This is a genomic window from Marinobacter panjinensis (genome assembly GCF_005298175.1).
GTDB lineage: Bacteria > Pseudomonadota > Gammaproteobacteria > Pseudomonadales > Oleiphilaceae > Marinobacter > Marinobacter panjinensis.
Map to the genome: position 1 here is coordinate 570894 of NZ_SZYH01000002.1, position 57671 is coordinate 628564.

The 57671-nt window shown below is 58.3% G+C and carries 49 protein-coding genes, 1 tRNA gene and 1 pseudogene (2 of these 51 cut by a window edge); 15 read left to right on the forward strand and 36 right to left on the reverse strand.

The features are described 5' to 3' along the window. The 3 genes from FDP08_RS18915 to FDP08_RS18925 all read left to right on the forward strand — a co-directional run. Positions 1 to 1760: the 3' portion of an AAA family ATPase gene (locus tag FDP08_RS18915; RefSeq protein WP_137437828.1), read on the forward strand. The gene continues 898 nt to the left of window position 1, outside the view; the window shows 1760 of its 2658 coding nt (coding positions 899–2658); the start codon falls outside the window, past its left edge; its stop codon occupies positions 1758 to 1760. Positions 1761 to 1789: 29 nt separating this feature from the next. Continuing rightward, positions 1790 to 1981: an HIT family protein gene (locus tag FDP08_RS18920; protein ID WP_137437829.1), complete on the forward strand. Its 192-nt coding sequence runs from the start codon at positions 1790 to 1792 to the stop codon at positions 1979 to 1981. A gap of 134 nt (positions 1982 to 2115) precedes the next feature. After that, positions 2116 to 2520, forward strand: a complete 405-nt coding sequence (locus tag FDP08_RS18925) for a gamma-glutamylcyclotransferase family protein (protein WP_137437830.1) — start codon at positions 2116 to 2118, stop codon at positions 2518 to 2520. A gap of 121 nt (positions 2521 to 2641) precedes the next feature. On the opposite strand, the gene FDP08_RS18930 is transcribed toward FDP08_RS18925, so the two are convergent. Together FDP08_RS18930 and FDP08_RS18935 are read right to left on the reverse strand one after the other, a co-directional pair. Next, a complete protein-coding gene (locus FDP08_RS18930) occupies positions 2642 to 3571 on the reverse strand; it encodes a TerB family tellurite resistance protein (protein WP_137437831.1) in 930 nt (309 codons plus the stop codon). Between the two features lie 66 nt (positions 3572 to 3637). Next, entirely contained in the window at positions 3638 to 3826 is a 189-nt protein-coding gene (locus tag FDP08_RS18935) for a YgaP family membrane protein (protein WP_137437832.1), read from the reverse strand. Positions 3827 to 3937: 111 nt separating this feature from the next. Between FDP08_RS18935 and FDP08_RS18940 the strand changes: the two genes are divergently transcribed. Next, entirely contained in the window at positions 3938 to 4558 is a 621-nt protein-coding gene (locus tag FDP08_RS18940; RefSeq protein ID WP_137437833.1) for a Crp/Fnr family transcriptional regulator, read from the forward strand. A 230-nt stretch (positions 4559 to 4788) separates the two neighbouring features. Continuing rightward, positions 4789 to 5166 carry a fibronectin type III domain-containing protein gene (locus tag FDP08_RS20550; RefSeq protein ID WP_228263392.1) on the forward strand — a complete coding sequence of 126 codons (378 nt, stop codon included), beginning with the start codon at positions 4789 to 4791 and terminating at the stop codon, positions 5164 to 5166. Here the strand turns inward: FDP08_RS20550 and FDP08_RS18950 are convergent. The 4 genes from FDP08_RS18950 to FDP08_RS18965 form a co-directional block, all read right to left on the reverse strand. After that, positions 5150 to 7726 (reverse strand): CHASE2 domain-containing protein, encoded by a 2577-nt coding sequence (locus tag FDP08_RS18950; protein WP_137437834.1) that lies wholly within the window; start codon positions 7724 to 7726, stop codon positions 5150 to 5152. The two genes, FDP08_RS20550 and FDP08_RS18950, sit on opposite strands and share 17 nt — an antisense overlap. 45 nt (positions 7727 to 7771) lie before the next feature. Next, complete coding sequence (locus tag FDP08_RS18955; protein ID WP_137437835.1) at positions 7772 to 9409, reverse strand: FecR family protein; 1638 nt, start codon at positions 9407 to 9409, stop codon at positions 7772 to 7774. A 1-nt stretch (position 9410) separates the two neighbouring features. Beyond that, on the reverse strand, positions 9411 to 10136 hold the full coding sequence (locus tag FDP08_RS18960; RefSeq protein WP_137437836.1) for a response regulator transcription factor: 726 nt from the start codon (positions 10134 to 10136) through the stop codon (positions 9411 to 9413). 121 nt (positions 10137 to 10257) lie between these two features. After that, entirely contained in the window at positions 10258 to 12423 is a 2166-nt protein-coding gene (locus FDP08_RS18965; RefSeq protein WP_137437837.1) for a DNA topoisomerase III, read from the reverse strand. 123 nt (positions 12424 to 12546) lie between these two features. Here FDP08_RS18965 and FDP08_RS18970 point away from each other — a divergent pair, with 123 nt between their 5' ends. Then, complete coding sequence (locus tag FDP08_RS18970; RefSeq protein ID WP_137437838.1) at positions 12547 to 12891, forward strand: BolA family protein; 345 nt, start codon at positions 12547 to 12549, stop codon at positions 12889 to 12891. Beyond that, positions 12888 to 13511, forward strand: coding sequence for an L-threonylcarbamoyladenylate synthase (locus FDP08_RS18975; protein ID WP_137437839.1), 624 nt, complete (start codon positions 12888 to 12890; stop codon positions 13509 to 13511). The genes FDP08_RS18970 and FDP08_RS18975 overlap by 4 nt, the downstream gene beginning before the upstream one ends. Before the next feature lie 5 nt (positions 13512 to 13516). Here FDP08_RS18975 and FDP08_RS18980 read toward each other — a convergent pair whose 3' ends face one another. The 11 genes and pseudogenes from FDP08_RS18980 to FDP08_RS19025 form a co-directional block, all read right to left on the reverse strand. Next, complete coding sequence (locus FDP08_RS18980) at positions 13517 to 14170, reverse strand: hypothetical protein (protein ID WP_137437840.1); 654 nt, start codon at positions 14168 to 14170, stop codon at positions 13517 to 13519. A 127-nt stretch (positions 14171 to 14297) separates the two neighbouring features. Beyond that, positions 14298 to 14546 carry a DUF6351 family protein gene (locus FDP08_RS18985; protein WP_137437841.1) on the reverse strand — a complete coding sequence of 83 codons (249 nt, stop codon included), beginning with the start codon at positions 14544 to 14546 and terminating at the stop codon, positions 14298 to 14300. Then, positions 14543 to 14662: a DUF6351 family protein gene (locus tag FDP08_RS20730; protein WP_427901859.1), complete on the reverse strand. Its 120-nt coding sequence runs from the start codon at positions 14660 to 14662 to the stop codon at positions 14543 to 14545. Before FDP08_RS20730 ends, FDP08_RS18985 begins: the two co-directional genes overlap by 4 nt. A gap of 10 nt (positions 14663 to 14672) precedes the next feature. Then, positions 14673 to 15245 carry a Tll0287-like domain-containing protein gene (locus tag FDP08_RS18990; RefSeq protein ID WP_137437842.1) on the reverse strand — a complete coding sequence of 191 codons (573 nt, stop codon included), beginning with the start codon at positions 15243 to 15245 and terminating at the stop codon, positions 14673 to 14675. Positions 15246 to 15525: 280 nt separating this feature from the next. After that, positions 15526 to 16446, reverse strand: coding sequence for a non-homologous end-joining DNA ligase (ligD, locus tag FDP08_RS18995; protein WP_137437843.1), 921 nt, complete (start codon positions 16444 to 16446; stop codon positions 15526 to 15528). Between the two features lie 86 nt (positions 16447 to 16532). Continuing rightward, positions 16533 to 16925, reverse strand: a pseudogene (locus FDP08_RS19000) (DNA polymerase ligase N-terminal domain-containing protein); the annotation flags it as partial. A 61-nt stretch (positions 16926 to 16986) separates the two neighbouring features. Continuing rightward, positions 16987 to 17862, reverse strand: a complete 876-nt coding sequence (locus tag FDP08_RS19005; RefSeq protein ID WP_137437845.1) for a patatin-like phospholipase family protein — start codon at positions 17860 to 17862, stop codon at positions 16987 to 16989. 19 nt (positions 17863 to 17881) lie between these two features. Then, entirely contained in the window at positions 17882 to 18547 is a 666-nt protein-coding gene (locus tag FDP08_RS19010; RefSeq protein ID WP_137437846.1) for a hypothetical protein, read from the reverse strand. Between the two features lie 15 nt (positions 18548 to 18562). Further along, positions 18563 to 19297 (reverse strand): HupE/UreJ family protein, encoded by a 735-nt coding sequence (locus FDP08_RS19015; protein ID WP_170979100.1) that lies wholly within the window; start codon positions 19295 to 19297, stop codon positions 18563 to 18565. A gap of 148 nt (positions 19298 to 19445) precedes the next feature. Beyond that, positions 19446 to 22577 carry a sensor domain-containing protein gene (locus FDP08_RS19020; RefSeq protein ID WP_137437847.1) on the reverse strand — a complete coding sequence of 1044 codons (3132 nt, stop codon included), beginning with the start codon at positions 22575 to 22577 and terminating at the stop codon, positions 19446 to 19448. A gap of 122 nt (positions 22578 to 22699) precedes the next feature. After that, positions 22700 to 22776: transfer RNA gene (locus FDP08_RS19025), tRNA-Arg, on the reverse strand. Positions 22777 to 22863: 87 nt separating this feature from the next. Between FDP08_RS19025 and FDP08_RS19030 the strand changes: the two genes are divergently transcribed. Then, positions 22864 to 23571 carry a TIGR04283 family arsenosugar biosynthesis glycosyltransferase gene (locus FDP08_RS19030; RefSeq protein ID WP_137437848.1) on the forward strand — a complete coding sequence of 236 codons (708 nt, stop codon included), beginning with the start codon at positions 22864 to 22866 and terminating at the stop codon, positions 23569 to 23571. Beyond that, complete coding sequence (locus FDP08_RS19035) at positions 23558 to 24196, forward strand: TIGR04282 family arsenosugar biosynthesis glycosyltransferase (RefSeq protein ID WP_137437849.1); 639 nt, start codon at positions 23558 to 23560, stop codon at positions 24194 to 24196. The genes FDP08_RS19030 and FDP08_RS19035 overlap by 14 nt, the downstream gene beginning before the upstream one ends. A gap of 6 nt (positions 24197 to 24202) precedes the next feature. Here the strand turns inward: FDP08_RS19035 and FDP08_RS19040 are convergent, their stop codons facing one another. Both FDP08_RS19040 and FDP08_RS19045 read right to left on the reverse strand, forming a co-directional pair. Beyond that, a complete protein-coding gene (locus FDP08_RS19040; RefSeq protein ID WP_137437850.1) occupies positions 24203 to 27055 on the reverse strand; it encodes an insulinase family protein in 2853 nt (950 codons plus the stop codon). Between the two features lie 25 nt (positions 27056 to 27080). After that, on the reverse strand, positions 27081 to 27380 hold the full coding sequence (locus tag FDP08_RS19045; protein ID WP_137437851.1) for a hypothetical protein: 300 nt from the start codon (positions 27378 to 27380) through the stop codon (positions 27081 to 27083). 376 nt (positions 27381 to 27756) lie between these two features. On the opposite strand from FDP08_RS19045, the gene FDP08_RS19050 reads away from it, so the two are divergent. Continuing rightward, positions 27757 to 29742 carry an SDR family oxidoreductase gene (locus FDP08_RS19050; protein ID WP_137437929.1) on the forward strand — a complete coding sequence of 662 codons (1986 nt, stop codon included), beginning with the start codon at positions 27757 to 27759 and terminating at the stop codon, positions 29740 to 29742. A gap of 56 nt (positions 29743 to 29798) precedes the next feature. Here the strand turns inward: FDP08_RS19050 and rnt are convergent, their stop codons facing one another. Both rnt and pyrC read right to left on the reverse strand, forming a co-directional pair. Further along, the gene (gene rnt, locus FDP08_RS19055; RefSeq protein ID WP_137437852.1) at positions 29799 to 30455 is read right to left on the reverse strand and encodes a ribonuclease T; all 657 of its coding nucleotides are present in this window, start codon (positions 30453 to 30455) and stop codon (positions 29799 to 29801) included. Positions 30456 to 30513: 58 nt separating this feature from the next. Further along, positions 30514 to 31551: a dihydroorotase gene (gene pyrC / locus FDP08_RS19060; protein WP_137437853.1), complete on the reverse strand. Its 1038-nt coding sequence runs from the start codon at positions 31549 to 31551 to the stop codon at positions 30514 to 30516. Between the two features lie 162 nt (positions 31552 to 31713). Between pyrC and FDP08_RS19065 the strand changes: the two genes are divergently transcribed. Next, positions 31714 to 32643: a flagellar protein MotY gene (locus tag FDP08_RS19065; RefSeq protein WP_137437854.1), complete on the forward strand. Its 930-nt coding sequence runs from the start codon at positions 31714 to 31716 to the stop codon at positions 32641 to 32643. 37 nt (positions 32644 to 32680) lie between these two features. On the opposite strand, the gene FDP08_RS19070 is transcribed toward FDP08_RS19065, so the two are convergent. Further along, positions 32681 to 33607, reverse strand: coding sequence for a histone deacetylase family protein (locus FDP08_RS19070; protein WP_137437855.1), 927 nt, complete (start codon positions 33605 to 33607; stop codon positions 32681 to 32683). Between the two features lie 172 nt (positions 33608 to 33779). Here FDP08_RS19070 and FDP08_RS19075 point away from each other — a divergent pair, with 172 nt between their 5' ends. After that, on the forward strand, positions 33780 to 36524 hold the full coding sequence (locus FDP08_RS19075; protein ID WP_137437856.1) for a bifunctional acetate--CoA ligase family protein/GNAT family N-acetyltransferase: 2745 nt from the start codon (positions 33780 to 33782) through the stop codon (positions 36522 to 36524). 10 nt (positions 36525 to 36534) lie between these two features. Here the strand turns inward: FDP08_RS19075 and rdgC are convergent, their stop codons facing one another. From rdgC to FDP08_RS19115, 8 genes are all read right to left on the reverse strand, one after another. Further along, positions 36535 to 37464: a recombination-associated protein RdgC gene (gene rdgC, locus FDP08_RS19080; protein WP_137437857.1), complete on the reverse strand. Its 930-nt coding sequence runs from the start codon at positions 37462 to 37464 to the stop codon at positions 36535 to 36537. Between the two features lie 61 nt (positions 37465 to 37525). Further along, positions 37526 to 37726: a DUF2788 domain-containing protein gene (locus FDP08_RS19085; RefSeq protein ID WP_137437858.1), complete on the reverse strand. Its 201-nt coding sequence runs from the start codon at positions 37724 to 37726 to the stop codon at positions 37526 to 37528. 26 nt (positions 37727 to 37752) lie between these two features. Further along, positions 37753 to 38523, reverse strand: a complete 771-nt coding sequence (gene yaaA, locus FDP08_RS19090; RefSeq protein WP_137437859.1) for a peroxide stress protein YaaA — start codon at positions 38521 to 38523, stop codon at positions 37753 to 37755. A gap of 12 nt (positions 38524 to 38535) precedes the next feature. Further along, a complete protein-coding gene (locus FDP08_RS19095) occupies positions 38536 to 38769 on the reverse strand; it encodes a glutaredoxin family protein (protein WP_137437860.1) in 234 nt (77 codons plus the stop codon). Beyond that, positions 38770 to 39519 (reverse strand): YciK family oxidoreductase, encoded by a 750-nt coding sequence (locus FDP08_RS19100; protein ID WP_137437861.1) that lies wholly within the window; start codon positions 39517 to 39519, stop codon positions 38770 to 38772. 21 nt (positions 39520 to 39540) lie between these two features. Then, positions 39541 to 40209 (reverse strand): HAD family hydrolase, encoded by a 669-nt coding sequence (locus tag FDP08_RS19105; protein ID WP_137437862.1) that lies wholly within the window; start codon positions 40207 to 40209, stop codon positions 39541 to 39543. After that, positions 40206 to 40934, reverse strand: a complete 729-nt coding sequence (gene ubiG, locus FDP08_RS19110) for a bifunctional 2-polyprenyl-6-hydroxyphenol methylase/3-demethylubiquinol 3-O-methyltransferase UbiG (RefSeq protein WP_137437863.1) — start codon at positions 40932 to 40934, stop codon at positions 40206 to 40208. The genes FDP08_RS19105 and ubiG overlap by 4 nt, the downstream gene beginning before the upstream one ends. A 34-nt stretch (positions 40935 to 40968) precedes the next feature. After that, entirely contained in the window at positions 40969 to 42309 is a 1341-nt protein-coding gene (locus FDP08_RS19115; RefSeq protein WP_137437864.1) for a TRZ/ATZ family hydrolase, read from the reverse strand. Positions 42310 to 42468: 159 nt separating this feature from the next. On the opposite strand from FDP08_RS19115, the gene mtnA reads away from it, so the two are divergent. Next, positions 42469 to 43533 (forward strand): S-methyl-5-thioribose-1-phosphate isomerase, encoded by a 1065-nt coding sequence (mtnA, locus tag FDP08_RS19120; protein WP_137437865.1) that lies wholly within the window; start codon positions 42469 to 42471, stop codon positions 43531 to 43533. On the opposite strand, the gene FDP08_RS19125 is transcribed toward mtnA, so the two are convergent. The 5 genes from FDP08_RS19125 to FDP08_RS19145 all read right to left on the reverse strand — a co-directional run bounded on the left by FDP08_RS19125 (position 43522) and on the right by FDP08_RS19145 (position 52816). Then, complete coding sequence (locus FDP08_RS19125; RefSeq protein ID WP_137437866.1) at positions 43522 to 44244, reverse strand: helix-turn-helix transcriptional regulator; 723 nt, start codon at positions 44242 to 44244, stop codon at positions 43522 to 43524. The genes mtnA and FDP08_RS19125 overlap by 12 nt on opposite strands. 34 nt (positions 44245 to 44278) lie before the next feature. Next, positions 44279 to 46453 (reverse strand): carboxy terminal-processing peptidase, encoded by a 2175-nt coding sequence (locus FDP08_RS19130; RefSeq protein ID WP_137437867.1) that lies wholly within the window; start codon positions 46451 to 46453, stop codon positions 44279 to 44281. A 242-nt stretch (positions 46454 to 46695) separates the two neighbouring features. Continuing rightward, the gene (locus FDP08_RS19135) at positions 46696 to 48846 is read right to left on the reverse strand and encodes a 3-hydroxyacyl-CoA dehydrogenase NAD-binding domain-containing protein (protein WP_137437868.1); all 2151 of its coding nucleotides are present in this window, start codon (positions 48844 to 48846) and stop codon (positions 46696 to 46698) included. 32 nt (positions 48847 to 48878) lie between these two features. Continuing rightward, positions 48879 to 50087, reverse strand: coding sequence for an acetyl-CoA C-acetyltransferase (locus FDP08_RS19140; protein WP_137437869.1), 1209 nt, complete (start codon positions 50085 to 50087; stop codon positions 48879 to 48881). A 251-nt stretch (positions 50088 to 50338) separates the two neighbouring features. Then, positions 50339 to 52816: a DUF349 domain-containing protein gene (locus FDP08_RS19145; RefSeq protein WP_137437870.1), complete on the reverse strand. Its 2478-nt coding sequence runs from the start codon at positions 52814 to 52816 to the stop codon at positions 50339 to 50341. A gap of 151 nt (positions 52817 to 52967) precedes the next feature. Here FDP08_RS19145 and FDP08_RS19150 point away from each other — a divergent pair, with 151 nt between their 5' ends. Next, entirely contained in the window at positions 52968 to 53435 is a 468-nt protein-coding gene (locus FDP08_RS19150) for a regulatory protein RecX (protein ID WP_137437871.1), read from the forward strand. Here the strand turns inward: FDP08_RS19150 and mltF are convergent. Continuing rightward, the gene (gene mltF / locus FDP08_RS19155; RefSeq protein ID WP_137437930.1) at positions 53430 to 54923 is read right to left on the reverse strand and encodes a membrane-bound lytic murein transglycosylase MltF; all 1494 of its coding nucleotides are present in this window, start codon (positions 54921 to 54923) and stop codon (positions 53430 to 53432) included. The genes FDP08_RS19150 and mltF overlap by 6 nt on opposite strands. Positions 54924 to 55195: 272 nt before the next feature. Here mltF and purL point away from each other — a divergent pair, with 272 nt between their 5' ends. Further along, positions 55196 to 57671 carry the 5' portion of a phosphoribosylformylglycinamidine synthase gene (purL, locus tag FDP08_RS19160; protein WP_137437872.1) on the forward strand. The gene runs 1433 nt beyond the window's last position, so the window shows 2476 of its 3909 coding nt (coding positions 1–2476); it begins with the start codon at positions 55196 to 55198; its stop codon lies beyond the right edge, outside the window.

The window sequence follows — 57671 nt, forward strand, 5'->3', positions numbered from 1 at the left end:
ACAAAAAACTGGACGTTCGCAAAACAGAGCTGGACAAAGCCCAGCGGGAACTGGAACAGGCCGAGGCGCGCACCCCCTCCATTGCGGGCAAGGTCCAGGAGGCAAAAGCCGCCTACGAGGCCGCCGCAAAACAGGTCGACCAGGCCCGTCTTCAGGAAACCCGCTCCCGTCTGGAGCAGGACATTCGCCGGCTGGAACAGCATAACCACACGCTGACTCAGAACCTGGACAAAGCCCGGCAATATCAGCAGGAACTGGAGCAGGCGAGGGAGCAGTCCCGACAGAACCAGATTAATGCCAAGGCAGTGAAAGCCCTCAAAAACACCGAGCATCAACTGAAAGAAGAAAACATCCGCTCGCAAACCATCGCCACCCGATTAACCTGGCAGCTGGAGCCGGGCGTGAGACTGGCGCTGAATGAGGAACTCCTGGAAGGGCAGGGTGAGCGACAACTGCTCGAAGAATCCAGCCTGGTAGTGCCGGGTGTGGGAACGCTGGGAATTACCCCCGGCGGCGAGGACCTCGCCAGTACCCAACGCAAGCTTTCCACGCTGGGACAGGGCCTGGCCGAACAGATGAAAACCCTGGGGGTGGACTCCGTCCAGCAGGCAGAGCATCGCGTGGTCGCTTACGAAGCCGCCGAAAGAACACTGCAACATACCCGCGAACTGCTCAAATCCGTTGCACCTGTGGGTATCGAACAGTTGCTGGCGGACCAGAAAGAAACACAATCCCAACTGCAAAAAGCAAAAACCGAACTGGAGAACAGCCCTGTGCCAGAACCCGGCCAGCAGCTCCAGGTAACCGATGTTGCTTCTGCAGAAGCCGGGCGCGCCCAGGCCGAAACCCGGTTGGCCGAAGCAGAGGCCGAGGAACGCAAGCACCAGACAGAGCTCCTGACCCGCCGCCAGACCCGCGACAACGCGAAATCTGAGTGGCAGCAACTTCAGGACGAAGTGCAGAATCCGGAACACCAGAAGCAGCTGCAGAAGCTCTCAAAAGAACTAGCTGAAATCGAAGACAAACGGGCCCGCCTGGAAACAACCCTGCAGGCCCGTGAGCAGGAAATACAGCAAGCCCGCCCGGCTATCCTGCGCCAGGACATTGAACGGTATCAGCGCAGCATCAGCACCCTGCGCCAGACCCAGGAAGAACGGCAGCGGGAACTGAGGGATATACAGGTCAGGCTGGAAGCCTGGGGCGCTGAAGGCCTGGAAGAGCAACGCAACGACAAAGTGGCCGAGCTCGAGCAGTGCAACCGCCGCTACCAGGAACTGGATCGCCGCGCCCGGGCGCTGGATCTGCTGCTTATCCTGCTGACTGAAAAACGTCAGGCTCTGACTCGCCGCCTGCAGGCACCCCTGCAGAAACACCTGGACCACTACCTGTCACTACTGTTCCCGCAAGCCACCCTGGAAGTGGACGAACACCTGCGCCCGGGCACGTTCACCCGGGGAACCGAACTGGGACAGATCGCCGAGCTGAGCTTCGGCGCCCGCGAACAGATGGGCCTGATCAGCCGCCTGGCCTATGCAGACCTGCTGCGCGAAGCCGGCAGGCCGACCCTGGTAATACTGGATGACACCCTGGTACACAGCGACACAGACCGCCTGGACGATATGAAACGCATCCTGTTCGACGCGGCCAACCGCCACCAGATACTGCTGTTTACCTGCCATCCGGAGAAGTGGAGTGATCTGGGTGTGCCGCCTAGGGATATTCAGGCGATGAAGGAGCAGGGTTCTGCTAACCTGGTGTGACGCATCAGACCAAGGTGCAATGCCTTCAAATGCATTGGCTTGAAAGTCGTTACCAGCTGGATGGCTACAATATTGGTACGAACTGTGGAACCGCGGCAGCGCGGACGGTCTTGCATATGCATTGTCATTTGATTCCGAGGTATCAGGGCGACCAGAAAGATCCTCGTGGTGGTGTGCGATGGGTACTCCTGGAGAAAGCGGATTACTGGAGTGGCCGGTGAACTTGCTTGATTATAAAAAGCGCTTTGCAACGCTTCGGGTGATCAGGGGTGGCGCTGTTGGTGGCAGAATCAGATCCAGCAAACAAAGACACCATGATCCGCCTGATAATGAATATGCTGGTCGAGGAGGGCGAGTGAGTCTTAATCGTGTAGGCGTCTATGGCACTCTCAAGAAAGGTTATTCAAACCACCATTTTCTGACCAAAGCCCACTTTGTCGGATGCTGCAGGTTGAAGCAGATCATCCTCTATGACATCGGGCCTTTTCCTGGTGCCAAGCTGCGCCCCAGTTATGGGGTTGATGTTGAAGTCTACGACGTCACCAATGAGATATTTGCCAGGCTGGATGAGCTTGAAGGCCATAAACCGCGGGCGCCCAGGTCTGGCGAGTATGACCGTCGTCAGCTTGAAACGCCTTTCGGGCCCGTGTGGATCTATATATACAATCCGGATGTTTCCGGTTTGCCGGAGATCCGAAGAGGTGGCTGGCCTGATGGATCCACTTCGCTGAGGCGAGGGGCCCTTCGATGGCGTTCCTGAACAAAAGAAAGCAAGAGCTGCAGGCTGCCCAGGAAAAGCTCAAGGCAGACGAGTACCGGTGATGGAGCTGGACACGGGTTGTCGTGCTTGTAAGCAGCCTCGTGGCGTAGTGATCCGCGGTTCACCGGTCCTTTGACCGCAGCCGCGACAGCTTCTCACGGGACTGAGCCTTTAGTCGTTGCAATCCTTTCCTGGTCGTATTCAGCCCTGAACCCAGCCCGTTAAGCGTGAATCTACCATAACGGGATACTTGCTCCACGCCGGCCCTGGCTGACTCTGAGAGAGTCGTGGTGATGGAATTGATCTCTTCAAATATGGCTTCCACCTTTTCGGCCGCCATTTCTTCGCGTTTATCCAGATAGCCGTCTGCTTCTGCGATGCCATTCAGGAAGGTGATGATCTCTCTCGACATAGAGCGATAATTGCAATCCGGGTTGGCTTTCTTGAAGCGGGCCAGTTGTTCAGTGATCTCTTCTATCGAGTGTTGATCGGACTGCTCTTCTATCAGCTTCAGGCCTTGTTGAACGAAGAGCGGGTCATACCCCCATTCCTCTACGAAATAGCGTGTGATGAAGTCACGCTCTTGCTGGACGAACTCGCCATCAATCTCGGCAAGCTTTACCCCAAGCGTCGCGATCATGTCGAAGAGCCCAGTTGCCAGAACATCCATCGGCGTATTGATGTAGTCGGGGATCTGTTTTACGCGGTCAGAGGAGCCTCTTACAAACCGCTTGCCGATGATCAGGCTCAGGCCTGCGCCGGCTACCCCTGCGCCGATCGCCCAGCCTACCGGGGTGACGGCGGTTCCGATGCCCAGTGCGCCGAGAAACCCTGAAGGCGCGAAAAACGTGGACGCGACCAGGGATGATTTTGCGAAGATGAACCCGGTGGCCGCTCCGTTCGCGGCATCAACGCTATCCAGGAGGTATTTCTTCAGGCGCAGGGAGGAATAGGCCTGGTCACCGATGTCGAGTTTCAGCTTGAACCGCAAGGGGTCGCGTACAACGGTCTCGACATCCTGCATCCCGTCGCTGGGTTCGAATTGAGCCATATTCCTTGTTCCTTCACGCAAAAAGGCAGATCCGGGATTATGATCTGCCTTTTGTCGTTCGGATGTCTACTGCTTCTTGCAGGTTCTGACCCCGATCAGCGAGTAAGCCGGGCAGTTACCCATCAGTGCTGTTGCCAGCGGGATGATACCAATCCAGCCCCAGGCTGTCTGTGGTCCGACAAAGACCAGCGCCAGTAAAACGACGCCTACAATTGCCCGTATGGTGCGGTCTGCAGTTCCCATGTTTTTCGTCATTTTTCCGTCTCCTTTGCTGAGTGATGACTTGATGGTAGAGCAGCACCATTTCCGCCTTCAGTGATAAAGTCACATTCAACTCCACATTGCCGCCGGACAGGATCAGGTTTTATGGCCCGCCACAGCATGCTCGACAGTCTGAATGACACTCTGCGCAAGGAAACTCTGGAAAAAGCCCGCTTGATGCAGTTTCCGCCCGGGCAGATTCTGTTCAGCGCGGGGCAGCACTGTCAGGGGCTGCCGTTGGTTGTGGACGGTAGGGTCAAGGTGCAGATGACGGGGGTCTCCGGCCACAGCATTGTTCTCTACCGAATGGAGGCAGACGAAATCTGTACGCTTTCCATCGGTTGCCTGATGACGGGGCGGGCTTACCGTGCCGAGGCGGTAGTGGAGGAAGCTGCAGAGGCGCTGATGATCCCCCGTGGGGTATTCGACCGGCTGATGGACCAGTCTGCCGGGTTCCGGCTGGGGATCATGGAGTCCTATGGTCGCCGGCTGGATGATCTGATGCTGCTGGTGGAAGAGGTTGCTTTCCGCCGCATGGACAAGCGGCTTGAAGAGTGGCTGCTGAGTCGCGCTGCCCGTGGGCCGGTGGTCATTACCCATCAGGAACTGGCGGTGGAGCTCGGGACTGCCAGGGAGGTGGTAAGCCGCCTGCTGAAAGAGCTCGAAAGGCGCGATATGGTCAGATTGTCCCGTGGAAAGATTAAAGTGACAGGCCTGCTTCTCTGATCCGTTAATACTTTCGTAGTGCGTTTCCCCTCTCGTTTACTCCCTTCCGGGCAATAAGTTGCCCAATTATCAGTACTTTCCACTAATTAATTACAATTAACTGTCGAGAAATTGACGAATTTTTAATTGGCATAATGACACCCTTCACATCGATACTCGCCAGCGTTTTATAAAATTTCACAACTGCGACGAGATATTGGTGTTAAATGAATATGAAACGCGTCATTAAAATGTCTAAGGCATGGATCGCCGCGCTTTTCATGGGAGTCGTGCTTACCGGCTGTGTGAGCGGCAGTTCTTCGGACAGTTCCGGCACGAGTTATGCCCAGGGACAGCAGTTTGCCGAACGCTCGGCATCCCTGAGCTGGAATGCGCCTGCAACCCGCGCGAACGGGGAGGGCATCAAGATGGGCGAGTTGTCCGGGTATGTGATCAGTTACGGTCAGGATCCGGATGAGCTTACCGAGGCAGTTCGCATTGATGACGCCAATGTCATGGACTACACCATTAACAACCTGGATTACGGTACCTGGTATTTTACGATTCAGGTCGAAGACGTTGACGGCCTGGTGAGTGCGCCTTCAGAGCAGGTCAGTAAAACGATCTGATGGGATGGGTGACCGGAAGTTTGAGGGTGAAGGCCGAGCCTTCTCCAAGCCGGGACTGGACATGAATCTCGCCCCGGTGCTTTTCAACGACCACATTGACGAACGAGAGCCCAAGACCGGTGCCATGGTTGCCGGATAGTTCACTGCTTTTCTGGCGCCGGTACCGGTCAAACAGATGGGGGAGTTCTTCCGGCGCAATGCCTTCCCCTTCATCACTGACGGTGAGGCACGCCTGATGGCCGGCCTGGTATACCTGGATGTTGATGGTGGACTGCGGCGGGCTGTATTGCACCGCGTTGGTCAGCAGGTTAATGACCGCCCGTTCCAGTAATTCCGCATTGCCCTTTAACCACAAGTCTTCGGTTCCCTGCAGTATCAACTGGATGCCTTTCTCCGCCGCCTGCTCGCTGACACTGTCCCGGGCATTTTCGACAATGGCCAGGAACTCACATTCGTAGAAGCGGGTTTCGGTCAGCTGTTCGGCTCTGGCCAGTTGCACGAACTCTTCCGCCAGGTGGTAGCTGCGCCTGGCCAGCCTGCCGAGCTGGTCCAGTTGTTCCGGTTCCACCTGGCCCTGGTTTCGTTTCAGTTGCTCAATCAGCGCCAGCTGTGACACCAGTGGGGAGCGTACATCGTGGGAAATAAAGTCGATGGCCTCCCGGTGCTGGCGTTGTTGCTCCCGCAATTCCGAGATGTCGGAGATGTTGGCGATGATGCCACTCTGGTCGCTGTCCGGCAGCGAGAACGGTGCAAAGTGTATCAGGAAGTCCTTGTTGTGGATGCGCAGGTCCACGGTGCGGCTCTGGGCCAGGGTCAGCGTCTCGGAGACGGTTTCGTGCCAGGGCGGGGTTTCTCTCGGGTCGTGACCTTCCAGAAGCCGGGCCAGGGGCAGGCCATTCAGGCTTGGCATGGGTTCGCGGAACCATTCTTCGATGTGGCCATTGGCAAAGCGGATTACCCCCAGCTCGTCGGTGACGATAATGCCGTCAGGCATGCGCTCGAAGCTGCGGCGTATGAACTTCTGCATCTGGCTCATGCGCTCTGTTGCAAGCCGGACGCGTTCGATTCGGGCAGATATGTTCTCTTTTGGACGGGGCTGGCCGTTCGGCGTATTGATGGCTGTCAGCGGCAGGCGGCGCAGGTATCGCTGGGTGGCCTCGCGGCTCAGATCGTTGGATAGCTTCAGGCCCAGTTTGTAGGTATGGCCGCCGCGGGTCAGGCTGATCCAACTCTGGCCGCCGACATGAACCCATTCGCCGGGCTTGTCCAGGGGCGGAATGTCGGCTTCGGTCAGCCCGGAGGCGGTCAGTACGTCATCACCCTCGGTCAACAGCCAGCCTTCAGGCTGGAACAGGGCCTGGAAGTGGCTGAGCAGTTGTGGCGGGTGCCGGCGAGAAGGTTCCTGGAGGGTCATGGTAGGCCCCCTGGCCAGTTCGTCCAGTTGCCGGTTCAGAAAACGGTTGGTCATCGCCAGCCGCAGGGCGCTGGTCACTGGCAATGCCAGCAGCGGGACAATGATGGCATGGGATACCGGCAGCCATAGCCGCCCGTAAAACAACAGCAATGCGTGTACGAGAGCCAGCACGACTACGCACGCAAGGCACAGCACCATGCTCCTTGCCGGCCGCATGCGGGGCAGGGCAACGGCCAGAACAATAATGGTGAACAGGGCCAGGCCAATGGCGGTGGATCTGGATACTTTTGATATCAGCTCCTCCTGAACCAGCGCCGAGTAGTTGTTGGCATGGAACTCCACCCCCGGCATGGGTTGATTAAGCCCGGAAAACGGGGTGGGCAGGATGTCGCCGAATCCTGGCGCCGTTGCGCCAACGAAGACGGTCTTGTCCCGGAAGGCTTCTGGCGCGGGCGGGCGCTCCAGTATCTCGGTGTAGGAATAAGACGGCAGTGTGCCGGCGCCACCGGCCAGTGGGATGGCCCTGTAATGCTGTCTTACATTGGTGTACGGCGCTATTTCGCCGGGCTTTTTGGCCGGCAGTGTTTTCCCGGAGGCGGCCAGGGCCAGGCTGGGCCATAGCTGGTCGCCAAGCCCGTTCAGCTGGTAAATGCCCCGTGCCAGGCCGTCTTCATCCAGCTCCACATGGGCATGCCCGAGTGCCGCGGCAGCGTCCGCCAGTTCGGCCACGGGTAGCTGTTCGCTGATCAGGTAATTGCTGGTTGGTGGTGACAGGTGCAGCGGCAGAATAACGTTGCCATGGTTGCGTATGGCGCTCGCCAGTTCGGGGTCGTCCAGAGACGGTTCCGGGAACAGGATATCGAAAACGATGGTTTTCGCGCCGGCCTGGTGAAGTTTTTCGATGAGCCGTGCGTGGGTGGTGCGCGGCCAGGGCCAGCGGCCGAGGCGATCCATGCTCTGTTCGTCGATGGCGACCAGTACAACGTCGTCAGAGGCTTCCAACGGGTTGGCCGTAATCAGGGTGTCGTAAAGCCAGAAGTCCAGCCTCTGGGGAATAGAGGTGGCCTGCAGTAACAACAGTATGGTCAGCAGTGGCAGGCCGAGTGTCCACGGTGTTGTTTTTATTGGAAGCCAGTTCCGGGTCATGTGGCCTGCTGTCGGATGTCTAGGTGCAAAAAGATGCGCAACGGATTATTCCAGAAATAATTCCCTCCCTGGTCCCCAGCGGCTTTCAAGAGGGCCATCAGAAAGCGCTTTCAGGCGCACAAAATACCGCCTTCCGGGAATCAGGCGCAAGGCCGCCGTGGTATCCGAGAGCGTAGCCTCTTTGATGATGTTGTTGAATCGGGGTTCTTCAGACAGCTGCAGGCGATACTCGGCAGCGGTATCCACCTTCTGCCAGAACACCCGCACCTGGCTGTCCACATAGTTCACGCTGATGATGCGTACCGGCGGCAGCGTGCCGTTAACCACCAAGGTACGGGGCTCGCTGGTGGCAACGGAATTGCCGCCGGCTTCAGTAACCACGCGCCAGTAATATTGCCCCGGCGAGAGCGGGCGTGATGGCAGTGCGCTCTGGTCTGGCGCCCACTCGCTGGTGGCTACGAGGTTGCCAAAGTCCTTGTCTGCCGCAATTTCAACCCGCGCCACTTCGTTCTCGCCATGGACCTGCCAGCGGAATTCCGGCATGTCATCGTTCACCGTGGCACCGGGTTGTGGCTGCTCCAGGGTAGCTGTGCGCGCCTGCAAATCCACCTCTACGCTCAGGATACCTGGCATGCCGGCAATGCCACGGCTGTCCAGCGCGGCCAGGTGAATGTCGTAGTTGCCGTTGTCCAGCAGGTCAATATTGAAACTGTCGCCGTTCACCCGACGGCTATCCATCCAGCGGCCGGATTCGGCATCGAAGATGTCCAACCGATGTGCACTGGCGCCATTGGGCTGCCAGCTCAACTGCGCCGGCAACTGTTTCAGTTGGGGCGGCAGCGGATTGATGGCCGGTGCGGGCGGGAGTTGGCGGATACTCATACCACCGACGCCCACCGTGGAAACGCTGGCGCTATAGCCGGCAGGAATGCGACGGGTTTTGCCGGGCGGGCCAAATGAGACTTCCCCTTCGGTGACCCGCAGATCCGTCTTGCCGGGTGAGGTTCTCAGGGTAAACATGGTGCCCCTGACAGCGGCTACGGCAGAGGGTGTTTCGATCTCGAAGCGGGAGCCGCCTTCAATCACCGGTTTGACCTGGGTTTCGATTTCACCACGGTCCAGGCGCAGCCGGGTGTCCACCATACCGGATTTGCCGTACTGGGTGAGCCTGTTGAACGCCAGACGTGAATTCGGGGAAATTCTCACTACCGAGCCGTCGGCCAGTTCCACGGTGGCAGTGCCGGAGTGGGAGAGTATTTCATCACCAACCCGCACCAGCATGTCGCTGGTCAGGGGGCGCTTGCGGCTATCGCTGCCGGAAATCAGCTGTACCTGGCCGGCAACAGAGCGCACGCGTGCCGGGTCGGGCTGGCGCTGGAGCCAGGCCAGCGGTATGCGCAGACTGTCGCCACTGCCGACCGTGGCCGCGTTGTCGATGCCGTTGTGCTGAAGCAGCCGGTTTGCCGGTACATTTCGTGCGAGCAGGATGTCGACGATTTCGTCAAAGCTTTCGCCCGGCCGTACGGTATAGACCCATTCAGGAACCGGAGTGGATTCAGCCATGTTGTTACCCGGTTGCGAACCACGGGTAACGGACAGCTCAGCCTGCGCAGGAAGCGCGAACCATAGGCTGCTCAGCAGCAACGTAAACTGAGCCAGAGTGCGGGTGGAGCGTTGAATCATTTCAGGCCTGTTCCGTAACAACTGCGTGTGCATCCGGGCCGGTGGCCTTCATGGCTTCGAGGCGATAGCCCCGCTGGTAGATAGTCTTGATCCGGAACCCGTTCTCCGGGTTAAGGCCAAGCCTGCGCCGCAGACGACTCATATGAGTGTCCACGGTGCGGGTGTTGATATCCCGGGCCAGTCCCCACACGCGCTCAAGAAGCATTTCCCGGGTCAGTAGCCGGCCCTGGTTCTGGAACAGGAACAGGGTCAGGTCGAAATCTTTGTCGGTCAGGGTCAATACGTCTCCGTGAAGCGAAATGGTCCGCAGCTGGGTGTTGATTTCAAACGGGCCGTAGACCAGCACTTCTTTCTCGTTATCCGGGTTGGTGCGGCGGGCCAGGGCGTTGATGCGTGCCACCAGTTCCGCTTCCCGCGCAGGCTTGCAGAGGTAGTCGTCAGCGCCGGCGTCCAGTGCCCGCACGATATCGGTTTCGCTGTCGCGCTGGGTCAGGAATACCACCGGTATCTGCCAGTTAAGCTGTGCACGTACGTGTTCCAGAACGTCTATGCCGGTCATGTCGGGGATCTGCCAGTCCATCACCAGCAGGTCATAGCTGCGGTGAAGTACGGCGCTCAGAAACGACTGGCCGGAGGGAAAGCTGTCACAGTGATGGCCGCGTTCAGACAGAATGGACTGAATGTGCTGTGCCTGTTCGTGTTCGTCTTCAAGCAAAGCGATACGCATTACACGTCTCCCGACATTAAAAAAAGCACTGTGAAGCTGAGGGCCCCGAATACACGCGGGGATAGAAATTATTGAATACCGCGTCACATTATTACAAATTCGCAATTCGGCTTCAGTGTCGTTATGTAGTGTTGCGTAAACGGAGCGCAGGCTTGCCGTTGTCGTCGTCCACTGTTTGTCGGCAGCCAGGGAAATTACTGCACCCCCAGAACCAGCCATTTTTGCCTTTTCTGCGAACCAGTGGTGAAAAACAGTGCGGACAGGGCACCGGCTTGTCGCTGGTGCCGTCTTGCGGGCTCTGATCTTCAATCTGCCGGGTGCCCTTGCAGTCCGGAAAACGTACGCAAGCATAGAAGGTGCCGAATTTGCCCTCTCGTTGGCGCATGGGGGAGCGGCATTTCGGGCAGTGGGGTTGCCCTTCGGTGGGCGCAGTGCTTTTTGCCTCAGGGCTCGGGGTGTTAATGAAGCCCCGAATCTGATCCTTGAGGTCTTTGATAAACTGGTTCGGGTTACCTTCGCCCCGGCGGATGCTCTCCAGGGTGGCTTCCCAGATTGCCGTCGTGTCCGGTTTACTGATGGATTCCGGCAGGGAATCGATCAGCGCCTTGCCCTTGGGTGTCGAGCGGATATGGCGCTTGTCCCGGTACAGGTAGTCGCGGCGGAACAGGGTATCGATAATGGCCGCCCGCGTTGCTTCCGTGCCCAGGCCATCGGTTTCACGCAGGGTTTTGCGCAGCTCCGGGTCGCTGACAAAGCGGGCGATGTTGGTCATGGCCGACAGCAGGGTGGCGTCGGTGAAATATTGCGGCGGCTGCGTTTTACGCTCGGCGATCTCTACCGAGTCACACAGAATCGGGTCGCCTTTTTCCAGCCGGGGAAGGGGCGGTTTGGCAACTTCCTGCCGGCTTTCCCGTTGGCGGATTTCCAGGCCTTTCCAGCCCGGCTGCAATATCGCGGTTTCAGTAGCCCTGAAGGCGTGCTCGCCAATCTGGATGGCCAGTCTGCCTTCCCGGTGGACGGCATCGGCGCTGAACTGCATCAGGTAATAACGGCTGATCAGCTCGTAGATTTTCTGTTCCGCTTCGCTCAGTCGCCCGGAGGGAGCCTGCCTGGCGGTAGGGATAATGGCGTGGTGAGCATCCACCTTTTTATCGTTCCAGGCTTCGGTGCGGCGGTTAAGGTCTGCTGCCTCGCAGGCCGGTGCCAGTTCGCCCGCAACTTTCCCGATCGCCTTTATGACGTTCTGGCGCTGATCAAAGTGCCCCTCCGGCAGATAGCGGCAATCGGAACGGGGATAGGTGATCAACTGGTGGCGTTCGTAAAGGTTCTGGGCGGTATCAAGGACGTCTTTCGCACCCATGCGGAACAGCCGGCCGGCCTCAATCTGCAGGGCGGAAAGTGAGAGCGGCAGAGGCGAGGCTTCGTTGCGATCCCGGAAGCGGGATTCTGTAACCTTGCCCGGCCGTCCCTCAACGGCGGTGGCAATCTGCCTGGCTACGTCGCCATCCAGCAGGCGGTCTTCTTCATCCAGGTATCCCCGGTAGTGCTCCGAAGGCTGCCATCGTGCGCCGAAACTCTGCTGGTCGGCCTCTTCGTCCACTCCATGGCAGTGCGCCTGAATCCGGAAGAAGGGCTTGGGCTGAAAATTTTCGATGGTGTTGTCACGCGCCACCACCAGCCCCAGCACCGGTGTTTGTACCCGCCCTACAGAATAGACACCCTGTTCGCCCTGCTGTTGATAAGAGAGGGTGTAGAAGCGCGTGAGGTTGATGCCGTACAGCCAGTCTGCGCGCTGGCGCGCCAGTGCGGAGTGGGACAGGCGGCGGAATTCACGGTTGTCTTTAGGCGCATCGATGGCTTTTGCCACGGCCGCCGGAGTCAGGTCGTTGATCAGGATCCGTTGCACCGGGCAAGTGGCGCCGGCATAACGAATCACTTCGTCCACCAGCAACTGGCCTTCCCGGTCCGGGTCGCCGGCGTGGATAATGGTTTCTGCCTTGCGGATCAGCGACTCCAGCACTTGCAGTTGCTGGCGCACGGTGTCCTTGGGCGTTACCTCCCAGCGTTCGGGGAACAGGGGCAGGTCTTCCTGGCGCCATTTCTTCCAGCGGGGGTCGTACTGGGCGGGTTCTGCCGGCTCCAGCAGGTGGCCAATGCACCAGCTGACGGTGCAGGCACTGCTTCCTTCGCCACAACGGATCCAGCCGTTGCCCTTTTGATGGGGGGCAGGGAGGGCGGCAGCGATAGCCCGGCCCAGGCTTGGTTTTTCGGCAATATAAAGGCGCATAAGTCGGAAGCAATTGTCAGGTGGGGACGGAAGATGGCGCTTTGCCCCGATCCTGTCAAGGTAACACAGCGCTACGTGTAGTAGACTGTTCCATAACACATTCAATCAGGAGCAGGCCTGTTTATGTCTTTACAACAAGCCATTGAGCAAAAGCTCTCAAACGCGTTCGCCAGCCACCACCTCATGGTTGAAAACGAGAGCCACAAACATAACGTGCCACCCAATTCGGAAACCCACTTCAAGGTGACTCTTGTGGCCCCGGAGTTCGAGGGGCAGGGCAAGGTGAAGCGGCACCAGTCAGTCTACCGTGTGCTGGCTGAAGAAATGGCCGGTGGTGTTCACGCGCTGGCGCTTCATGTCTATTCACCAAAGGAGTGGGAAGCGTCTGGCCAGCCAGCACCCGAATCCCCCAACTGCATGGGTGGGTCGAAGAATGATCCGGCGTTTTCATCCGGGGGTGGCCAATGAGCCAGTTTTTCCAGATACACCCGGTAACGCCGCAAAAACGCCTGATTAACCAGGCCGTGGATATTCTGCGCCGGGGTGGGGTGATCGTGTACCCCACGGACTCGGCCTATGCCATTGGCTGTCAGTTGGATGACAAGCAGGCGGCGGACCGAATCAAGCGCATCCGCAAGCTGGACGACAAGCACAACTTCACGCTGATGTGCCGTGATCTTTCGGATATTGGTGTATTTGCGAAAGTCGACAACACCCACTTCCGTTTGCTCAAGACGTTTACCCCGGGGCCCTATACCTTCATTCTGGACGCCACCAGTGAAGTGCCACGTCGACTGTTGCACCCCAAGCGCAAAACCATTGGCATGCGGGTGCCAGACAACGCCATCGTCCAGGCGCTGCTGGAAGCGCTTGGTGAGCCCATCATGAGCAGCACGTTGATACTGCCGGGCGAAGAGGATCCGATGACCGATCCGGAAGAGATTCGGGATGTCCTCGAGCACGAACTGGATCTGATTATCGATGGCGGTTTTTGTGGGCTTGAGGCGACCACGGTGGTCAACATGACAGGCCCGGCGCCGGAAGTGACCCGCGTTGGTAAAGGTGACCCTGAGCCTTTCCGGATTTAACCGGTTCAGGCCCGCGTATTCAGGCTGAGGGCGAAGTCCTTGCGGTCTGGATAGCTGGCCGTCTGGTCGGTATTGATGGTACGGCGCATGCTGTCATAGCGGTGCGCCAGATCCTGCAGGCCGTTGAACTGCTGGTTGTCGCTGACCAGGGTGTCCAGCAGTGAGTTGTTCACACCATAGGCCTTGTTCAGCTTCAGTGCGTTGTCGACAAAGTGCAGGGTCGGCTCGCTGGCGCTGAGGCGACTGAAGGCTTCGCGAAACGGCTTGCTGTTGTTCAGGTCCTGTTCGATCCGGCTGCGGGTCTGTTCCGGTATCCCGCCGCCCAGGCTGATGTTGCCCCCTTCGTTTTTTGACACTTCCACACTGGTCGCCGGGTTGAGCTTGTACTCGGCAAGTTTGTGCCGCAGCGTTTCCCGCATGTAGGCAAGATCCTGCCCGACGGTCTGCTTGTATTCCGCCATCGACAGTTTGGTGGCCTTGGGGCGGGCTGTATCGAAACCCGCCCGCTCAGACATGGTGAAACGATCATCAGTGGCAGACGCCGGAGCCTCAGACGCCGCAGGCTTTGCCGCAGCATTGCCCGGTGCTGACGGCGGACGCTTTTCCATGGCTTGCTGGAAATGGGTACTGGCTTTGATCAGCGATGTAAGCAGCGACATGGCACTTTTGCCCTCCCATGGTCACTGAGGAAATTTTGACGGTTCTCTGTGCTTAAGCACAAAGTGGGCCAGCAGCAAAAAGGGCACCCGGTGGGTGCCCTTGCTCTGAGGAAGTGGAGTAGCCGGCTCAGCGGCCGTTCCATACGTCATCACCGGATTCGATCAGGTCACCGTTGGTTTCAAAGCAGGCGTCGACAGCCGCGGTGGGGCGGGCATCGGTGAACCAGATGACCTGATTGCCGGCATCGCCCATCCGGTTGATGATGCGCTGAGGGGCCAAGAAGGACTGGTGGCTGTTGTGCATGTCCAACACTTCCTCCAGGTAATGCCGCCAGTCGATGACCGGCGTGTCATCGCCTTCCGGGCTGAGGTTCATGTTCCGTGAACTCCAGGGGTCGAAGGCTGTTTCCAGCCGCCAATTTCAGCGTTCAGCTTGAGGAGCTCGGCCTTGGTAAGGAGCCTGTCTTTCAATGCCTTGAGACCATACTGCACGCCAACGGTGTTAACGCGATGATCTGGTCACTACGAACGCACCACGCAGATCACCTTCGGAAAATCCGGTCGCTTTGTCTTCAGGGTACAACTCTGCCAGTTTGTCCTTCACCTCCGGAGCGATCGATTTGCCGTGACAGCCGAGGCAAAGTTCCTGTGTAGGGATCGCGCTCATGTATCGGAAAGCAGGGTCGCCGGCGGCTTCGGATACCTGCCAGACCTCGACCGGCTTGCCGTTTTTGACGGGCTGTTTCTCCATCGCATGAAGTTGCATTTCCTGCCAGTCCGTTGGCGCGTTATCCGGATTCCGGACTTTCAGGCTGGTCCGGCTGATGGTCCATTCTTCGTTACTGTTATCGGCGGCAATTTCCGGGGCAATGGTATTGCACACGCCGATCCCGTTGGTGAGACCACCTTCCTTGATGGCAGCCTGCAGCGCCTCTTTCAGGGAGCCACTGAAGGCTTTTACCATCGAGCGTGCCTGGTTAACCATCTCGTCCGTGGGTTCTGCCGGCGGCTGGGCCATGGCGGGCATGGAAAGAATCGAAAACAGAACAGCGGTTGTGATCATCGGTTTGGCCACTGTGTACCTCCCTGGTGAATTTGCGGGTTTGGAATAAGTATATAGCATTATGAAAGCACGTAGATTGAGCCAGGGCAGGAGTGCGACGATTTGACGCTGTGAGTGCGGAGAGTTGACCGGAGTCTCTCTCACAACGGGAAAAGCCCTTGTATAGCTTTGAAAACGAGAGCATCGACGATGTCCTGGCGAAGAAAGTTGTCAGCGCTGCCCGTCATTATCACTAACCCATAGCTCGGGAAAGATTCCATGGCCAGAGCAGCCGGTTCTGGCTATGAGAGTCCTAAAGATCCTCGTTCTCTAACCCCGAAACCCCTTCCTCGAACGTCTTGATGCTGACAGCCTTCCTGTGCATGTCTTGCCAGGGATCATCGCGATGCCCCATCCTCCTGAAGATATTGGCCAGAGTGAAGCGCTGGGGCCCCAGCTCCTGGTTTTCCAGTTCGTCCCACTCCAGGGGCGTGGCTATGGGGGCATGAGGCTTGGCCCGGACTGAGTAGGGGGCCACAGCGGTTTGTCCGAAGGCATTTCGCATGATGTCCAGGTAGAGCCTGCCCCGGCGCTTCTGTTTGCGCTGTTCGGTGGTCAGTTGTTCCGGGTAGGCGTCGGCCAGTGCTTGCGCGAGCGCCCGGGCCAGCGACCGCACCTGCTCGAAGTCTGCCTCCGGCCTTAATGGAGCCACTACATGCAGCCCCCGGGAACCCGTTGTTTTAACAAAGGGGGTCAGGCCGCACTGGCGCATGCCATTTGCCACCAGATGAGCAGCCTGGCGCACCGGCTCAAAGTCGCTCCCGGGCGGGTCAAGATCAAAGATTACCTGATCCGGTGTTTTCAGGTGGTCTGTCCTGCTCAGCCAACTGTGAAAGCTGACCGTACCCTGGTTTACCAGATAGACCAGACTGGCCTGGTGGTTTGCCAGCATGTGCTCGACGTGGCCGGTGCTGCCCCCATGATCCACGTCCAACGCGTCCAGCCAGTCCGGAAAGTAGTCTCCCCGTGACTGCTGGAAAAAGCCTTCTTTGCCAATGCCGTCAGGGAATCGGTTCAGTGTAAGCGGGCGTTGCTGGATATGGGGCAGCATGATGTCGGCGATGCGCTCATGGTATTCCAGGAGCTCGCCCTTTGTAATCCGGGCATCAGGGAAGAAAACCTTGTCAGTATGGGAAAGCTCAACCTGGTAGCCACCGTAGTCCTGCTCAGTCATTCGCTGTCTTCCTCCCTGATGGTCTTCAGGTTTCTGCCGGTCTTTACCGAGTCAGTTTCGGTTGATACCGGATTGCGCCTTGCGTCTGCGGCCTCGTCCTTCATCTTGATCAGCAACCACTGCGGCTTTTTCCCGCCCCGGAAGCGTTTCAGGGCGTAGCCCCCCTGAAGTTTCTCACCTTCGAGCCAGACCTCGATCATGCCGTCCCGGTGGCAGGTGGCCATACCGTCGTCGCGGAGATTCTCGTAGTGGCCTGCGTCCCATACCATGACGGTGCCGGCACCGTATTCTCCTTCCGGGATCACCCCTTCAAAGTCAGCATAGTCCAGCCGATGGTCTTCCACTTCCACAGCAAGACGTTTTTCCGAGGGGTCGGTGGACGGGCCTTTGGGAACAGCCCAGGACTTTAGGACACCGTCCACTTCCAGGCGGAAATCGTAATGCAGCTGACTGGCGTCGTGTTTCTGGATGACAAAGGAACGTTTGCTACCGTGGCCCTGCTTGCTCATGGCTGCCTCCCTTTTCTGATTTCCGGTGGCCTCAGCTCATCTCTTCAAGACAGGTCTCAAGATAGGTCAGGCCTGCTTGATGCCCTTCCTGATAGCCCTGTTCCAGAAGCTCCGGATTCCGTGTTAATCGGCCCACTGCAAACTCGGTGGGCGGAACAATCAAACGGATAGTGCAATCCCCGGGTGGGTTTTCGATAAATGAAAGCGTGGCATTGTACCGCTCGGCACGGCGAAGCGACGCCTCAGCGAGCGCCGGATAGTCCCGGAACAGGCGCTTTGGCACAAATGCGAACTTTGTGGGTTTTTTACGGTATCCGGCAGGGCGTGACAGAACTACGGTAATGTCACGGGCGCCGTCGTCATAGGCCCTGATGACCGGTATGGCATCGGCCACTCCGCCATCCGTCATGGGTTCGCCGTTGATTTCCGGATAATCCCGGTAGGCGATGGGTATGGCGCAGGACGCGGTGAACACGTCGTGCATGTTGTGCTCATCAATCCGGAAATAATGCGCTTTCCCGGTACGGGCGGAGGTCGTCGTAACCCATAATTCGGTTGTCCCCGACAGGTAGTTCTCCAGATTCAACGGCACATCGGCAAACGACTGACTCCAGAGCCAACGGACATCACACAGGTGCCCGCCCCGGGCAAACCGCTTCCAGTCAATGAAATCCGGTTGGCAGGCATGGCCGGTGATGATTTTGCGATTGCGCCCGTGGTCTCCAGCCAGGTAGCCAATCAGATTGGTGGAGCCGGCTGAAACGCCATAGGCTCGCCAGAAGGGCTGGTAGTCGTGCTCAAGGAAGGCGTCGAGAACACCCGCAGCGAATATGCCGCGCATGGCGCCGCCCTCGACCACAAGGGCTTTTGAATTGGCAGAGCGGACGCTCGTCCGGGGTTGAGTCATGGTCTGCGCAGCGCTCCGACTAAAGCAGTTTCTTCAACTGACCGTAATCACCACCGGTACGAAGCACCAGCGTGATGTCCTTATCGTTCCGGTTGCGGAAGAACCAGCCGTGGTTGCCGGTAAATGCCGCTTCCAGCTCGCCTTCGTCTTCCGGGACGCCACGGCCCTTCTCATAGGAGATGGACTGGCCGCTGCCGTCACCATGGGTATCGTAGTTGATGGGACCGCCTTCGGAAACCCATGAGAAGCGGGCAGTGGCGCCTTCCTCCATGGTGAGTTTGAACTCCGTGCCTTCGCCGGGGGTGAGAACAACACGCACCTCATCGTCCCATTCGGGTTCGGCCGCAGGTGTCGGGGCGGGCTCTTCGGCTTCCGCCTCAGCAGTCACGATGGCCTCTGAGACCGGCTCGGCCGGTTTGGAAGCGGGCTCTTCGCCGGAGGATTGCACCGGCGCCATTTGCGCGGCCTCATCGGCGGCGGCTTCTTCGGCAAGCTGTTCCTTGATTTCACCCATCTCCGTCAGACCGAGCAGGCGGCCGGTGCCTGTCGGGTCCAGGGCATACTCGGCGGGCATCACCACGGTGACCAGCAGTACCAGCGCTACAATGGCTGCGATGATGGTCGAGCGAACCAGTTTCGCCGCGCTGGGTAATTCGTTACGTGACGGCACATCGGTGTTGTACATAAAAGGTCTCCAGAATCAGGCAATAAAGTAGCCGGTGAGCTGATAACCGATGAGCAGGAAGCCTGCGCTCATCATGGCCACGTTGGCCGTGTAGGCATGGCGGAAAAAGCCATCGGTTTTACGCCAGAAACTCATGACAATCAGGATCATGGCCAGGGCAATGAGCTGGCCTATCTCCACACCCACGTTGAACGCGAGCAGGTTCGGAAGCAGCCCATCCGGGGAGATGTCGTACTCAATGATCTTGGTGGACAGACCAAAGCCATGGAAAAAACCAAAGATCAGTGTGGCGGCTTTGGTATTGGGCTGAAAGCCGAACCAGCGCTGGTATGCGCCCAGGTTATCCAGGGCCTTGTACACCACCGAGAGACCGATGATGGCGTCAATGAGATAGCTGTTGATGCCGACATTGAAATACACCCCCAGCAGCATGGTGGCGGAATGCCCCAGCGCAAACAGGCTCACGTAGATTGCGATGTGCTGCATCCGGTAGAGGAAGAAGATGACCCCGAGAAGGAACAGAAGGTGGTCATAGCCGGTGACCATGTGTTTGGCCCCCAGATACATGAAGGCAATAAGATTTACGCCGGTGATTTCCTGGATGTATCCCTTGTCACCTTGAGCTACGGCATGGGCCAGTACATCGGCGCTTATCCCCAGCAACCCGAGCGTGAGGAAAATCCAGACGAGAAGGTATCCACGGGCGGCTGTGGGGGTACGCCATTGCCTGTCAAACCGGGGTGACAGCATAACGACTCCTGTAGTTTTCTTTGGAAAAGTGGCAGCGCAACGAGATCACGTGGTCGCAGACGTGGTGGACCGGGATCCAGAATGGTAAATGATCACAGGCGGCAATGACATTGCGATATCGTTAAGCACCAGAGGCGCGGCTTTGGGATTATGCTGAGCCAATCCTTCGAGTCCGGTACCAGGACGCGAAATCCTCCCCGGACATGGGCCGACAGAAAAAGAAGCCCTGTGCCTGCCGGCAACCGCGTGAACGCAGATAGTCTAGGGCTTCGGCCGTTTCTATACCTTCGGCGACAACTTCCAGTTCCAGAGTGTTCCCAAGAGCCAGCATTGAATCTGTAACGGCCCGGCTGCTTGTGTCCTGTTCAAGCTGGAAGATAAACGACTTATCGATTTTGATTTTATCCAACGGCAGGCGTGTCAAGTGTGCCAAGCTGGAATGTCCGGTCCCAAAATCATCCAGCAAGATGGCAATGCCCAAGGCCCTCAGCCGCGTCAGGACAGAGATTGCCTCGTCAAGGTCGTACATTACCGCGGTTTCTGTGAGTTCTAACTGCAACATGGCCGGGTGGATGGCATGCTCTTGGAGGAGTTGTTCGAAGTGACCAATAAAGTCCCGATCACGGAATTCTACAGCCGACACGTTCACTGAAATTGGAATGGCTGCCAGCCCATTGGCAGCCCATGCATGGGATTGGCGGATTGCCTCCTGAAGTACCCAGCGCCCTATGGGATTGATAATACCCGTGGCCTCCGCAATAGGAACGAATAGCTCTGGGCCTATCTCCTCATTACCTAGCCGGAGCAGGGCCTCGACACTAACCACCTCATAGGTATGAATGTCGATTACGGGTTGGTAGAACAGGTGGAAAGCATGATTATGGAGCGCCATTTTCAGCTCCTGTTCAATGCTGTTCTGTCGATTGATTCCGGCGGTAAAGGCTGAAGAATAGAACCGAAAATCGTTACTGCCGCCCTGTTTAGCCTGATACATTGCAGCATCGGCATGGCTCACCAGCGTATCAATGTCTTCGCCATCCCGGGGAAAAATGCTGATTCCAATGGAGGTTGAAACTGACAGCGCCAACTCTTCCACCTGATAAGGTTCGTTGATTTTTCTGATGATATGAAGGGCCAAATCTCCGGCGTCGGCAGGCACGTTGATATCCTGTAACAGAACCACGAACTCGTCGCCGCCCATTCGAACCACCAGGTCTTCGGCGCGTAGGCTGCGGGTAAGCCTGCTGGATATTTCCTTGAGCACCTTATCGCCTATGTCGTGTCCGTGAGTGTCATTAATAGGCTTGAAACGGTCCAGATCAAGAAACAGTACCGCAGCGCACTGCGAGGTTCGCAGATTGTGGGGCAACATATGGGCGGCATATTCGAACAACATGGCCCGGTTCGGCAGACCCGTTAACGGGTCGTGCAATGACGCGTGCCGTATTTCTTCGTCGGCCCGTTTGCGCTCGGTTATATCCCTGAAAAAAACCGCAAGCCCGCCGGCAAGAGCCGGGTAAGCTCTTATTTCCAGCCATCTCTGGTTACCGTCGGGGGTTGCAAGTAATAATTCCATTGTGGCCGGCCTTCCGGTCTCTCTGACCCGGGTATACAACGCTTCAACCTCTGTGCCTTGCTGCTCCGGCCAAACGTCCCAATGGTTTCTACCGATAACCTCAGCAGCGGGTTGTTGGCTGATGCGTTCCGCCTCGGCATTGAAATGGGTCATCGTCCAGTCGGCGGACATTGCGGCAAAGCCTTCGGTCATGCTGTTCAGAATGTATCGGCTGTGGTCCCGTTCCCGGCGAAGCTCCGCCTGCGCACGGGCAGATTCAACAGCAGCCCAGGTCCGGTCTACCACGTCTTCAGCCAGGGCAATTTCCTTTGTGGTCCAGTGATGGACTACCGAGTCATGAACCCCCAGCAGTACCCGCAAGGAGCCGGCTTTCATGACGGGTACCGCCAGAACCGACTTTATACCCCGCTCCAGGTAGGCGTTGGCATAGTCGGCCGAGCGTTCGTCAGCGAGGACATCGCCGAGAACAAACACCTCTCCCGCGCGAATTTGAGCTGCGACCACCGGGCCGAATTCTTCCAGCGGCAACTCGTCCCCAACCATTGAGGCTGCGCCTTTTCTTGTCCATCCGGGCCTCACCGTTACGGTTTCGCCGGACTTTGAAACATCCCCGTAGAATACCCGGGTGACACCCAGAAACTGGCCTAATAATGCCGTGGCGGCAGCAGTAATCTCATCGGGATCAACGAGCGAACGAAGGCTGTCTGTTAATTTCAAACGAAAACTATTCCGCCGCTCGCTTGCTTTCTGGTGGTTCAGAGTATCAGCCAATGCACGGTTGACCCGTTTCAGCTCCTCCTGGGTCAGAACCTGATCGGTGACATCTGTGCCCTCTGCGAAAATGCCGCTGACTTTACCGTCCGGCCCCCAGACGGGTTGATATACAAAGTTAATGATGTGCTCATTAACCGGACCCCCGGGCGTCACCTGTACATCGTACTTTACGTTGTTTGCTCTATAAGAAGTGCCGGTAGCGTATACCTGATCCAGAATATCCACGAAACCCTGTTCAACCACATCCGGCAGTGCTTCTCTGATGGTTTTCCCCAACACTGGTCGATGGCCGATTAACTGCGCATGGCTGGGATTGGCGATCTCGTATCGATGGTCCGGGCCACTCAGAAAAACCATGAAAGCGGAGGCACGGTTGAACATCTGGCTCAGATAATCGGAATTGGTATCGAGCGCAGGCTGGGCGCATATCTGGTCCGTCGCTTCAGTGCAGACAGAAAGAACACCACCAATACCCCGGGGAGCATTGTCGTCCTCAAGTGGAATGAAACTGCAGGTCCAGTAACCGTCTTTTTGCTGGCCGTAGCGGGTAGAGGGGAGGTTATGGTTTAGCTGTTCGACCGGGCCTTTGCCCTTCATGACCTGTTCAACGCCTTTGCCAATGATGGGCCAGGCGCTTTTCCATATCTCTCTTGCTGGCCGACCCAGAGAGTAGGGGGGGTGTTCGGGCCCCAGCGCCTGCCGGAAAGCGTCGTTATAGAGGCACGCCGCGTCCTGACCCCAGAAGATCATTATCGGTTGTTCAATATTAAGCATGAGGCGCACGGCAGTGCGAAGAGATTGCGGCCAATGGTGAGGTGAGCCAAGGGGGCTCTTGCGCCAATCATGTTGGCGTATCAGCGCACCCATCTCGCCCCCACCTGAGAGGAATCCAGGTGCGGAGATTGCGTTCCTGGCTGCTTTATCTGACATAATCTACCAGGGGTTTTGGGAGTCGGCTTTTAAATCAGCTTAGCATATAGATGTCGGGGCAGATGTTTACAAATTGATAATGGAGGGGCGTGCTGGTTTGGAGATCGGTGCGGAAGCGTAACTGGTACCCCCGGCAGGACTCGAACCTGCTACCTTCCCCTTAGGAGGGGGACGCTCTATCCAGATGAGCTACGGGGGCATCTCTGCAAGAAGGGCGGTATGATAGCGGCCTGAAGCCTGCGGCTCAAGGTGTGTTGCGGATTCGTCTTTTATTCCGGGAGGTGTTTTGTCTGAATCGCTTTCGCTGAGCGTCATCGTGCCCGTTTGGTGCGAGGCGTCATCCATTCAGTCTTTTCTGCAGTCCCTGCGGCAGGTGCGCGCCGCGGGGCATGAACTCATTGTGGTGGACGGCGGCAGTGATGATGGCACGGCAGAGCTGGCAGCTCCCTGGAGCGATCAGGTACTGATCGGGGATAAAGGCCGGGCCCTTCAGATGAATACGGGGGCGGATGCGGCGCGAGGCAATGTGTTGCTGTTTTTGCATGCTGACACCTTGTTGCCGGATGCTGCCCTTGAGCACCTTCAGCACTTCTTCACCAGTCAGGAACAGTGGGGGCGTTTTGATGTGCGACTCAGCGGCCAGCGGGCTATTTTCCGTGTGGTGGCCTGGTTCATGAATCGGCGCAGCCGGCTGACCGGCATAGCCACGGGCGATCAGGCGATGTTTGTTCGCACCTCGGTGTTCCGGGCGCTGCAGGGGTTTGCGCCGATTCCGTTGATGGAGGATGTAGAGCTGAGCAAGCGGCTTTGCAGCCTTTCACGGCCTTATTGCATCGGTGATCCGGTCACAACAGACAGTCGGCGGTGGGAGCAGGGCGGCGCCTGGCACACCATTTTTCTGATGTGGAGGCTGCGTTGGCGGTATTGGCGGGGAGAGTCCCCGGAGTCGCTGGCGGCAGCCTATCGGGCGGATGTACGACATGCAGATAGTTGATCCGGATTCGGTTCTGGTCATGCAGTTTGCCAAGTGGCCGGAGGCTGGCCGGGTTAAAACCCGCCTGATGCCGGAGCTTGGCGCGGAAGGAGCTATGAACGCCCATGTGCGGCTCAGCCTTGCCGTGCTTGAGAATCTCGTTGCCAGTGGTTATGACGTCCGGTTTTTGTGGGACCGGCCGCTGGAAACCATTCCTGACGCTGCCTCGCCCATTAATGAACGCCTTGAATACCATGGCGTGGGTTGCGACTGGCAGCAGGGTGATGTTCTGGGCGAGCGCATGACGCGGGCGCTGGACACCGGTCTTCAGAAGGCGAGCAAGGCGGTGATTGTGGGCAGCGATTGCCCGTCGGTGGATGCCGAATATGTCCGCCTGGCGGTTGCCGCGCTGGATGAGGTCGATGTGGTACTGGGGCCGTCGGACGATGGCGGCTATGTATTGATTGGTGCCCGCACAATCGTTCCGGATATGCTGGCCGATGTGGCCTGGGGTACCGAGAACGCACTGGAGCAGACTTGCGATAGGCTCACCCGGGCCGGGCTGACCTTTGCGCTGCTTCCGGAAAAGTGGGATGTGGATGAGCCTGAAGACTGGCGCCGGTTTATCGGCCAGTCTTCAGGCTGAGTTGCTTCAGGCCTCGGGTACCGTGGGGCGTTGCATCAGTTGTTCGATGGCGGTGGTGTTATTCGGAGCGTCGCCGACGGTGAACACGCGCAGGGCTTTTTGCCGTTCGATCACCTGGTTTTCCAGGGTTTCGATCAGGGTCTCACGACTTACGCCGTTAATGGCCTCCGCCAATTTCTCCCGTGAATCAAAGCCGGTCTCGCCCCGGTCGATTTCGCGCCAGTAACGCTCCGATATCTCGCCCAGGCGACGGTCCTGTTCCATCAACTTGCTGAGGACCGCCTGTTTCTCCCGTTGCAGATCCTGTTCAGACATTTCTGACAGGGTGCCCCTGAAAGTTTTCGAGAACTCTTGCACTGCCTTGTCGATCTGCTCACTGCTGGCCTCCGGAGACTGGACTACAAAGCCCAGTGCCGGTGTTTCCAGCATCTCGAAGGGCGTGGCGTAGACGATGTAGCCAAGCTGGCGGTTGGTGCGAAGTTCTTCGTAGAAGGGGCTGCTGATAATCTGACCCAGCAGGCGGAAGACGGCCCGTTCCTCGAAGCTGGTATTGCGGCCCTGTACATAAAGGGTGTAACCGGTATCCGGGTGGTCTACCTCCAGTGGCAGTGACGTCTCGTCTTCCGGCAGCGACCGTAAGGTGCTGCGCTCCACGGTTACCAGCTCACTTTCATCCAGCACCATGGCGTGAACCCGTTTGGTGAGGTTGAGTGCCGAGGCGTAACTCATGTTGCCGTGGGTGAGAAGAACCGGGTCAACCTGCGCCAGGAAGGCATCGGCAAAGGATCTGAGCTCATCCAGGGTGACTTCCCGGGCCGCCCGGAGTTTGTCCTCCGTGCTCCAGGCACCTTCGATCAGCAGGGTCTGGATGAATTCGGACGTCTGTTGAACCGGGCGCTCCTTGGCTTTGTTCAGCAGCCGGTCAATCATTTTCTGGCGGGCAATGTTGAACCGTTGCTCGGTGAGCTCTGGCTCCGCTACCTGGGTCAACAGACGTGCCATCAGTGTGTGCAGTTTGTCGCTGTAGCCGCCAACCCGGATGGTGATGCCGCGAAGGTGGGGATAGATGCTGTAATCCAGCCCGGCCAACTGTGCGGGGTAGGCCCAGGCGTTCACGTTGGTGTTGATGGCATCCACCAGCAATGTGGAAAGGACATTACTGCGGGCAGACGCCCGGGTGGCCGGGGTGCGCAGGCTCAGATAAACGTTGGCCTTGGGGGTTTCAAAGCGGGTATCCCTGGCGTACCACACCTCCATGCCGCTGATGGTTCCCATGGAAACCGGCTTGTCCATGGTCGGGCCGGAGATCATCCCCAGTTCCTCGGGGATAAACGGGTTCTCAAGGGGCAGCGCCAGGCTGGCCACCAAAGGGTTCTCATCAGCTGTTCTGACGGCACTGGTATCGAGTGGCTTGATTTTGAAGGCGGCGTCGTACCACTGGGTCAGGCTGGGGTTCTCGATGTCTGGCTCAGGTTCCAGCACCGAAACCAGCACATTATCCGGCGCAAGACGCGCCAGGATGGCCTGGTACCGGTCAGGTGCGTAATCCTCCATCATCCAGGGCGCCCGCAGGACATCCTCCGGTGCCACGTGCCGCATTTGCTGCGACAGGTGCATGACTTCCTGAACCGGCTGGTTTTTTTCCCGGAACCGGAAATCGATTTGTGCCAGCTGTTTCATTTCTTCAAAACGATGCCGGGCAATGCCCTCGTTTCTCACCTTGTCGATGTAGGCAAAGGTGAGTTCAAGGATCTTCTCCTGCTCTTCAAGACCTTCCGGCGTCAGCGACATGTTCAGTTCCAGCGTGGCTTCTTCGCCGGTATCCATGCCGCCACCCGCAGACAGGCTCTCCACGAGTCCGGCCCGCTTCAGCACGTCGAAAAGGCTGCCCGGGCCTTCGTGGCCGAGCAGGCTGGCGACGTAGTTGGCGGGTTTGTCGCGGTAGTTTTCCTGTTGCGAGGGAATCGGGAACGTCAGCGACAGGCTGCGTATGTCCTTGAGGGCATCCACCGTTACTTTGGCTGGCAGTCTGTCCGGACTGAAAAGTGGCTCGTCATGGACTTCCGCCGTCAGGTTGCGGTTTTCAATGCGGTCGAACCGCCCCCGCACCATGGTTTCCAGTTCATCCAGAGATTGTGGGCCATAAACCGCCAGTGTCATCAGGTTGGAGGAGTAGTGCTGTTTCCAGAAATCAATCAGGTCAGGGCGCAGGGGGCGCTCATCGGTGTTTTCCAGGGTGGTCAGGTTGCCCACGGCAAACTGGTTGAAGGCATGTTCCGGGTTACTGATGGCCTTCTTTACGGAGTAGAAGCGGCGGCCGTCTTCCTTCTGTTTGGCACTGAACTCGGAGTGCACGGCCTGGCGTTCACGGTCGACCAGCTCCGGTGTGAATAGCGGGGCGGAGAACTGTTCGGCGAAGCGGTCCAGGGCGTCATCCAGGTGTTCGTCCTGAACATCAAAGAAATAGTTGGTGTCCTGAAACGCGGTAAAGGCGTTATGGCTGCCGCCGTGGCTCTTGATGAACTGCTGGTACTCTCCCGGGTCCGGGTATTTTTCCGTGCCCAGGAACAGCATGTGCTCAAGGAAGTGGGAGAGGCCTTCCCGGTCGGCGGGGTCATCGCCGCTGCCGACGGCGACGTTCATGGAAGCTGCCGCCTTGTCAGATTCTGGCGCGGATATCAGCAGCACCCGAAGCTGATTTTCCAGCTCGACGTAGCGGTATTGGTTGTCGTCGTTCGGGCTTTTGACGGGGGAGGTGTTGGCCAGTACCGCTGAGCTGAAGGCAAGAAGAAGTACCAGAACAAAGCCTTTCGTCAGGCCAGGGAAACCGTGGGCAAATCCATGAATGCCTGGGTGCATAGTGCCTCTCATCTTCGGTGAATGGTCAGTGAATCAGTTCGTTGCGGGTGCTTGCCGGTTGTTGATCCAGCGTCTTTTTCGCCAGGCTGGCGGCAGCGTCTGCATCAAGCTGGCCGGAGGCGATGCGTTCGAGCACGGTCCCCATCACCGCCACAGACCGGCGATAGTCTGCGAACTCGGCCTGGAAAGCGTGGTCTATGGCCTGGTAAACGGCCTGAATTTTCTCGTCTCTGGTACCGGCGTCCGCGGCTGTATCGTTGATGGCCTTCAGGCATGCGCGGGCGATGGCAATGTAACGTTCAGCGTTGGGATCGTCTTGGTTCATAGTCGGGATTCCGAAAACCGGGATGTTAGGACAGAAGCTGTCATGAATGGTTCCGATTATGTCATTGCTCCTGCCAGGTTTCATTTCTTCTCTGTAATGGTAGGGATTTGCGGGCAGGGTGCACACCATGTGCTAGTCTCAATTTCAGTATGTCGGGCAAACGAACAGGCCAGGGCCTGCTTCCATGCCGGTACTAGAGTAATAGCTCTAAATAAAACAAAGAGTTGCAGAGTAATTGCTCTAAAAAAGTTAGATACATGAGAGTTGCAATTAAGTACAATGCCGGCGTTCCGGGAGTGTATAAGACTTTGGTCTAATGCCTCGCTGGCAATAAAGGGACAGACAACAAATGAGCAACAAGCAGGGTGGACAATCAATGAATTACTTTCTGACGGGTGGCACCGGATTCATCGGCCGTTTTCTCGTTGAAAAACTGCTGGCTCGCGGCGGCACAGTACACGTACTGGTGCGCGAGCAATCACAGGACAAACTGGCCCAGCTCAGGGAGCGTTGGGGAGCCGATGAGTCCCGGGTGAAGGCAGTGATCGGCGACCTTACCAGCCCCGACCTGGGCATTGACGCCAAGACGATGAAATCGCTCAAGGGTAACATTGATCATTTCTTTCACCTTGCTGCGGTTTACGACATGGGGGCCGACGAAAAGGCCCAGCAGGCGACCAACATCGAGGGCACGCTAAGCGCCGTACAGGCTGCAGAAGCCATGGAAGCCGGTTGCTTCCATCACGTGTCCTCCATCGCCGCAGCCGGCATGTTCAAGGGCACGTTCCGTGAGGACATGTTCGAGGAAGCAGAAAAGCTGGACCATCCTTACCTGTTAACCAAGCACGAGTCGGAAAAGGTCGTTCGCGAGAACTGCAAGGTACCGTTCCGGATCTATCGCCCGGGTATGGTCATCGGTCACTCTAAAACCGGTGAGATGGACAAGGTCGACGGGCCCTATTATTTCTTCAAGATGATCCAGAAAATCCGCCGCGCGCTGCCTCAGTGGATGCCGACCATCGGCATCGAGGGCGGCCGCCTGAACATTGTTCCGGTGGATTTTGTGGTGAATGCCATGGATCACATCGCGCATCTGGAAGGCGAGGACGGCAACTGTTTCCACCTGGTGGATTCCGATCCCTACAAGGTTGGCGAGATTCTCAATATCTTCTCCGAGGCCGGTCACGCGCCCCGCATGGCCATGCGTCTGGATTCCCGGATCTTCGGATTTGTTCCTCCGTTCATCCGTCAGAGCCTGAAAAACCTGCCCCCGGTGAAGCGTCTGACAACTGCGGTACTGGACGACATGGGCATTCCGCCGTCAGTGCTGTCGTTCATCAATTACCCCACGAGGTTTGACGCCCGTGAAACCGAGCGGGTTCTGAAGGGTACCGGCATCGAGGTGCCACGCCTCGACAGTTACTCTGCCGTGATATGGGATTACTGGGAGCGTAATCTGGACCCCGACCTGTTCAAGGACCGCACCCTGCGTGGCACCGTTGAAGGCAAGGTCTGTGTGATCACCGGTGGAACGTCCGGCATTGGGCTGGCAACTGCGGAAAAGCTCGCAGATGCCGGTGCGATTCTGATCATCGGTGCCCGCAAGAAAGAACGCCTGATGGAAGTGGCAGCGCAACTCGAGGCTCGTGGCGGTAACGTCCACGCCTACCAGTGCGATTTTGCCGAGATGGAAGATTGCGACCGGTTTGTGAAAACGGTGCTGGATAACCATGGCCATGTGGATGTGCTGGTCAATAACGCCGGCCGTTCAATCCGCCGCTCACTGGCGCTGTCGTTCGATCGTTTTCACGATTTCGAGCGCACCATGCAGCTGAACTATTTCGGCTCGGTTCGCCTGATCATGGGCTTTGCGCCCGCCATGCTGGAGCGCCACCGTGGTCACGTGATCAATATTTCCTCCATCGGTGTGTTGACCAATGCGCCACGGTTCTCGGCCTATGTGGCCTCCAAGTCGGCGCTGGATGCCTTCAGCCGTTGTGCGGCTGCGGAGTGGTCGGATCGCAACGTCACCTTTACCACCATCAATATGCCGCTGGTAAAGACACCGATGATTGCGCCCACCAAGATCTACGATTCCGTGCCTACGCTGACGCCGGACGAAGCCGCCGACATGGTGGTGGATGCCATAGTCTACCGGCCGAAGCGCATTGCCACGAGGCTGGGCATCTTCGCCCAGGTGCTGCAGGCGCTGGCGCCGAAGCTGGGCGAGATCGTGATGAACACCGGTTACCGTATGTTCCCGGATTCTCCGGCCGCTGCGGGCAGTCGCTCGGGTGAGAGGCCGAAGGTCTCCTCCGAACAGGTAGCCTTCGCCGCGATCATGCGGGGTATTTACTGGTAAGACTTACCGTGAAAACAAAAACCCCGCTTCCTGGGAAGCGGGGTTTTTTGTGGCCGTTATTCCGGTTCGTCCGGAACAGGTGGTGGCGGAAAGCCGCCAATTTCCCGCCACCGGTTCACGATGCCGCAGAACAGGTCGGCGGTCTTCTCGGCATCATAGGCGGCAGAATGGGCTTCCTTGTTACTGAAGGGAATGCCTGCCAGCTTGCACGCCTGCGCCAGTACGGTGTGGCCGTAAGCAAGCCCGGCCAGGGTTGCGGTATCAAACGTGGAAAAGGGGTGGAACGGGTTGCGGCGGATATCCGCACGCAGGGCAGCGGCGAACACGAAATTGTGATCGAAGGTGGCGTTATGGCCTACCAGCACGGCCCGCTTGCAGTCGTGGGCTTTGACCGCCTTACGAATCGGCCCGAATATCTCGCTCAGGCCCTCGCGCTCGGGAACCGCTTCCCGCTCGGGGCTCCAGGGGTCAATGCCGGTGAAATCCAGGGCTGACTGTTCCAGGTTGGCGCCTTCAAACGGATCAATCTGCTGCAGGTGGGTTTCTCCGCGGATCAGCCAGCCGTCTTCATCCATGGTGATTATGACAGCGGCAATTTCCAGCAGGGCATCCCGCTCGGGATTGAATCCGCCCGTTTCCACATCCACCACAACAGGCAGGAATCCGCGAAAGCGGCGGGACATGGGGTGGCGTTCTTTGTTTTCGTCAGTCACTTGAACTCCCGGAGTTTCTGGCCAGCTCCACCGGCCTGGTATAGGAACAGGTGTTGTATCAGTTCTGGGCGAGGCGCCATCTCAGGCTTTCACCCGCTTTCAGCGGGACGATGGTGCCATCTGCCAGGGGCAGCTCAGCGGGCATTTCCCAGCTTTCCCGCACCAGGGTTATGGTGTCGGTGTTTCGTGGCAGCCCGTAAAAATCGGCGCCGTTGAAACTGGCAAAGGCTTCCAGCTTGTCGAGAATGCCCAGGTCTTCGAAGATCTCTGCGTACAGTGAAATGGCGCTGTAGGCGGAATAGCAACCGGCACAGCCGCAGGCGGTTTCTTTCCGGCCCTTTGAATGCGGTGCCGAGTCGGTACCCAGGAAGAAGCGCCGGTCGCCGCTGACGACCGCATCCAGCAATGCCTGTTGGTGCCGGTTACGTTTGAGAATCGGCAGGCAGTACAGGTGAGGGCGAATGCCGCCTACCAGCATATGGTTGCGGTTGTACATCAGGTGCTGGGGGGTGATGGTGGCACCCAGGTTGTCACCCTCGTGATTGCGGACGAATTCGGCCGAGTCTGCTGTGGTGATATGCTCAAGAACAACCCGCAGCGAGGGAAAGGCTTCAAGTGTCGGCGCCAATACCCGCTTCAGGAAAATCTTCTCCCGGTCAAAGATATCGATGTCCTGATCAGTCACTTCACCGTGGACCAGCAACAGCATGCCACAATCCTTCATGGCTTCCAGTACCGGGTAGATATTGCGGATATCAGTAACACCGGAATCGGAATTGGTGGTGGCACCGGCAGGGTAGAGCTTTGCGGCAACCACCCCCGCCGCTTTGGCGTCGCGGATCTGGTCCGGTGTAGTGCTCTCTGTCAGGTACAGCGTCATCAGTGGGTCAAAGTCATAACCCCTGGCGGCGTCCAGAATCCTGTCGCGGTAGGCCATCGCCTGTTCCGCATCGGTTACCGGTGGCACCAGGTTGGGCATGATAATGGCGCGGCGAAAGCAGCGGGCGGTGGCTGGCACTACGTCCTTGAGAATGCCTCCGTCCCGTACGTGAAGATGCCAGTCATCCGGGCGGGTAATGGTGATCTGATTGGTCATTGACGGTTTCCGGCTTGCCGGGGCGTTTGGTGTGGGGGCCCCTGAAAAATTCTGGCGGAATTATATCAGAAGCCGTCATCGATTGTTTCAGGCCAGAACCCTAAAGAATGCATTGTGGCGGCCGTTAAGTAACCAGTGAACTTTCTTTGACGGACTGATGGTATGGCACGAATTCCAGCCTTCCTGCGTAGTGCAGTGATCTCTAGTGCATGTAGTGCATGCTGCTTACTGGTTGCCGCCAATGCGGCCCAGGCCGCCACCTATGGTGCCGGTATCGAGAACAGCCAGTGGTACCTGTCGGAGTCTGTCTTCGAATGCACCCTGGTGCACCAGGTGCCGGGTTACGGCCGTGCCATATTCCGTCATCGGGCCGGCGAATCCCTGTCCTTTTTCCTGGAGTCGGAAACGCCGGTGATGCGCCCTGGCCGGGGCATGCTGGTTGTAGAGGCTCCATCCTGGCGCCCGGGAATAGCGCCCCGCTCCCTGGGGCGGGTAAACATAGACGACGGTCGTCGCCCGGTGTCACTGGATTCACGCCAGGCCATGAACATGGTTCAGGGCCTGCTGGAAGGGATGGACCCAACGGTGACCCGGGAGTCCTGGTACGACGGCAGCCCGGTTCGTGTGAAGGTCTCCAACATCAACTTTGCCGGCCAGTTTTCAGGCTACCGTTCCTGTACTTCCGGTTTGCTGCCGGTGAACTATGACCAGATCAAGCGTTCCCGTATCCCGTTTTCAGCCGGCAGTACCAGTCTTTCTGGGGCCGACAGGCAGCTTCTGGATAACATAGTGGCTTACGTTCAGGCAGATTCCACAGTGGAACGGATTTTCGTGGACGGTCACACGGACAGCAGTGGCAGCCGTATCAATAACCGCGCACTGTCCGAAGAGCGGGCCAATGTGGTGGCGGATTACCTGATCGGGGAGGGTGTTGATACCAACATGGTGACGGTCAGGGCCCATGCGGATCAGTACCAGGTGTCAGGCCGCCCGGCGGATAACCGACGCACCACTATCCGTCTGCAGCGGGAAGGGGAGCGGCCGGATCTGCAGCAGGCCAATGGCTATGATGCCGCAACACCCAATACCTGACCGCTGGCACCTGAGGCGCCGGTAGTGAATTCAGCAATCAGCGAATTGAATTGAGCACTTCAAGGTGCGCATTCACGCTTTCTGCCAGCGCCTTCAGATGATACCCCCCTTCAAGTGTTGAGATGATCCGGTCATTGGCGGAGTCAGCGGCTATGCTGGTGATCATCTCTGTCAGCCAGCGATAATCTTCCACTTCCAGGTTCAGTTCCGCCATGGGGTCCAGCCGGTGGCCGTCGAAACCGGCGGAAATCAGTACCAGCTGTGGGCGGAAATCCTGTAGCCGTTTCACCCAGGCGGCTTCCACCGTTTTACGATATTCGTCGGCAGAGGTCCCGGCCTGGATGGGGGTGTTAATAATGTTCTCAGCCTGCCGGTGTACATGTGAGTGGGGATAGAACGGGTGCTGAAAACTGGAGCACATCAGAATGCGCTCATCACCGCCCACGATATCGACGGTGCCGTTGCCCTGGTGGACATCAAAATCAATGATGGCTACCCGTTCCAGGTGGTGGAAATTCAGGGCGCGCATCGCAGCCAGGGCAATGTTGTTGTAGAAACAGAAACCCATGGATTTACTGCGCTCGGCATGGTGCCCCGGTGGCCGGGCACACACGAATGCATTGGTGAGCTGACTGCTGAGAACCATGTCGACCGCTTCAATGCTGGCGCCGGCGGCCAGGCGGGCGGCCCGCAGGGTATCCGGCATCATCGCGGTGTCGGGGTCGGTATAGACCCGCCCCCTGGTGGGCTGCATCAGCTCCAGTTGATGCAGGTAGCGCTCGGGATGAACGGTCAGCAACTGGTCCCGCGTGGCTTCATCCGGCCTTACCCAGTCCAGTTCCTGCTCCATGCCGGTATCTGCCAGGTAACTGATAATGGCCGCAAGCCGTTCCGGGGACTCCGGATGCTCTGCCCCCATGGTGTGTTTCATGCAATCGTCGTGAGAGAAAAATCCCGTAGTCATGCTGATCCCGAACGCTCTGGTTATGCTTGTATTTTGTTCAATATTATCAGGGATACGGTAGCCCTGCCGTGTTTCTTTGGTCTTATGGTGTCGATAGACATTTTACATCACCAGACAAGCGCCTAAGATAGGGTGTACATCCGCCCGGTCGATCCGCAGCAAGGAGTAAAGCTTGAGCACCCGATACCTGGAAAGCCTTTTCAACCCCTCTTCCATAGTGGTTATCGGGGCCTCGGAGCGGGCAGATAACCTGGGTGGTATGGTGCTGCGGAACCTCATGGGCGGTGGTTATCCCGGCCAGCTGCTGGTGGTCAACCAGAACGATTATGACAACGTACACGGCGTGCCCTGCGTCCGGAAAGTGGCCCGTATGGAGTTCAGCCCGGACCTGGCCATTGTCTGTACGCCCCCGGACACCGTGCCAAAGGTGATCAAGCGCCTGGGGGAGGCCGGTGTCCGTACCGCGATTGTGATGACCGGTGGCATGTCCCGTAGCCACAGCAAGACCGGCCAGCCGTTGATGTATTCGGTTCGCGATGCGGCCCGGGAAACCGGCATCCGGGTGCTCGGGCCGAATACCATCGGTCTGATGGTGCCTGCTCGCAGCCTGAACGCAACCTATGCCCACATGGGCGCGATACCCGGCAAGGTGGCGTTCGTGGGCCAGTCGGGCACCATAGCCAGTTCGGTGATTGACTGGGCCTTTGCCCGGGGAGTGGGCTTCTCCTACTTCCTGACCCTGGGCGATGGCATGGATATCGACCACGATGACCTGATCGACTACCTGGCCCAGGACAGCCAGACCCGCGCCATACTGCTGCACATCGAGAATATTCCCAATCCGCGCCGTTTCATGTCCGCCGTCCGTGTGGCTTCGCGCACCAAGCCGGTGATTGCGGTGAAAAGCGGCCGGGTGCCGGAATCGGAGTGGTTCCACCACGAATTACCTGCCGGGATCACCCGCAGTGATCCCATCTATGATGCCATGTTACAGCGTGCCGGTGTGTTGCGGGTGGACGGCCTGGGGCAGATGTTCGATGCCCTGGAAACCCTCACCCGAATGCGTCCATTGCGGCGTGAAACCCTGGCGATCATGGCCAACGGTGTCGGCCCCGGCGTGCTGGCAGTGGACCGGCTGGCCTATCTGGGTGGCGAACTGGCGGAATTGTCCGGCAAGTCCATTGATTCTCTGGCGGAATTGCTGCCCCCTTACTGGACCCGCAAAAACCCGATCGATCTTGGGTATAACGCGTCGCCGGAGCTGTATGCCCAGGCGGTCAAGATCCTGGCCAAAGACCCTGAAGTGGCCAACGTTCTTATTATGTACGCACCAAGCCTGACCCAGGATAGCCTGCAGATTGCAGATGCGGTGGTGCAGGCGACCAAGGGTACGCGGTTAAATGTGTTCACCTGCTGGCTGGGACAGAGCACGGTGCTGGACGCCCGTGACGAGTTCTACCGGGCCGGACTACCATCGTTTTTCAACCCGGAGAAGGCGGTGGTGGCGTTCATGCAGCATGTGCGTCACCAGCGGGTGCAGCGGCTGCTGACGGAAACGCCGGAGTCTTTTACCGACCACCTTGCTGACCACACGCAGACCCGTCGGGTCGTAGTCAACGCCATACGCGCGGGGCGTAGCCATCTTTCCAGCCAGGAAGCCCGGGATGTGATTCACGACTATGGCATCAACGCGGTGGAAACCATCTACTGCGACGATATGGAGGAGGTGCTTGAAGCCTTTGCCGTGGAGCGTCGGCCGGTGGATATCACTCTGATTCATGAACAGTCCTGTCACCCTTTGATTGCACTCAGCCCCGGCCAGCGCCGTTATAAGGGTACCGTCCAGAAGCTCAACAGCGAGGGTGCCATCATGGACTCCTGTCGCTTCCTGATGGAGGAATACCAGAAGCACTACCCTGACAGCGGTTTCCTCGGGTTTGCGGTGCAGCGGTCCTACCAGCACGTTGGCGGTATCGAATTCAGCGTTGGCATCACCCGGGACAAATTGTTCGGCCCGCTGGTGGTGTGCGGTGCTGCCGGTGCCCAGATCAATGTGATGACGGATCGCCAGATCGCCCTGCCGCCACTGAATATGGTGCTGGCGCGCGAACTGTTGCGGCGAACCTACATGTACAAGCTGTTGAAAGAGCACAGCCTGAAACCGGAAGAGGATATTCGCGCGGTATCCGAAACCCTGGTGACCCTGTCCCAGATTGTCATTGATAATCCGCAGATCCGTGGGCTGGAAATTTCCCCCTTGCTGTTCAATGAGCAGGGCGCTGTCGCCGTCAACGTGGCCATTGATCTGGCGGACAAACCGGGGCGCCCGATTATTCAGCCGTATCCCAGGGAACTGGAAGAATGGATACTGCTGCCCAAGTCCGGTCGCCGTGTGATTATCCGCCCGGTACTGGCGGAAGACGAGCCCGCCCACCGGGCCTTCCATGAGCTGCAGTCTCCTGAATCCATCCGTTATCGCTTCTTCCAGTACCGCAAGCATTTCTCACGGGAAGACGTGGCCCAGATGGTCCAGATCGACTATGACCGGGAAATGGTGTTCATTGCCAATGCGCCAAAGGAAGACGGGGAAGGCGAAGAAACCCTGGGCACCGTGCGTACCTGGACAGACGCCGACAACCTGAGGGCCGAGTTTGCGGTGATGGTGCACGACAAGATGAAGGGCGAAGGCCTGGGCGTGGCCCTGATGCAGAAAATGATCGATTACTGCCGCGCCAAGGGCACGATGGAAATGGTGGGTAATGTGCTGGCGGATAATCGCCCGATGTTGCGACTGGCAGAACACCTGGGCTTTGAGATCCGTTACAACCCGGAAGAGGAAGTCATGGACCTGACCCTGGTGCTCAACGAACCGGAGAAAGACTGGCAGCGGGAGCGCCTGGAGCAGACCTCCCACTGACGACCGGTTATCAGCCTTCTTCGACAATGGCGGAACGGTCCTCTCCGCCAAGGGCTTCCAGCAGGCCGGGTATCAGCCTGGCCAGCTCCAGTGTCATCAGGGAAAACGCCGCATCAAAGCGGGCAGTGGCATCGTCTGCGTCCACGTCGTCCAGCTTTTCCTGCAGGGTGTCGCCGAATTTCAGGCGACGAATTCCCAGTTCCTCATCCAGTACGAAGGAAAGATTGTCATCCCAGGTCACGGACAGCTTGGTGACCTGCATGCCTGCGTCCAGGTGGCTGCGAATTTCATCGCCCTGAAGGTCCAGGCCCTTGCAGCGCACCACGCCGCCGTCTTCCGAGGTATCCTTCAGTTCACATTCAGTGCCCAGCTCGATACTGGCAGGCAGGTCGATGGACTCGTTCAGCCAGCCGGTGAACGTGAACCCGGGCGCCTGTTCCACCGCAGGTGGACGAACCGGCAGTGAGCCCACGCTCTTGCGCAGGGTAGAGGCCAGGTCTTCCGCCTGCTTGGCGGAGCCGGCATCCACGACCAGCACACCATCAGCGGGGGCCAGGTAGGCGTAGCAGCGGCGGTTCTTGGAAAAGGCCCGGGGCAGCATTTCCAGCATCACCTCTTCTTTGAGCTCGTCCTTTTCCTTGCGTCGTACCTTGCGATGTTGCTCGGCCTCGATCATTTCCGCCTTCTCGTCCACCAGTTCCTTGATAACGGAGGCCGGCAAGAGTTTCTCTTCTTTTCGCAGGGCGATCAGGTGATAACCACCGGCGCTGTGAACCAGCAGGTCGCTGTGTTTGCCCATGGGCGGCACCCAGCCCTGGCGTGACGTTTCCTGTGGGCCACAGGGCTTGAAGGCATCGGCCTGAAGCTTTTCTTCCAGGGCTTCGGCAGTTATTTCAAATGGCTTGGTAAAACGGAATACGCGGGCATTACGAAACCACATGGTCCGGGTCCTTGTTGGTTATGGGGTGATGTTGAAAGTCAGGAAGGGGAGGGATGATACCTCAAATCTGCATGATTTCGACCAGCACGGTCTTTACAATAAATCCTACCACTCCGGCGCCCAGAATGGTGAACAGGGCAATGGTGCCGAACCGACCCGCCTGGGACTTCCTGGCGAGGTCCCAGACAATAAAGCCCATCCAGACAATCAGGCCGGTCAGCAAGACCAGCATGGAAACTTCTGCGAATACTGCTTCGTTCATTAATGACTCCGGATTCTGTAAAAGGCTTACTGCCCGTCCCGCAGGAACACCCAGTTGTCTGCGCTGGACTGCTCCTCGCTGAACCGGTAACCCTCAAGATCAAAGCCCTTGAGATCGTCTGCCTGGGTAATGTTATTCTGGATGGCGTAGCGGCACATCAGTCCCCGGGCCTTCTTGGCGTAGAAGCTGATCATCTTGTACTGGCCGTTTTTCCAGTCCTTGAACTGGGGGGTAATCAGGCGGGCATCCAGCTCTTTCTTGCGCACGCTCTTGAAGTATTCGTTGGAGGCCAGGTTCACCAGTACGCCGTCATCCGCCTTCAGCAGGCGGTTGAGTTCGTCGGTAATCTTGCTGCCCCAGAAGGCGTACAGGTCTTTACCGCGATGATTCCCGAACTTTGTACCCATTTCCAGGCGGTAGGGCTGCATCAGGTCCAGGGGTTTGAGCACGCCGTAGAGGCCGGAGAGTATACGCAGGCGCTTCTGGGCAATCTCGAATTCTTTGTCGCTGAAGCTTTCTGCATCCAGCCCGGTATAGACGTCGCCTTTGAATGCCAGCACCGCCTGCCGTGCATTCTCCGGTGTGAAGGGTGTGTGCCAGGAGCGAAAGCGCTCGGCATTGAGCTGGCCGAGCTTGTCGCTGACACCCATCAGGTTGCTGATGTCGTGGGGTTCCAGCTCCTTGAGCTGGTCAACCAGCTCGCAGGCGTCGTCCAGGAAAGCCGGCTGGGTGGCCTTGGTCGTGGCCAGTGGGCTGTCGTAGTCCAGTGTTTTTGCAGGAGAAATAACCATCAACATGTCGGGCAATCCTCATCGGAGAAAATTCAGTAACTGGTCACTGGTAAAAGGCCAGTCCAGTTCCTCGCCGGTGTCGTTACGGCGCAGCACCGGAATGCGCGTGCCGTAGCGTTCCACCAGCTGCCTGGACTGGGCAATGTCCACCGCGTCGACGGGAATGGGCGCAGGCATGGGCGTATTTACCAGCAGCGCTTCCGCCAGTTCGCACAGGTGGCACTGGGACGTGGTGTAAAAAGTCAGTTCCATTTACTTGGGCTGTGCGTCTATCTGCTGGCCATTGACGCCTGCGCTGTCCCGCCCCATCAGGTACAGGTAAACCGGCATCAGGTCTTCCGGTGCGGGATTCTGCTGCGGGTTCTCGGCGGGATACGCCGTGGCTCTCATATTGGTACGGGTTGCCCCCGGGTTGAGGCTGTTCACCCGCACATTGTGGCGGTCATCGTCCAGCTCTTCGGCCAGCATCTGGCTCAGCCCCTCAATGGCAAACTTGGACACCGCGTAGGCCCCCCAGTAAGGCTTGGCGCGGCGACCAACACCGGAGGATGTGAAAATCACCGAGGCGTCATCGGACTTGCGCAGCAGCGGAATCATGGCCCGGCTCAGCAGGAACGGAGCGGTGGCATTCACGTGCATCACCTTGTTCCAGATTTCCGGGTCGTATAGCTCAATGGGGCTGCGTGTGCCGAGGATGGCAGCGTTGTGAAGCAGGCCGTCGAGTTGATCGAAATTGTCTTCGATCGTCATCGCCAGCTCTTCGTAGTCCTTGACGGCCGCGCCTTCGAAATTCAGCGGCACGATGGCCGGCTTCGGGTGGCCGGCGGCTTCGATTTCGTCATACACGGATTCCAGCTTGGAAACGGTGCGGCCTACAAGGATCACAGTGGCACCATGGGCCGCATAGGCTTTTGCCGCAGCCCGTCCGATGCCGCTGCCGGCACCGGTTACCATAATGATGCGATCTTTCAGCAAGTCAGCCGGTGCTTGATAGTCCTGCATTCTGTGTCTCCGTTTGGAACTCTATTGTAACAGTTTTGCCAAGTCGCTGACGGTGTCAGCCACAATGTCAGCTTGCCACAGGTCAACCGCCTCTGGCTGTTCGATATAACCGTAACGTACCGCGATGGTTTTCATGCCCGCGTTGCGCCCGGCCTCGATGTCCCGTTCATGGTCACCGACGTACACGCCGGTGGCGGGGTCGGCGCCCACCTCCCGGCAGGCCAGGAATAACGCCTCCGGGTGCGGTTTCCGGTTAGTGACATGGTCCGGGCAGATCAGGGTAGAGCAGCGCTCCGCCAAGCCCAGGGCCTCTATCAATGGCGCCGCAAATCGCACCGGTTTGTTGGTGACGATGCCCCAGGGAATATTCCGGGCTTCCAGATCCTTCAGGATAGCGTCCACGCCTTCGAACAGGGTGGTTTCCACAGCCACGCCGGCTTCATACAGGTCGAGAAACGCCGTGTGTTTCTCCAGGTAGTCCGGGTGATCCGGCTCAAGGCCAAAGCCCACGAGGATCATTGCCCTGGCGCCGTTGGAAACCGAACGGCGGATGTGGGGCGCAGGCAGTGCCTGCAGCCCATGGGCTCGGCGCAGTTCATTCAGGCAACGGATAAAATCCGGTGCGGTATCAATCAGTGTGCCGTCCAGGTCGAACAGGACGGTTGAGGGCGAGGAGGGTGATGATGTCACGACGGATCCGTTTCCTCGCGTGTATCCATGGCATGCATCATATAGTTGACGTCCACATCCCGCCCCAGGCGATACACTTTGGTGATCGGGTTGTAGGTCATGCCCGTCAGTTCGCAGATGTCCAGCCCGGCGTGGCGCAGGTGATCCGACATTTCCGAGGGGCGGATGAACTTGCGCCATTCGTGCGTGCCCTTCGGCAGCAGCCTGAGCACATACTCAGCGCCCACAATCGCGAACAGGAACGACTTGGGGTTACGGTTGATGGTGGACACGAACAGATGTCCGCCGGGCTTCAGCAGCGCAGCGCAGGCCTTGATGACGGAGGCCGGGTCCGGCACATGCTCCAGCATTTCCAGGCAGGTGACCACATCGTACTGGCCGGTGTGTTCCGGGTCGATTGCCAGCTCTTCAACGGTGATCTGGCGATAGTCCACCTTGATGCCGCTTTCCATGCCATGGAGCCTGGCCACTGCCAGCGGTGCTTCGCCCATGTCTATGCCCGTCACGTGCGCGCCCCGCTGTGCCATGCCCTCGGACAACAGGCCGCCGCCGCAGCCGACATCCAGGGCCCGCTTTCCCGCCAGGGGCACGCGCTCGTCAATGTAGTTGAGGCGCAGGGGATTGATGTCGTGCAGAGGGCGGAACTCGCTGGTGGGGTCCCACCAGCGGCTGGCCAGTGCCTCGAATTTGGCGATTTCGTTGTGGTCTACGTTCTGAGTGCTCATAGTTGGTTCTGCCTGATAACGGATATGTCGGGCGTCAGCTGGTTTGCTGCTCGCGGATACGGTCTGCCCAGCCCCGGACGCGGAGCATCAGGTCTGGTACGTCAATACGGGTCAGCCTGCCTTCCTGTACCTGAGGTACGCCGTTGATCCAGCTATGGCTTACCTGGCGGCCATGGTTGCTGTAAACAAGGTGAGAGGCCGGATCGTACACCGGTTGCAGGAATGGGTCGCCCAGGTCCACGGCAATGATATCCGCCAGCTTACCGGCTTGCAGTGATCCGAGTTCATGGGCGCGCCCCAGTGCCTTTGCACCGTCGATCGTGGCCATGGCCAGCGCCTCATGGGCAGACAACGCGGTGGCATCATCAGCCACCACCTTGGCCAGCATGGACGCGGTGTTGAGTTCGCCAAACAGATCCAGGTCATTATTGCTGGCAGCACCGTCGGTGCCAATGGCGACATTGATGCCCGCCTCGCGGAATTTCTTTACCGGGCTGAGGCCGCTGGCCAGCTTGAGATTGGATTCCGGGCAATGAATCACCTGGGCGCCGGTGTCTTTCAGCAATTGTATGTCCGAATCATCAATCTGGGTCATGTGGACACACTGGGTTGTGGGCCCCAGTACGCCCAGCTCTGCCATTCGTGCTGTGGGTCGCTTGCCGGTTTTCTCCAGGGCATCGGCCACCTCGGAGGCGGTTTCATGAAGGTGGATCTGGATAGGCGTGCCGGTGCTCCGTGACAGCGCCACGGCTTTTGTCAGTGGCTCGTCAGACACCGTATAAGGCGCATGGGGGCCGATGGCCGGCATAATGAACGGGTCGTCCTGCCACTGGCGGATGAAGTCCTCGCCCTTGGCCAGGTATTCATCTGGCCCGGCTCCCCAGGGTGTCGGGAAATCCAGCAGGGGAAAACAAACCTGGGCGCGCATGCCGGCGTCTTTGGCAAGCTGGGCAACGATTTCGGGGAAAAAGTACATGTCCGCAAAGGTGGTGGTGCCGGTGCGAAGCATTTCTGCCATGGCCAGCTGCGTACCATCGGCAATGAACGGCTCGCTGACAAACGCGCCTTCGGCGGGCCAGATATGGTCCTTCAGCCAGGTCATCAGCGGCAGGTCGTCTGCCAATCCGCGGAACAGCGACATGGCGGCATGGCCATGCATATTGATCAGGCCGGGAAGCACCACATGGTTGGGCAGGTCGATGGTTTCCTTGGCACGGTAACGGGCATCGGCTTCATCCCGGGAGACCACTGCGGCAATCCGTTCACCCTGGACAAGCACCGCCTGGTGTTCCAGTACCGCGTTCGCGGGCTCTATGGGGATAACCCAGCGTGCGTTGATGCGAATATCTGCTGCGGTAATGGTGTCTGCCGTCATTTACCCTGCCTTGGCCGGGCCGCCCGGAAAACGTCCGTGCAGCCGAAGAATGTAGCCCGAAAGTATAGCGACCACCCGGACCAAGAACTACCCTGGGGGCTGAGTTTGGAGTGTTATCACAGGTATACTGCCTTTTTGTAACCTGTCTGGAGTGACTGAATGAGCAAAACCACTGGTTCATCCGGTAAACGTTCCATTGGAACCGTGGCCATACGCTGGCATGGCGGCAGTCTAGAACTGCTGGATCAGCGGCTGCTGCCCGACGAGGAGCACTGGATTACGCTGGAGGGCGCCTCCGGTGTTGCCCAGTGTATTCGGGACATGGTGGTGAGAGGTGCCCCGGCCATTGGCATAAGCGCCGCCTATGGAGTGGCCCTGGCCGCCCGCCATGCCGGCGGTGGTGACTGGAAAGCCGAGATCAAGCAAGCCATACGCGAATTGGCCGCATCGCGGCCGACAGCGGTCAACCTGTTCTGGGCGCTGCAGGAAATGGAACGTGAATTCGCCGGTTGTCACTCCCTGGATGAAGCTGTGAAACGGCTTGCCAAAACCGCTGAACGCATTCATGAGGACGATCTGGCCGCCAACCTGGCCATGGCCGATAATGCCCTGGAACACATGGCTGCCGACAAGCCGTTTTCTGTACTCACCCACTGCAATACCGGCGCCCTGGCCACCGGCGGTTATGGTACCGCGCTGGGCGTAATCCGTCGGCTCCATGAGGCGAAACTGCTCAAGGACGTGTTTGCGGATGAGACCCGCCCCTGGCTGCAGGGCAGCAGACTGACCGCCTGGGAACTGTCACGGGATGGTATTCCTGTCACTCTGAACGCAGACGGTGCGGCGGCTGCAATTATGGCTGCGGGTAAAGTGCGCTGGGTGATCGTCGGTGCCGACCGGATTACCGCCAATGGTGACGTTGCCAATAAAATTGGCACCTACAGCCTCGCGGTGCTGGCTCGCCACCACAAAGTGGGGTTTATGGTGGTGGCACCGTCCAGTACCGTCGACATGTCGCTGGAGTCCGGCAAGGATATCCCCATTGAAGAACGCGAAGGCTCAGAGCTCAGGCAGATCAGGGGAGTGGCCATTGCGCCGGCCGGGGTCAAAGTATTCAACCCGGTATTCGATGTGACGCCGGCAAGTCTGATTGACGTAATCGTGACCGAGAAGGGGGTTGTCAGCACGCCCAATGTGACCGGAATGTGGTCGCTATTCGACTGAGTCGTCCTTTTGCGCCCGCAGCTCCGCCATTTCCTTTTCCTGCTCTTCGATAAAGTGCAGCGACATTTCGAAACTCTGACGGGTGAAATCCAGAACCTTCCGGAAACCCTCGTCAGAGAGGGTGCGGGCGTCGTCATGGCTGCGGAAGATATTGATGAACTGGCGCTCCCGCTCGAATTGCAGCGGTAGTCGGCCAATGCCCCAGTCGTTGAGTATTCGCCAGACCTCGGGGTTGTAATTGCGGGTGGTGCGAAGAATAAACGGAATCGGGTCGTTACGTGCTATCAGCGCTGCCAGGCGCAGTATCAGCTCAAATGACAGTGTGGTAGTGCCGTTTTCAATGGCCTCGAGAACCGATTTGTCTTTCAGATTCAGGGCTTCGCTCATTTCCGACCGGGTCAGCCCGGCCACTTCGCGGATGTCTTTCAGGGAGTTGCCTGCTGCCAGCATCATGCGAAGCTGATCCTGGGAGTTCATCAGTGCGCGGCCGACTTTCAGAGAGGTATCCGTGGATTTGGCGGCGAAGCGTAGTGCTGATCCTGTGAGGCCGGCAATGCGGTCAATGAGTGACTCGGACCCCTTGTTTTCCTCCTGACCTTCGGCACCCTGAACATGTCCTACCTCTTCCATGGACCTCATGGCATGCATGGCGTCCATCAGCATACCTTCCAGCTGGCGTGCCCTGTTCCGGTCTTCTTCCTTGTCAGCCATGGCTAACGCCCGTTCACGGAGGAGTTTGGGCCGCTCAGCGCGCCTGGGCCTGAGCGGTTATCTGTTTGATGTCCAGGATGGAGGCCATGCGTTGATCCAGTTCCAGCATGTCGGCCATGATTTTGCCGCCTTCATGAACAATGAAGTCCATCTCCTCATCGGTGCTGTCCAGATCTGCTGCCTGTTGGTCCTGCCATTCGTCCAGCTCTTCCAGGCTGTCGAACGGGTCGCCACCATGAATCTCGCGGCGGGCATTGGCAATGCTGAGGCGCGTACGTTCAATCTGTGACTGATATTCCTTGCGGTCGTCGATGTTGAGGCTGACGGACGTCTGCTCCCGCTGTTGCTTGAGAAATTCGATTTCTTTCTGCAGCAACTGGAATTCCGGATCGTCTTCAAACCGGTTGTCGTGGCGTGTGCGCAATTCGTCAATCACACTGCTGAAGTCAAAATAGCGGGTGTGGGGTACGGCTTCGATCTGGTCCCAGGGCAGGGCATGATCCAGGGCATCTTCACCGATGCGGGTCTTGTCCACTCTTGACGGGATCTCGATATCGGGAATCACGCCTTTGTGTTGCGTGGAGCCGCCGGAAACCCGGTAGAACTTGCTCTGGGTGATCTTCAACTGGCCATGGTTCAGCGGGCGTACTGCCTGAACGGTGCCCTTGCCGAAGGTTTGGGAGCCTACTACCAGGCCCCGGCCATAGTCCTGAATGGCGCCGGCAAAGATCTCTGATGCCGATGCACTCATGCGATTGACCAGAACCACCAGCGGGCCGTCGTAGGAAACCGAGGGATCTTCGTCGTTCAGTACCTGCACGTCGTTATTGGAGTTGCGGATCTGAACGGTGGGGCCCTTCTCGATAAACAGGCCGACCAGGTCGTTGGCTTCGTGAAGAGCGCCGCCGCCATTGTTGCGGAGGTCCATCACTACACCGTCAATACCTTCAGCCTTGAGCTCATCGATCAGTTTGCGGACATCGCGGGTGGTGCTCTTGTAGTTCGGGTCACCGTTCTGCATCGCCTTGAAATCGGCATAGAAGGTGGGAATGTGGATCACGCCGATGCGGAAAGTGTCACTGCCACGATCGAACTCAATCACTTCGCTGCTGGCGCTTTGCTCTTCCAGCTTCACCTTGTCGCGCTTGATGGCGATGGTCTCGGTGACGGTTTCATCCGGGGCGTCAGCGGGAATAACTTCGAGGGTAACGGTCGACTCACGGGGACCACGAATCAGGTCCACCACTTCATCAAGGCGCCAGCCGATAACGTTTACGGCCTTGCTCTCATCTTCCTGTTTGACCGACACAATGCGGTCTGCGGGCTCAAGCTGGCCCTGCTTGGATGCTGGCCCGCCGGGCACCAGGCGCACCACTTTGGTGTACTCGTTGTCTGACTGCAGCACGGCGCCAATGCCTTCCAGTGAAAGGCTCATGTTGATGTTGAAGTTCTCGGAGGTGCGCGGTGAGAAGTACGACGTGTGCGGGTCCCACATGCCGGCAAAGGCATTCATATAGGCCTGGAAGGCATCCTCACTGCGGGCCTGGTAGGCACGCTTCAGTTGGCCTTCGTAGCGGCGGCGCAAGGCATCTTCAATGCCTTCATCGTCAGTGCCGTTGAGGCGCTGGGCGAGCACCGCGTTCTTGATTCTCTTCACCCACAAGGCATCCAGCGCTTCCTTGTCGGCTTCCCAATTCGCCTCGGACCGGTCCAGCAGGATGCTTTCAGCGGCTTCGAAGTCGAGCTTGTCGATACCTTCATCGACAATTCCCAGGGCGAACTCAAGGCGTTGGATAATCCGTTGCTGCACCAGGTTGTAAATATCGAAGCCGGGCTGTAGCTGGCCCGTTTTGAGGGCCGAGCCAAGCCCCAGCCGTACGGCGTTGAAGTTCTCGATGTCTTTTTGCGTCAGGTAGATGCGCTGACCGTCGAGGTATTCCAGGTAGGCATCAAACACGTCTCCGGACAGAGAGTCGTTGATGCTCATGTCGCGGAAGTGGGTAAATTGTAATTGCCGCGCGATCAGGATGTTCGCCCTGGCTTGTTCCACGGTCGGGGACACAGGCTCGTAGACTTTGTCGGTATCCACCTTGGCTGACACTGGCAGGGCGAGCGCCAGCATCAGGGTCAGGACGGCTGCCTGTTTGCCGGCTCTGCCGCCCTTGCCGGAGTTGCTGCAACGGCTGATAAATCGTTCCGCGATGCTCATAAGCTTGTGTACCTGACGGTGGGTGGCGATACGGGTGACGATAAGATAAAGAGGTCAGCGGATATCGCCCGATTGACTCATAGTTTTATTGTAGGCAAGCGCAGGTGCGGTTGCCATAGTGTTGAAGTATCGGTTCGTGACAATCTGTCCATGGAGTAGTCAGGTTCGTAAACAGAAAAGCTCTCAGACAGTGCAGGAGCCCTTGCCGGAGCGGAAAGGTCTCCGGCAAGGGAAGGCGGGGGTCAGATGAAGTTTTTGTTGGTTTCTGCATTTTCCAGCAACAGGGCCGGTGGCGTGAAACGCTCACCAAATCGCTCCGCGAGATTTTTTGCCCGTTCTGCGAAGGCTCTCACACCATACTGGTTGATAAACTGGATGGCGCCGCCGGTCCAGGGCGCAAAGCCGATACCGAAAATGCTGCCGATGTTGGCATCTTCTACGGTGCGGAGCACGCCTTCCTCAAGGCAGCGAACGGTTTCAATTGCCTGAATGAACAGAATGCGGTCTTTCAGGTCTTGCAGATCCGTATTTCGGGCCTTTTCCAGATCCACAAACAGGTTTTCCAGTTCCGGCCACAGGTGTTTCTTGCCGGAGTCGGGATAGTCATAGAACCCGGCACCGGCAGCCTTGCCCTTGCGGTTGTGGCTTCCGACCATCTGGTCAATCACTGCCTCCGCCGGGTGCGCCTTCCAGGTATTACCGGCTGCCTCGGTGTCTTTCCTGCTCTGGTCACGGATGTGCTGCATCAGGGTCATGCTGACTTCATCCGAGATCGCCAGTGGCCCCACAGGCATGCCGGCCAGAACACCTGCGTTCTCGATGCTGGAAGGGTGAATGCCTTCGCCCAGCATGGCGATGCCTTCGTTCACGAAGGTGCCGAAGACCCGGGAGGTGAAGAAACCACGGCTGTCGTTCACGACAATGGGAATCTTGCCGATCTGCTGGACGTAATCAAAGGCGCGGGCCAGGGTGTCATCGGAGGTTTTGGCGCCCACGATGATTTCCACCAGCTGCATCTTGTCCACCGGGGAGAAGAAGTGCAGGCCAATGAAATTGGCCGGTTTGGCTGACGCTTCCGCAAGCTGTGTAATGGGAATGGTGGAGGTGTTGGACGCAAAGATGCCGTTGTTAACAAGCTTCGCTTCCGCTTCCTGAGTCACCTTTGCTTTCAGTTCGCTGTCTTCGAACACGGCTTCGATGACGAGATCGCAATCTTCAAGATCGTCGGCGGAGCCGGTGGCCTTGATGCGGTTCAGCACCTCGGCTTTCTGCTCTTCGGTCATACGCCCGCGGCTGACTTTCTTGGCCAGCAGTTTCTCGGAATAGGCTTTGCCCTTGTCGGCGTTTTCCGTGGAAACGTCCTTGAGCACCACGTCAATACCGCGGGTGGCGGTAGAGTAGGCAATGCCGGCGCCCATCATGCCGGCACCGAGAACGCCCACCTTGCGGAAGGTTTCCTTTTCCACGCCTGCGGGCCGGCTTTCACCGGCATTCACCGCATTGAGCTGGAACCAGAAGGTGCCGGTCATGTTCTTGGCGACCTGGCCGGTAACAAGCTCTGCAAAATAACGGGTTTCGATCAGACTGGCGTTATCGAAATCCACCTGCGCACCTTCCACGGCCGCGGACAGTATACGTTCAGGTGCGGGGTAGCAGCCTTTGGTCTTCTGTTTCAGCATTGCCGGAGCAATGGCCAGTTTCTCTGCCATGGCCGGGTGATGGGGGGCGCCGCCGGGGAATTTGAAGCCTTTCTGGTCCCAGGGCTGCTGGCATTTCGGGTTGGCTTCGATAAAGGTCCGGGCTTTCGCCATCATGTCATCGGCGGATGAGGCCAGTTCATCGACAATACCGGCCTTGAGCGCGGCTTTCGGATTCACCTTTTTGCCTTCCATCAGGAAAGGGAAGGCAGCCTCGAGGCCGATCATCCGGGGCAGCCGCTGGGTGCCGCCACCGCCAGGAAGCAGGCCCAGGGTGACTTCAGGCAGGCCCAGCTGGATCTTGTCGTCATCCATCACCACGCGGTGGTGGCAGGCCAGGCAGATTTCCAGACCGCCGCCCAGGGCGGAGCCATTGATGGCCGCGACAATGGGCTTGCCGCTGGTTTCCAGTGCGCGCATTTCAGCTTTGAGGCCGTTAACCATGTCTTCAAAGGCTGCTGCGTCTTCCCGCGTGACCTTGTGAAGTTCTTTCAGGTCGCCGCCGGCAAAGAAGGTTTTCTTGGCGGATGTAATAATAATGCCGCGAATGTTGTCGAGATCATTTTTAACCTTGCCAACGGTCTCCGTCAGCCCCGTGCGGAAGTCGGCGTTCATGGTGTTGGCGGACTGGCCGGGCATGTCGATGGTCAGGGTCAGGATCTGGTCTGAACCCAGGTCGTAGTGAATGGCGCTCATATTCGGTTCTCCTCTCAGAATCAGTGGTCGGCTCAGACGCGCTCAATGATGGTGGCAATACCCATTCCGCCACCCACACACAGGGTGGCCAGGCCGTAGCGCAGTTCTCTCCGCTCCAGTTCGTCGAGCAGGGTGCCCAGAATCATGGCACCGGTGGCGCCCAGGGGGTGGCCCATGGCGATGGCGCCGCCGTTAACGTTCACTTTCTCGTCGGGAACCGACAGTTCCTTCTGGAAGCGCATGACCACTGAGGCAAAGGCTTCGTTCACTTCAAACAGGTCAATCTGGTCCGCCGTCATGCCGGCTTTTTCCAGTGCCTTGCGGGCCGCCGGCGCAGGTCCAGTCAGCATGATGGTGGGGTCGGTACTGGTGACCGCAGTTGCCAGGATGCGGGCGCGTGGTTTGAGACCCATGGCCTTGCCCTTGGCTTCGCTGCCGATCAGCATGGCGGTCGCACCATCCACGATGCCAGAGGAGTTGCCGGCGTGGTGGACGTGGTTGATCTTCTCCACGTAGTGGTATTTTTCCCGGGCGACACCGTCAAAACCCATTTCGCCCATCATCTGGAAGGAGGGCTTGAGGCCGGAGAGGGATTCCACGGTGGTGTTGCCGCGAACATGTTCGTCGCGGTCCAGGATCATCACGCCATTCTGGTCGGTGATGGGAACGATGGATTTGGCAAAATAGCCCTTTTCCCAGGCGTTGGCTGCCTTCTGCTGAGATCTGACGGCAAATCCGTCCACGTCTTCGCGGGTGAACCCCTCCAGGGTGGCGATCAGGTCCGCGCCGATGCCCTGGGGCATGAAGCCGGTGTGCAGGTTGGTGGCCGGGTCGGTTGCCCAGGCGCCGCCATCGGACCCCATGGGTACCCGGGACATGGCCTCGACACCACCGGCAACCACCAGGTCTTCCCAGCCGGAACGCACCTTCATGGCGGCCAGGTTGACGGCCTCAAGACCGGAAGCGCAAAAGCGGTTGAGCGTGACGCCTGCCACCACTTCGTCCCAGTCCGCTGCCAGGGCGGCAGTTTTGGCAATATCCGCGCCCTGGTCGCCAACCGCGGTGACACAGCCCATGACGATATCGTCAACCTGGGCGGTGTCCAGGCTGTTTCTTTCCTGCAGTGCCTTGAGCACGGTGGTCAGCAGCGAGATGGGTTTGACGCTGTGCAGGGAACCGTCTTTCTTGCCGCGTCCACGTGGCGTGCGAACGGCATCGAAGATATAGGCTTCGGTGGTCATTTCCTGTCCTCTGTTGGTCTTTGACTCGGGAAGAGCATTTCAAAGCCTAACCATAGCGGTTCGCGGCCCCGAAGCGTAATGACGTGCGCTGCCAATCCCATTGGCGAAAGTGCTCACGCCGGTCATGACATTTGGTGCTGGTGTATCTAAATGTTCTATCTTGCCGGCGGGGAACTCGAAGGCATGAACAAAAACGCCCTGGCCGTCGTGCAGGAGGCCAGGGCGTTTGTTAAGAGCCATAAACGGGACGACTAACCCTTACGCCCCAGCACAGCCTCCAGTGCTCGCCCAAGGCGCAGGGCCAGGGGCTCGCTTACCACATCCACTGGTTGCACAACGCACCAGTTTGCAACCAGCATTTCCAGTTGTTGTGACTTGTCGTTGTCGGACGCCGAGTTACCCATCCCTTCGGCAAGTCGCTGAACCTGGATCTCCATACGGCGGCCCTGGTCTTCGTCCGGGGAGGGAACCTCCGCCAGTATTTCGGCGCGGATAACCAGTTCTACCGGGTCCGGTTGCCCCACATTCGCGGCGAGCCCGGCCCAGTGGTCAGGCAATGCATTGCTGTCCAGGGTGCTGGTGCTTCTGGCCGTTATCCAATGCTTCCAGGTTTCAATCTGCTCCTGCAATTGGCGGTTGGAGGCAAGCGCGGAAAGTCGGCTGCGTTCGTTGCTGACCTGTTCCCTGGTCCCCGCTGACAGAGGCTCGCTCTTGAGAGTATTCAGCTCGGTCAGGGTAGCCTGCAAGGTATCGATGCCGGCATCGGCGCCAAGCGAACTGCTGGTGGCAAGCACCGGTTCCGCTTTTTCATCCGCCTCCCGGGCAAGTTGTTCCTGCTCATTCTTATGGGCATCGCGGCGCGCAAAAATCTGGTCGCAGGCCTTGCGAAACGCCTGCCACAGCTTCCGGTCTTCACGATGACGGGTGATGCCGATGCCGGTCCACTCGCTTTGCAGGGATTTGGCCTGGTTCATGGCCTCACCAAGGGGCTCGTGATCAATCAGGGCCTCAGCACGTTCCACGATTCCCTGTTTGAGCGCTTCGTTTTTCTTGCGCTCTTCGTCCAGGGGCTGTTCCAGTTGCTTGAGCAGATCATCGAACTGTTTCTGTACCGGGCGATTGTCACGGAATTCTACCGGCCAGGCCGCTTTCCACTCTTCCCGGGCGGTCTGATGGATGCGTTCGGCGGCTTTCCAGTCGATGGCGTGCCAGTCCGCATTGTCGAGGAAGGTGCGGAGTTGCTCGCAAATTGTTTTACGGGTCTCAAGGTTTGCTTTTTTCAGGCCGGATTTTGCAGAGAAATAGGCCTTGCAGGGCTCATAGGCCAGATCCGAAGCCTGCTTGAAGCGTGACCACAAGTCGCGGTCCGATGAGCCGCCAAGGTCGCGCCATTCGTTCTGCAGTTCCTTGATTCGTTCGGCTTTGGCTTCCGGTTCTATCGGTTGCTCTGCCAGATATTCCATTTGCTCGCACAGGGAAATCTGTTTGGGGCGGGTTGCAAAGCCCTGCCAGTCGGTCAATTCCCGGAGCTGCCCGCCCAGAAGGTGAATTCTCGGTTGCAAGGGTTTGCTGTGGCGGTGGTCCAGACGTTTGAGCGCCTGTTGCGCGGCTTTGAAAAGCTGGCGGGATTCCTTCAGCTGTTTGGCTTCCAGGGCAGCGTCCAGCTTGTCCAGTGTCTGTCGCAACGAATCGGCCAGGTGTTTCTGCTCTTCGGTGTCCGGCTTTTCGGTTTTTGCCGGGCGGGGCTTGCCGGCGATACGGTAAAGGGCGTCCAGCAGGGAGGGGCGACGGAAGTCCTTTGGCCACTCTACAGCTTCCAGGATCTCCTTGGCCTTGCTGGCGGCAGTCTCATCCTCGGGTTCACCTTCGGCAGGGGTCTGCAGTGCGATGATCTCTTCCCGATGCTGGCCCAGGCGTTTGACGGCGGAAATATAGGCTCGCAGTGACTGCATCAGGTTCTCGTAGGATTTCTGTTCCTGCTTGTCGACCTGGGTGTCCCGGGTTGCTTCCAGCCAGCGGTTTTCCTGGGTTTTCTGCAGGGCGTCGAGGGAGGCCAGAGAAGGCTCCAGGTCCGGATCCTGCTGTTTCAGTTCATCAAGGGTGCTCTCCAGCAGGGACAGGGTTTCTGCCCGCTGGCTCCGCTGTTCCTGCTGTTGCTTGAGCAGTTCTTTTTCAGCGTGCATTTCATGGAGGCGTTCACGGCACTGGTGCACTGCCTGCAAGAAATCGGTGGTCTGCTCCCGGGAGGCCCGGGACTCAACGTCGGCCCATTTCTGCAGCAGAGCTTCCAGGCGGGCTTCATACAGTTTCGTGTCGTCACTGCGTGCCTGTTCGGTGGCATTGCGCACCAGTGTCTGTATGGTTTCGGCCAGTTTCTGTTGCTGCTCCTCTTCATTACGAATGTGCTGGAGCTTCTGGCGTACCGCCTGGTAGACCCCTTTGTCCTTTCCCTTGGCAAGCTTCTGGACACGTTGCAGCGCGGCTTTGTCGGCCAACGCTTCGGCAGCTTCCACACGGATGCCGGCCGTCATGCCGACGGTTGCCAGCTCTTCAAGCTGAGCTTCGGAAGGTGCGGACTTGAGCATCTTTGCCTGCTGCTCACGTTTGTCGTCCTGTCTGCTCACCTTCTCCAGGTCTTCAGGCGTTGGTTCCCGTCGAACTGCAGCAGCAGGAGGCGGCGTTGTGTTGGCCTTGCGGGTTCTGAACAGTTTCTGGATGAATGCAGCCATGGGGTTACCCTTTGATATTGAAACCAGTTCCCGGTGCCGGCAAAGTAAGCTTGCACCGACCATCGGCCTTATCCGGTGTTCCGGATGCCGGGTACGATTATCGAGTGGGGGCTAGTCTAGCGTTTTGTCGGCAACTGCGGGAAGAGTCAGAATGGGAAAAGCATCAAATCAGGATGATCAGGATTACAAGGCTCGCTCTGCTGCGTTGCGGCTGTTGGCCCGCAGGGAACACAGCCGGCTCGAATTGTCGCTGAAGCTCAGGCAGAGGAAGATCGAATCCGACGTAATAGAGCGGGTTCTGGATGACTATGAGGCGGAAGGCTGGTTGAGCGATGAGCGATTTGCTGATGTCTATGCGCGTCAGCGAATGGACCTGGGGTACGGGCCGCTCAGGATTCTGGCGGAGCTCCAGCAACGGGGCATACACACAACACCGGATTGTCTCCGTGAGTTGACCGATGCCGACTGGGTCGAACGGGCCACGCTGCTGCGGGAGAAGCGGTTCGGTCTGAGTGATATCAGTGAAGACTGGGATGAAAAGGTACGCCAGGCACGGTTTCTGGCAAGAAGAGGATTTGCTTCCGATCAGGTCGAGTCGGCGCTGGAGCGGCGTTTATAGGGTAGGGGGAACGAAGCCCAGTTCACTTGGCAGGCTTGCCCGGGTTTGTTGTTCTCGCGCCGTGTCGCCGGGCCGGATAATCTTTTCCATGCCTTCAAGGTCTTTGAACCAGGGCTTTTCCGGGGTTTTAGCGATTTTTGTTGCCTCTGTCATCCAGGCCAGAACGTCGTAGTAGCGCCGGATATTCTGCACGTAGATAACCGGTTCGTGGCCACGGGCGTAGCCAAAACGGGTTTTGGAGTACCATTCCTTCTGGGTCAGTAGCGGTAGAAACTCCTTTACATCCATCCAGCGGTCAGGATCCTTTCCGGCGCCCTCTGTCAGCCGGCGGGCGTCTTCCACATGGCCCCAGCCAACATTGTAGGATGCCAGCGCAAACCAGGTGCGGTCCGGTTCCTGGATACGCTCGGGGACCTTACGGTGAACCATGGTGAAATATTTGGCCCCGCCCTGGATGCTTTGCTCCACATCGAGCCGGTTCTTTATGCCGATATGCTTGGCGGTTGTGCGGGTCAACATCATCAGGCCGCGCACGCCGGTGGGCGACACGGCGTTGGGGCGCCAGTGGGATTCCTGGTACCCGATAGCTGCCAGCAAGCGCCAGTCCAGCTCGTAGGTGGAGGCATAGTCCCGGAACAGGCTTTCATACTTCGGCAGGCGGTTTTCCACGTGGTGTACAAACGTCCGTGCACCCACATAGTTGAGGCGGTCCAGGTGGCCGTAAAATCGCTCTGAAATCTGGGCCAGGGCGCCGCTTTCCCTCAGCTCACTGATGAAATCCCTGGCAGCCACGGCCAGGCTCTTGTCCTGCTCTCCGGGGAACAGCCATAAAAGGTCTTGCGGCTCGCCCAGGCTGAACGCGCTCTTGACCATCGGGAAGAAGACATGGTTGAGGTCAAGTTCATTGGAAGAGACGATGGCCAGCGGATATTCCCCCGACTCTACACGCGCCAGTATGCCGGCGGCATCCAGCCCCGAATGAACTTTCCACTGCAGGCCCGGGTTTTCCGCCTGCAGTTGCGCCAGCAGGTGCTCGTGGTTGCTGTCTGCAACAAGGTGCAGGGTCTGTCCTTCCAGGTCTTCAACGGATTCGGGGCGGTCTGTGTCGCGGTTGTATACCACCACGGACTCTGCCTCCACACCATTGGATACCGTGTGATACCGGCCCGGGAAATCCGGGCGTGCAGAAAGCCCGGCCAGCCCGATGTGGGCATAGTCCTGATCGATCACCGAGAGCACGCCGGTGTTGTCATCTGCCACCCGCACCTTGAGTTCCACGCCAAGATCGTTGGCAAACAGCCGGGCCAGCTCGTAGTCATAGCCAGTAGGGCCATCGCGGCCTTCGTAGTAAACGGAAGGGGCATTGCGGGTGATAACATGCAGTACACCCTCAGAGCGAATCTCCTGAAGGGTGCTCGGCCTGGAGCATCCGGCAGTAATGAGGGTGATAGCAAGCAGGCAAGCGTACGCTGCCAGTGCGAAACCCATCGGTTGGCGATCTGTGTTTTGCAAATTCTGAACTCCCTGTCCTGGCCTCAATAATCCCCGGTCGGAGGTGGCTGGTCAATGGAGGTGATCATTTTATATGCAAAACAATGTGAAATGCAGGGGGCAGGTTATGACCTATTGACGCTGTATCCCGAACCCCGTTTCGAGTATCATTGCGGCCTTTCAAATGGCCAGCATTTTCCTGTTTCCGGACGCTCCGGCGAACAGGAGGCGTGCCCCGGCTCCCAGTTTCGCGCGTACAGGTTTTGATCATGCTTGAACTTCGCGGCGCTCCTGCGCTTTCGCCCTTTCGCTCCCGCAAGCTGCATACCCGCATTCAGGACATTGTTCCCGAAGTGGAGCATGTGTATGCCGAGTTCATGCACTTCACGGACCTGGAGTCACCGCTGTCCGAATCTGACCAGGTGGTACTCGATCGGTTGCTGACATACGGGCCCAGTGTGCCTGCCGAAGAACCTGACGGCGTACTGTTCCTGGTGGTTCCTCGGCCCGGCACCCTGTCGCCCTGGTCCAGTAAGGCTACCGATATAGCGCGCAACTGTGGGTTGAAGCAAATCCGGCGGATTGAGCGCGGTACCGCCTACTATATAAAGGCAAGCCGAAAGCTGGGGCTGGCGCAGAGAGAAAAGATTGCGGCGCTGCTCCATGACCGCATGACCCAGAAAGTGTTCCACGAGATGGGTGGGGCAGAGCTGTTGTTCCACACCGATGAGCCTCGCACCCTCATCCGCATCCCGGTGCTGTCTGGTGGGCGCCAGGCTCTGGTGGAGGCCAATCGTTCGCTGGGCCTGGCGCTGGCGGAAGACGAGATTGATTACCTGGTCGAGTCTTTTTCGGACCTGGAGCGTGACCCCACGGATGTCGAACTGATGATGTTCGCACAGGCCAACTCGGAGCACTGCCGCCACAAGATATTCAACGCCTCCTGGGATATTGATGGTGAGGGGCAGGAAAAATCCCTGTTTGCCATGATCCGTAATACCTTCGAAATGAACAGCGAAGGTGTGCTGTCTGCCTATAAAGACAACGCGTCGGTCATTGCCGGCAGTCGTGGTGGCCGCTTCTTCCCGGAACCGGAATCCGGTGTGTATCGCTACCACGAAGAAGACATCCACATCCTCATGAAGGTGGAGACCCATAACCATCCCACGGCAATTGCGCCTGCGGCGGGTGCGGCAACCGGCTCCGGTGGCGAGATCCGTGACGAGGGCGCTACCGGTCGTGGCTCCAAGCCCAAGGCTGGCCTGAGCGGCTTTACCGTGTCCAACCTTAATCTGCCGGGCGACCCGCAGCCCTGGGAACTGGGCTACGGCAAACCGGACAGAATTGCCTCACCACTGGATATCATGATTGAAGGCCCCATTGGTGGTGCGGCATTCAACAACGAATTCGGGCGTCCTAACCTGACCGGTTATTTCCGCACGTTCGAAGAGCTGGTGCCGGGTGCTGCTGGTGAGGAAGTCCGCGGTTATCACAAACCCATCATGATTGCCGGTGGCCTGGGTAATATCCGTGCCAGCCACGTGGAAAAGGGCAATATTCCTGTCGTCGCCAAACTGATTGTTCTGGGCGGCCCGTCCATGCTGATCGGTCTAGGCGGCGGTGCTGCCTCATCTATGGATTCCGGCTCCAGCAACGAAAACCTGGATTTTGCCTCCGTCCAGCGGGATAACCCCGAAATGGAGCGTCGCTGTCAGGAGGTGATTGACCGCTGCTGGCAGATGGGCGACGACAACCCCATCTGTTTTATACACGACGTTGGTGCCGGCGGACTTTCCAATGCCATGCCGGAGCTGGTGAAAGACGGTGGCCGGGGCGGCAGGTTTGAGCTGAGGGACATTCCCAGTGACGAGCCTGGCATGTCGCCCCTGGAAATCTGGTGCAATGAATCCCAGGAACGCTACGTCATGGCCGTTGCGCAGGAGAACCTGGAACAGTTCGATGCGCTTTGCCGCCGCGAGCGTTGCCCCTACGCAGTGATCGGCGAAGCGACCGAGACGCACCACCTGGAGCTTGGCGACTCCTACTTTGATGATCGCCCGGTTGATCTGCCGATGGACGTTCTTTTCGGCAAGCCACCACGGATGCACCGGAGCGTTTCCCGCACCTCGTTTACCAAGCCCATTTTCGATTCCACAAAGATCAATCTTGAGGATGCCATCAACCGCGTACTCCGGTTGCCGTCAGTGGGTTCAAAGAGTTTTCTGATTACCATTGGTGACCGCACCATCACCGGCCTTGTGGCCCGGGACCAGATGGCCGGCCCGTGGCAGGTGCCAGTCAGCGATGTGGCCGTCACGTCAACATCCTTTGATGTGAAAAGCGGCGAAGCAATGGCCATGGGTGAGCGCACGCCGGTTGCCGTTATTGATGCCCCGGCGTCCGGGCGCATGGCGGTTGGTGAGGTGATTACCAACCTGGCTGCAGCGCCCATTGCCAGGCTGCAGGACATCCGTTTGTCCGCCAACTGGATGGCCGCAGCGGGTCACCCCGGAGAGGATGAAAACCTCTACGAAACGGTTCGCGCTGTGGGTATGGAGCTTTGCCCGGCACTGGGCATCACCATTCCGGTAGGCAAGGACTCCATGTCCATGAAAACCGTTTGGGAAGAGGAGGACACTGGCGAGCAGAAAAGTGTGACCTCGCCCCTGTCACTGATTATCAGCGGTTTCGCGCCGGTGACCGACGTTGACAGAACCCTGACGCCGCAACTGATTACCGATGCCG

What these genes read in the sequence shown, in the direction of transcription:
- FDP08_RS18920 (WP_137437829.1), top strand. Translation starts at nt 1,790, where the DNA reads ATGCATTGGCTTGAAAGTCGTTACCAGCTGGATGGCTACAATATTGGT.
- FDP08_RS18930 (WP_137437831.1), bottom strand. Translation starts at nt 3,571, where the DNA reads ATGGCTCAATTCGAACCCAGCGACGGGATGCAGGATGTCGAGACCGTT.
- FDP08_RS18935 (WP_137437832.1), bottom strand. Translation starts at nt 3,826, where the DNA reads ATGACGAAAAACATGGGAACTGCAGACCGCACCATACGGGCAATTGTA.
- FDP08_RS18940 (WP_137437833.1), top strand. Translation starts at nt 3,938, where the DNA reads ATGGCCCGCCACAGCATGCTCGACAGTCTGAATGACACTCTGCGCAAG.
- FDP08_RS20550 (WP_228263392.1), top strand. Translation starts at nt 4,789, where the DNA reads ATGTCTAAGGCATGGATCGCCGCGCTTTTCATGGGAGTCGTGCTTACC.
- FDP08_RS18950 (WP_137437834.1), bottom strand. Translation starts at nt 7,726, where the DNA reads ATGACCCGGAACTGGCTTCCAATAAAAACAACACCGTGGACACTCGGC.
- FDP08_RS18955 (WP_137437835.1), bottom strand. Translation starts at nt 9,409, where the DNA reads ATGATTCAACGCTCCACCCGCACTCTGGCTCAGTTTACGTTGCTGCTG.
- FDP08_RS18960 (WP_137437836.1), bottom strand. Translation starts at nt 10,136, where the DNA reads ATGCGTATCGCTTTGCTTGAAGACGAACACGAACAGGCACAGCACATT.
- FDP08_RS18965 (WP_137437837.1), bottom strand. Translation starts at nt 12,423, where the DNA reads ATGCGCCTTTATATTGCCGAAAAACCAAGCCTGGGCCGGGCTATCGCT.
- FDP08_RS18970 (WP_137437838.1), top strand. Translation starts at nt 12,547, where the DNA reads ATGTCTTTACAACAAGCCATTGAGCAAAAGCTCTCAAACGCGTTCGCC.
- FDP08_RS18975 (WP_137437839.1), top strand. Translation starts at nt 12,888, where the DNA reads ATGAGCCAGTTTTTCCAGATACACCCGGTAACGCCGCAAAAACGCCTG.
- FDP08_RS18980 (WP_137437840.1), bottom strand. Translation starts at nt 14,170, where the DNA reads ATGTCGCTGCTTACATCGCTGATCAAAGCCAGTACCCATTTCCAGCAA.
- FDP08_RS18985 (WP_137437841.1), bottom strand. Translation starts at nt 14,546, where the DNA reads ATGAACCTCAGCCCGGAAGGCGATGACACGCCGGTCATCGACTGGCGG.
- ligD (WP_137437843.1), bottom strand. Translation starts at nt 16,446, where the DNA reads ATGACTGAGCAGGACTACGGTGGCTACCAGGTTGAGCTTTCCCATACT.
- FDP08_RS19005 (WP_137437845.1), bottom strand. Translation starts at nt 17,862, where the DNA reads ATGACTCAACCCCGGACGAGCGTCCGCTCTGCCAATTCAAAAGCCCTT.
- FDP08_RS19010 (WP_137437846.1), bottom strand. Translation starts at nt 18,547, where the DNA reads ATGTACAACACCGATGTGCCGTCACGTAACGAATTACCCAGCGCGGCG.
- FDP08_RS19015 (WP_170979100.1), bottom strand. Translation starts at nt 19,297, where the DNA reads ATGCTGTCACCCCGGTTTGACAGGCAATGGCGTACCCCCACAGCCGCC.
- FDP08_RS19020 (WP_137437847.1), bottom strand. Translation starts at nt 22,577, where the DNA reads ATGTCAGATAAAGCAGCCAGGAACGCAATCTCCGCACCTGGATTCCTC.
- FDP08_RS19035 (WP_137437849.1), top strand. Translation starts at nt 23,558, where the DNA reads ATGCAGATAGTTGATCCGGATTCGGTTCTGGTCATGCAGTTTGCCAAG.
- FDP08_RS19040 (WP_137437850.1), bottom strand. Translation starts at nt 27,055, where the DNA reads ATGCACCCAGGCATTCATGGATTTGCCCACGGTTTCCCTGGCCTGACG.
- FDP08_RS19045 (WP_137437851.1), bottom strand. Translation starts at nt 27,380, where the DNA reads ATGAACCAAGACGATCCCAACGCTGAACGTTACATTGCCATCGCCCGC.
- FDP08_RS19050 (WP_137437929.1), top strand. Translation starts at nt 27,757, where the DNA reads ATGAATTACTTTCTGACGGGTGGCACCGGATTCATCGGCCGTTTTCTC.
- pyrC (WP_137437853.1), bottom strand. Translation starts at nt 31,551, where the DNA reads ATGACCAATCAGATCACCATTACCCGCCCGGATGACTGGCATCTTCAC.
- FDP08_RS19065 (WP_137437854.1), top strand. Translation starts at nt 31,714, where the DNA reads ATGGCACGAATTCCAGCCTTCCTGCGTAGTGCAGTGATCTCTAGTGCA.
- FDP08_RS19070 (WP_137437855.1), bottom strand. Translation starts at nt 33,607, where the DNA reads ATGACTACGGGATTTTTCTCTCACGACGATTGCATGAAACACACCATG.
- rdgC (WP_137437857.1), bottom strand. Translation starts at nt 37,464, where the DNA reads ATGTGGTTTCGTAATGCCCGCGTATTCCGTTTTACCAAGCCATTTGAA.
- FDP08_RS19085 (WP_137437858.1), bottom strand. Translation starts at nt 37,726, where the DNA reads ATGAACGAAGCAGTATTCGCAGAAGTTTCCATGCTGGTCTTGCTGACC.
- yaaA (WP_137437859.1), bottom strand. Translation starts at nt 38,523, where the DNA reads ATGTTGATGGTTATTTCTCCTGCAAAAACACTGGACTACGACAGCCCA.
- FDP08_RS19095 (WP_137437860.1), bottom strand. Translation starts at nt 38,769, where the DNA reads ATGGAACTGACTTTTTACACCACGTCCCAGTGCCACCTGTGCGAACTG.
- FDP08_RS19100 (WP_137437861.1), bottom strand. Translation starts at nt 39,519, where the DNA reads ATGCAGGACTATCAAGCACCGGCTGACTTGCTGAAAGATCGCATCATT.
- ubiG (WP_137437863.1), bottom strand. Translation starts at nt 40,934, where the DNA reads ATGAGCACTCAGAACGTAGACCACAACGAAATCGCCAAATTCGAGGCA.
- FDP08_RS19115 (WP_137437864.1), bottom strand. Translation starts at nt 42,309, where the DNA reads ATGACGGCAGACACCATTACCGCAGCAGATATTCGCATCAACGCACGC.
- mtnA (WP_137437865.1), top strand. Translation starts at nt 42,469, where the DNA reads ATGAGCAAAACCACTGGTTCATCCGGTAAACGTTCCATTGGAACCGTG.
- FDP08_RS19125 (WP_137437866.1), bottom strand. Translation starts at nt 44,244, where the DNA reads ATGGCTGACAAGGAAGAAGACCGGAACAGGGCACGCCAGCTGGAAGGT.
- FDP08_RS19130 (WP_137437867.1), bottom strand. Translation starts at nt 46,453, where the DNA reads ATGAGCATCGCGGAACGATTTATCAGCCGTTGCAGCAACTCCGGCAAG.
- FDP08_RS19135 (WP_137437868.1), bottom strand. Translation starts at nt 48,846, where the DNA reads ATGAGCGCCATTCACTACGACCTGGGTTCAGACCAGATCCTGACCCTG.
- FDP08_RS19140 (WP_137437869.1), bottom strand. Translation starts at nt 50,087, where the DNA reads ATGACCACCGAAGCCTATATCTTCGATGCCGTTCGCACGCCACGTGGA.
- FDP08_RS19145 (WP_137437870.1), bottom strand. Translation starts at nt 52,816, where the DNA reads ATGGCTGCATTCATCCAGAAACTGTTCAGAACCCGCAAGGCCAACACA.
- FDP08_RS19150 (WP_137437871.1), top strand. Translation starts at nt 52,968, where the DNA reads ATGGGAAAAGCATCAAATCAGGATGATCAGGATTACAAGGCTCGCTCT.
- mltF (WP_137437930.1), bottom strand. Translation starts at nt 54,923, where the DNA reads ATGGGTTTCGCACTGGCAGCGTACGCTTGCCTGCTTGCTATCACCCTC.